Annotated in this window: 58 protein-coding genes; 34 read left to right on the top strand and 24 right to left on the bottom strand. The window is 65.0% G+C overall.

Going from position 1 to position 55848, the window contains the following annotated elements; all coding sequences use genetic code 11:
* The first annotated feature begins 113 nt into the window (after positions 1 to 113).
* From ACWPOC_RS18325 to ACWPOC_RS18310, 4 genes are all read left to right on the top strand, one after another.
* Positions 114 to 1364, top strand: a complete 1251-nt coding sequence (locus tag ACWPOC_RS18325; RefSeq protein ID WP_455409125.1) for an acyl-CoA dehydrogenase family protein — start codon at positions 114 to 116, stop codon at positions 1362 to 1364.
* A gap of 1 nt (position 1365) precedes the next feature.
* Entirely contained in the window at positions 1366 to 2925 is a 1560-nt protein-coding gene (locus tag ACWPOC_RS18320; RefSeq protein ID WP_159418234.1) for a long-chain-fatty-acid--CoA ligase, read from the top strand.
* A 29-nt stretch (positions 2926 to 2954) separates the two neighbouring features.
* On the top strand, positions 2955 to 3965 hold the full coding sequence (locus ACWPOC_RS18315) for a cyclase family protein (protein ID WP_159418235.1): 1011 nt from the start codon (positions 2955 to 2957) through the stop codon (positions 3963 to 3965).
* A 233-nt stretch (positions 3966 to 4198) separates the two neighbouring features.
* The gene (locus tag ACWPOC_RS18310; protein WP_455409124.1) at positions 4199 to 6046 is read left to right on the top strand and encodes a flavin-containing monooxygenase; all 1848 of its coding nucleotides are present in this window, start codon (positions 4199 to 4201) and stop codon (positions 6044 to 6046) included.
* A gap of 77 nt (positions 6047 to 6123) precedes the next feature.
* On the opposite strand, the gene ACWPOC_RS18305 is transcribed toward ACWPOC_RS18310, so the two are convergent.
* Positions 6124 to 6708: a dihydrofolate reductase family protein gene (locus ACWPOC_RS18305; protein WP_120282764.1), complete on the bottom strand. Its 585-nt coding sequence runs from the start codon at positions 6706 to 6708 to the stop codon at positions 6124 to 6126.
* A gap of 95 nt (positions 6709 to 6803) precedes the next feature.
* On the opposite strand from ACWPOC_RS18305, the gene ACWPOC_RS18300 reads away from it, so the two are divergent.
* Positions 6804 to 7529, top strand: a complete 726-nt coding sequence (locus tag ACWPOC_RS18300; protein WP_159418237.1) for a TetR/AcrR family transcriptional regulator — start codon at positions 6804 to 6806, stop codon at positions 7527 to 7529.
* A gap of 81 nt (positions 7530 to 7610) precedes the next feature.
* On the opposite strand, the gene ACWPOC_RS18295 is transcribed toward ACWPOC_RS18300, so the two are convergent.
* On the bottom strand, positions 7611 to 7862 hold the full coding sequence (locus ACWPOC_RS18295; RefSeq protein WP_120282760.1) for a DUF6480 family protein: 252 nt from the start codon (positions 7860 to 7862) through the stop codon (positions 7611 to 7613).
* 229 nt (positions 7863 to 8091) lie between these two features.
* On the opposite strand from ACWPOC_RS18295, the gene ACWPOC_RS18290 reads away from it, so the two are divergent.
* The 3 genes from ACWPOC_RS18290 (at position 8092) to ACWPOC_RS18280 (ending at position 10462) form a co-directional block, all read left to right on the top strand.
* Positions 8092 to 8349, top strand: coding sequence for a hypothetical protein (locus ACWPOC_RS18290; RefSeq protein WP_016690757.1), 258 nt, complete (start codon positions 8092 to 8094; stop codon positions 8347 to 8349).
* Positions 8324 to 9556 carry a cupin domain-containing protein gene (locus ACWPOC_RS18285; RefSeq protein WP_455409123.1) on the top strand — a complete coding sequence of 411 codons (1233 nt, stop codon included), beginning with the start codon at positions 8324 to 8326 and terminating at the stop codon, positions 9554 to 9556. Before ACWPOC_RS18290 ends, ACWPOC_RS18285 begins: the two co-directional genes overlap by 26 nt.
* Positions 9557 to 9622: 66 nt before the next feature.
* Positions 9623 to 10462, top strand: coding sequence for a sucrase ferredoxin (locus ACWPOC_RS18280; protein ID WP_230791814.1), 840 nt, complete (start codon positions 9623 to 9625; stop codon positions 10460 to 10462).
* Between the two features lie 30 nt (positions 10463 to 10492).
* On the opposite strand, the gene eat is transcribed toward ACWPOC_RS18280, so the two are convergent.
* The gene (eat, locus tag ACWPOC_RS18275) at positions 10493 to 11947 is read right to left on the bottom strand and encodes an ethanolamine permease (RefSeq protein WP_120282754.1); all 1455 of its coding nucleotides are present in this window, start codon (positions 11945 to 11947) and stop codon (positions 10493 to 10495) included.
* A 304-nt stretch (positions 11948 to 12251) separates the two neighbouring features.
* Between eat and ACWPOC_RS18270 the strand changes: the two genes are divergently transcribed.
* Positions 12252 to 12563: a hypothetical protein gene (locus ACWPOC_RS18270; protein WP_120282752.1), complete on the top strand. Its 312-nt coding sequence runs from the start codon at positions 12252 to 12254 to the stop codon at positions 12561 to 12563.
* A gap of 152 nt (positions 12564 to 12715) precedes the next feature.
* Complete coding sequence (locus tag ACWPOC_RS18265; RefSeq protein WP_120284312.1) at positions 12716 to 13150, top strand: VOC family protein; 435 nt, start codon at positions 12716 to 12718, stop codon at positions 13148 to 13150.
* A 43-nt stretch (positions 13151 to 13193) separates the two neighbouring features.
* On the opposite strand, the gene ACWPOC_RS18260 is transcribed toward ACWPOC_RS18265, so the two are convergent.
* On the bottom strand, positions 13194 to 14684 hold the full coding sequence (locus ACWPOC_RS18260) for a PAS domain S-box protein (RefSeq protein ID WP_183070705.1): 1491 nt from the start codon (positions 14682 to 14684) through the stop codon (positions 13194 to 13196).
* Between the two features lie 163 nt (positions 14685 to 14847).
* Here ACWPOC_RS18260 and ACWPOC_RS18255 point away from each other — a divergent pair, with 163 nt between their 5' ends.
* From ACWPOC_RS18255 to ACWPOC_RS18225, 7 genes are read left to right on the top strand one after another with little or no spacing between them, the layout of a single operon-like run.
* Positions 14848 to 16020: an acyl-CoA dehydrogenase family protein gene (locus ACWPOC_RS18255; protein ID WP_120284310.1), complete on the top strand. Its 1173-nt coding sequence runs from the start codon at positions 14848 to 14850 to the stop codon at positions 16018 to 16020.
* A gap of 56 nt (positions 16021 to 16076) precedes the next feature.
* Positions 16077 to 16436 carry a hypothetical protein gene (locus tag ACWPOC_RS18250; protein ID WP_006552110.1) on the top strand — a complete coding sequence of 120 codons (360 nt, stop codon included), beginning with the start codon at positions 16077 to 16079 and terminating at the stop codon, positions 16434 to 16436.
* A gap of 2 nt (positions 16437 to 16438) precedes the next feature.
* Positions 16439 to 16936, top strand: a complete 498-nt coding sequence (locus ACWPOC_RS18245; protein ID WP_455409122.1) for a nuclear transport factor 2 family protein — start codon at positions 16439 to 16441, stop codon at positions 16934 to 16936.
* Between the two features lie 41 nt (positions 16937 to 16977).
* On the top strand, positions 16978 to 18258 hold the full coding sequence (locus ACWPOC_RS18240; protein ID WP_120284308.1) for an aromatic ring-hydroxylating dioxygenase subunit alpha: 1281 nt from the start codon (positions 16978 to 16980) through the stop codon (positions 18256 to 18258).
* Entirely contained in the window at positions 18251 to 18745 is a 495-nt protein-coding gene (locus ACWPOC_RS18235) for an aromatic-ring-hydroxylating dioxygenase subunit beta (protein ID WP_120282746.1), read from the top strand. The genes ACWPOC_RS18240 and ACWPOC_RS18235 overlap by 8 nt, the downstream gene beginning before the upstream one ends.
* A gap of 9 nt (positions 18746 to 18754) precedes the next feature.
* Positions 18755 to 19507: an SDR family oxidoreductase gene (locus tag ACWPOC_RS18230; protein ID WP_120282745.1), complete on the top strand. Its 753-nt coding sequence runs from the start codon at positions 18755 to 18757 to the stop codon at positions 19505 to 19507.
* A gap of 51 nt (positions 19508 to 19558) precedes the next feature.
* A complete protein-coding gene (locus tag ACWPOC_RS18225) occupies positions 19559 to 20509 on the top strand; it encodes a PDR/VanB family oxidoreductase (RefSeq protein WP_120282744.1) in 951 nt (316 codons plus the stop codon).
* Between the two features lie 10 nt (positions 20510 to 20519).
* Here the strand turns inward: ACWPOC_RS18225 and ACWPOC_RS18220 are convergent, their stop codons facing one another.
* Genes ACWPOC_RS18220 through ACWPOC_RS18210 form a run of 3 tightly spaced genes read right to left on the bottom strand, consistent with a single transcriptional unit; the run spans position 20520 to position 22795 of the window.
* A complete protein-coding gene (locus ACWPOC_RS18220) occupies positions 20520 to 21176 on the bottom strand; it encodes a response regulator (RefSeq protein WP_120282743.1) in 657 nt (218 codons plus the stop codon).
* A 1-nt stretch (position 21177) separates the two neighbouring features.
* Positions 21178 to 21462: a hypothetical protein gene (locus ACWPOC_RS18215; RefSeq protein WP_120284306.1), complete on the bottom strand. Its 285-nt coding sequence runs from the start codon at positions 21460 to 21462 to the stop codon at positions 21178 to 21180.
* A 40-nt stretch (positions 21463 to 21502) separates the two neighbouring features.
* Complete coding sequence (locus ACWPOC_RS18210) at positions 21503 to 22795, bottom strand: amidase (protein WP_120282742.1); 1293 nt, start codon at positions 22793 to 22795, stop codon at positions 21503 to 21505.
* A 190-nt stretch (positions 22796 to 22985) separates the two neighbouring features.
* Between ACWPOC_RS18210 and ACWPOC_RS18205 the strand changes: the two genes are divergently transcribed.
* Together ACWPOC_RS18205 and ACWPOC_RS18200 are read left to right on the top strand one after the other, a co-directional pair.
* On the top strand, positions 22986 to 24419 hold the full coding sequence (locus tag ACWPOC_RS18205; RefSeq protein WP_455409121.1) for an MFS transporter: 1434 nt from the start codon (positions 22986 to 22988) through the stop codon (positions 24417 to 24419).
* Between the two features lie 40 nt (positions 24420 to 24459).
* Positions 24460 to 25650: a flavin reductase family protein gene (locus tag ACWPOC_RS18200; protein ID WP_455409120.1), complete on the top strand. Its 1191-nt coding sequence runs from the start codon at positions 24460 to 24462 to the stop codon at positions 25648 to 25650.
* 141 nt (positions 25651 to 25791) lie between these two features.
* Here ACWPOC_RS18200 and ACWPOC_RS18195 read toward each other — a convergent pair whose 3' ends face one another.
* On the bottom strand, positions 25792 to 26475 hold the full coding sequence (locus ACWPOC_RS18195) for an ANTAR domain-containing protein (RefSeq protein ID WP_455409119.1): 684 nt from the start codon (positions 26473 to 26475) through the stop codon (positions 25792 to 25794).
* A 572-nt stretch (positions 26476 to 27047) separates the two neighbouring features.
* On the opposite strand from ACWPOC_RS18195, the gene ACWPOC_RS18190 reads away from it, so the two are divergent.
* From ACWPOC_RS18190 to ACWPOC_RS18180, 3 genes are all read left to right on the top strand, one after another.
* Positions 27048 to 27302 carry a hypothetical protein gene (locus ACWPOC_RS18190; RefSeq protein WP_088899005.1) on the top strand — a complete coding sequence of 85 codons (255 nt, stop codon included), beginning with the start codon at positions 27048 to 27050 and terminating at the stop codon, positions 27300 to 27302.
* A gap of 79 nt (positions 27303 to 27381) precedes the next feature.
* Complete coding sequence (locus ACWPOC_RS18185; RefSeq protein ID WP_455409118.1) at positions 27382 to 28182, top strand: HAD-IIA family hydrolase; 801 nt, start codon at positions 27382 to 27384, stop codon at positions 28180 to 28182.
* A 182-nt stretch (positions 28183 to 28364) separates the two neighbouring features.
* The gene (locus tag ACWPOC_RS18180) at positions 28365 to 29138 is read left to right on the top strand and encodes a ZIP family metal transporter (protein WP_455409117.1); all 774 of its coding nucleotides are present in this window, start codon (positions 28365 to 28367) and stop codon (positions 29136 to 29138) included.
* An 18-nt stretch (positions 29139 to 29156) separates the two neighbouring features.
* On the opposite strand, the gene ACWPOC_RS18175 is transcribed toward ACWPOC_RS18180, so the two are convergent.
* Entirely contained in the window at positions 29157 to 29396 is a 240-nt protein-coding gene (locus tag ACWPOC_RS18175) for a CGNR zinc finger domain-containing protein (protein ID WP_455409116.1), read from the bottom strand.
* A gap of 191 nt (positions 29397 to 29587) precedes the next feature.
* Here ACWPOC_RS18175 and ACWPOC_RS18170 point away from each other — a divergent pair, with 191 nt between their 5' ends.
* Entirely contained in the window at positions 29588 to 30346 is a 759-nt protein-coding gene (locus ACWPOC_RS18170; protein ID WP_455409115.1) for a DUF6920 family protein, read from the top strand.
* Between the two features lie 34 nt (positions 30347 to 30380).
* On the opposite strand, the gene ACWPOC_RS18165 is transcribed toward ACWPOC_RS18170, so the two are convergent.
* From ACWPOC_RS18165 to ACWPOC_RS18155, 3 genes are all read right to left on the bottom strand, one after another.
* On the bottom strand, positions 30381 to 31280 hold the full coding sequence (locus ACWPOC_RS18165; protein WP_455409114.1) for a phosphatidylinositol mannoside acyltransferase: 900 nt from the start codon (positions 31278 to 31280) through the stop codon (positions 30381 to 30383).
* Between the two features lie 60 nt (positions 31281 to 31340).
* Positions 31341 to 31949: an Rv1733c family protein gene (locus ACWPOC_RS18160; protein ID WP_455409113.1), complete on the bottom strand. Its 609-nt coding sequence runs from the start codon at positions 31947 to 31949 to the stop codon at positions 31341 to 31343.
* 214 nt (positions 31950 to 32163) lie between these two features.
* Positions 32164 to 32763: a phosphatase PAP2 family protein gene (locus ACWPOC_RS18155; RefSeq protein ID WP_455409112.1), complete on the bottom strand. Its 600-nt coding sequence runs from the start codon at positions 32761 to 32763 to the stop codon at positions 32164 to 32166.
* A 198-nt stretch (positions 32764 to 32961) separates the two neighbouring features.
* Between ACWPOC_RS18155 and ACWPOC_RS18150 the strand changes: the two genes are divergently transcribed.
* A complete protein-coding gene (locus ACWPOC_RS18150; protein WP_455409111.1) occupies positions 32962 to 33381 on the top strand; it encodes a glutaredoxin domain-containing protein in 420 nt (139 codons plus the stop codon).
* Between the two features lie 69 nt (positions 33382 to 33450).
* On the opposite strand, the gene ACWPOC_RS18145 is transcribed toward ACWPOC_RS18150, so the two are convergent.
* Positions 33451 to 33723: a GlsB/YeaQ/YmgE family stress response membrane protein gene (locus tag ACWPOC_RS18145; protein ID WP_019289453.1), complete on the bottom strand. Its 273-nt coding sequence runs from the start codon at positions 33721 to 33723 to the stop codon at positions 33451 to 33453.
* A gap of 193 nt (positions 33724 to 33916) precedes the next feature.
* On the opposite strand from ACWPOC_RS18145, the gene ACWPOC_RS18140 reads away from it, so the two are divergent.
* The 3 genes from ACWPOC_RS18140 to ACWPOC_RS18130 all read left to right on the top strand — a co-directional run bounded on the left by ACWPOC_RS18140 (position 33917) and on the right by ACWPOC_RS18130 (position 35884).
* Positions 33917 to 34627, top strand: coding sequence for an SIMPL domain-containing protein (locus tag ACWPOC_RS18140; RefSeq protein WP_455409110.1), 711 nt, complete (start codon positions 33917 to 33919; stop codon positions 34625 to 34627).
* A 197-nt stretch (positions 34628 to 34824) separates the two neighbouring features.
* The gene (locus tag ACWPOC_RS18135) at positions 34825 to 35595 is read left to right on the top strand and encodes a helix-turn-helix domain-containing protein (protein ID WP_455409109.1); all 771 of its coding nucleotides are present in this window, start codon (positions 34825 to 34827) and stop codon (positions 35593 to 35595) included.
* A gap of 106 nt (positions 35596 to 35701) precedes the next feature.
* Complete coding sequence (locus ACWPOC_RS18130) at positions 35702 to 35884, top strand: hypothetical protein (protein WP_147414427.1); 183 nt, start codon at positions 35702 to 35704, stop codon at positions 35882 to 35884.
* 370 nt (positions 35885 to 36254) lie between these two features.
* Here the strand turns inward: ACWPOC_RS18130 and ACWPOC_RS18125 are convergent, their stop codons facing one another.
* From ACWPOC_RS18125 to ACWPOC_RS18115, 3 genes are read right to left on the bottom strand one after another with little or no spacing between them, the layout of a single operon-like run.
* On the bottom strand, positions 36255 to 36650 hold the full coding sequence (locus tag ACWPOC_RS18125) for a hypothetical protein (protein WP_120284285.1): 396 nt from the start codon (positions 36648 to 36650) through the stop codon (positions 36255 to 36257).
* Positions 36647 to 37876 carry an NRAMP family divalent metal transporter gene (locus tag ACWPOC_RS18120; protein ID WP_120282702.1) on the bottom strand — a complete coding sequence of 410 codons (1230 nt, stop codon included), beginning with the start codon at positions 37874 to 37876 and terminating at the stop codon, positions 36647 to 36649. The genes ACWPOC_RS18125 and ACWPOC_RS18120 overlap by 4 nt, the downstream gene beginning before the upstream one ends.
* Positions 37873 to 38307: a hypothetical protein gene (locus ACWPOC_RS18115; RefSeq protein ID WP_455409108.1), complete on the bottom strand. Its 435-nt coding sequence runs from the start codon at positions 38305 to 38307 to the stop codon at positions 37873 to 37875. Before ACWPOC_RS18115 ends, ACWPOC_RS18120 begins: the two co-directional genes overlap by 4 nt.
* Positions 38308 to 38475: 168 nt before the next feature.
* On the opposite strand from ACWPOC_RS18115, the gene ACWPOC_RS18110 reads away from it, so the two are divergent.
* Both ACWPOC_RS18110 and ACWPOC_RS18105 read left to right on the top strand, forming a co-directional pair.
* Positions 38476 to 39960 carry an adenylate/guanylate cyclase domain-containing protein gene (locus tag ACWPOC_RS18110; RefSeq protein ID WP_455409107.1) on the top strand — a complete coding sequence of 495 codons (1485 nt, stop codon included), beginning with the start codon at positions 38476 to 38478 and terminating at the stop codon, positions 39958 to 39960.
* 24 nt (positions 39961 to 39984) lie between these two features.
* On the top strand, positions 39985 to 41268 hold the full coding sequence (locus tag ACWPOC_RS18105; RefSeq protein WP_120282699.1) for a competence/damage-inducible protein A: 1284 nt from the start codon (positions 39985 to 39987) through the stop codon (positions 41266 to 41268).
* Positions 41269 to 41292: 24 nt separating this feature from the next.
* On the opposite strand, the gene ACWPOC_RS18100 is transcribed toward ACWPOC_RS18105, so the two are convergent.
* Positions 41293 to 41940, bottom strand: coding sequence for a pyridoxamine 5'-phosphate oxidase family protein (locus tag ACWPOC_RS18100; RefSeq protein WP_225623556.1), 648 nt, complete (start codon positions 41938 to 41940; stop codon positions 41293 to 41295).
* Between the two features lie 130 nt (positions 41941 to 42070).
* Here ACWPOC_RS18100 and ACWPOC_RS18095 point away from each other — a divergent pair, with 130 nt between their 5' ends.
* The 3 genes from ACWPOC_RS18095 to ACWPOC_RS18085 all read left to right on the top strand — a co-directional run bounded on the left by ACWPOC_RS18095 (position 42071) and on the right by ACWPOC_RS18085 (position 44538).
* A complete protein-coding gene (locus ACWPOC_RS18095; protein ID WP_120282697.1) occupies positions 42071 to 42748 on the top strand; it encodes a TetR/AcrR family transcriptional regulator in 678 nt (225 codons plus the stop codon).
* A complete protein-coding gene (locus ACWPOC_RS18090; protein WP_120282696.1) occupies positions 42745 to 43641 on the top strand; it encodes an alpha/beta fold hydrolase in 897 nt (298 codons plus the stop codon). The genes ACWPOC_RS18095 and ACWPOC_RS18090 overlap by 4 nt, the downstream gene beginning before the upstream one ends.
* 138 nt (positions 43642 to 43779) lie before the next feature.
* On the top strand, positions 43780 to 44538 hold the full coding sequence (locus ACWPOC_RS18085; protein ID WP_455409106.1) for a cutinase family protein: 759 nt from the start codon (positions 43780 to 43782) through the stop codon (positions 44536 to 44538).
* A gap of 53 nt (positions 44539 to 44591) precedes the next feature.
* Here ACWPOC_RS18085 and ACWPOC_RS18080 read toward each other — a convergent pair whose 3' ends face one another.
* From ACWPOC_RS18080 to ACWPOC_RS18070, 3 genes are all read right to left on the bottom strand, one after another.
* Positions 44592 to 45998 (bottom strand): selenium-binding protein SBP56-related protein, encoded by a 1407-nt coding sequence (locus ACWPOC_RS18080; protein WP_120282694.1) that lies wholly within the window; start codon positions 45996 to 45998, stop codon positions 44592 to 44594.
* A 593-nt stretch (positions 45999 to 46591) separates the two neighbouring features.
* Complete coding sequence (locus ACWPOC_RS18075; protein WP_081314714.1) at positions 46592 to 48073, bottom strand: glyceraldehyde-3-phosphate dehydrogenase; 1482 nt, start codon at positions 48071 to 48073, stop codon at positions 46592 to 46594.
* A 690-nt stretch (positions 48074 to 48763) separates the two neighbouring features.
* Positions 48764 to 49240, bottom strand: a complete 477-nt coding sequence (locus ACWPOC_RS18070) for a 5' nucleotidase, NT5C type (protein WP_120282693.1) — start codon at positions 49238 to 49240, stop codon at positions 48764 to 48766.
* Between the two features lie 205 nt (positions 49241 to 49445).
* Between ACWPOC_RS18070 and ACWPOC_RS18065 the strand changes: the two genes are divergently transcribed.
* Positions 49446 to 49727, top strand: coding sequence for a hypothetical protein (locus ACWPOC_RS18065; RefSeq protein WP_120282692.1), 282 nt, complete (start codon positions 49446 to 49448; stop codon positions 49725 to 49727).
* Between the two features lie 304 nt (positions 49728 to 50031).
* Here the strand turns inward: ACWPOC_RS18065 and ACWPOC_RS18060 are convergent, their stop codons facing one another.
* Positions 50032 to 50559 (bottom strand): ester cyclase, encoded by a 528-nt coding sequence (locus ACWPOC_RS18060; protein ID WP_120284283.1) that lies wholly within the window; start codon positions 50557 to 50559, stop codon positions 50032 to 50034.
* 191 nt (positions 50560 to 50750) lie between these two features.
* Positions 50751 to 51713, bottom strand: a complete 963-nt coding sequence (locus tag ACWPOC_RS18055; RefSeq protein ID WP_455409105.1) for an alpha/beta hydrolase — start codon at positions 51711 to 51713, stop codon at positions 50751 to 50753.
* Between the two features lie 238 nt (positions 51714 to 51951).
* Here ACWPOC_RS18055 and ACWPOC_RS18050 point away from each other — a divergent pair, with 238 nt between their 5' ends.
* Positions 51952 to 52512 (top strand): TetR/AcrR family transcriptional regulator, encoded by a 561-nt coding sequence (locus tag ACWPOC_RS18050; protein WP_120282690.1) that lies wholly within the window; start codon positions 51952 to 51954, stop codon positions 52510 to 52512.
* 78 nt (positions 52513 to 52590) lie between these two features.
* Here the strand turns inward: ACWPOC_RS18050 and ACWPOC_RS18045 are convergent, their stop codons facing one another.
* Together ACWPOC_RS18045 and ACWPOC_RS18040 are read right to left on the bottom strand one after the other, a co-directional pair.
* Positions 52591 to 53907 (bottom strand): cytochrome P450, encoded by a 1317-nt coding sequence (locus ACWPOC_RS18045; RefSeq protein ID WP_455409104.1) that lies wholly within the window; start codon positions 53905 to 53907, stop codon positions 52591 to 52593.
* A 422-nt stretch (positions 53908 to 54329) separates the two neighbouring features.
* Positions 54330 to 55727 (bottom strand): FAD-dependent monooxygenase, encoded by a 1398-nt coding sequence (locus ACWPOC_RS18040; protein ID WP_120282688.1) that lies wholly within the window; start codon positions 55725 to 55727, stop codon positions 54330 to 54332.
* Positions 55728 to 55848 lie beyond the last annotated feature (121 nt).

The raw sequence follows: 55848 nt of genomic DNA, 5'->3' as shown, positions 1-55848 counted from the left end.
AATCGGCAATCTTCGCAAAGCTCATCTGCGGCAAAGTCGTTGAAAATCACTCCGGATGTGGCTACGGTCACTCTGAACATTCGTTCATTCGACTTCGTATTCGAGGACCACGCATGAGATCCGATCTTCCGAACGACATGCAGCAACTGCTCGACGACATCGACCACTTCATCGACACCGAGATCGCACCCCTGCAGGCGGAGAACGACAACGAACGCTTCTTCGACCATCGACGCGAATGGGCGCGCACCGACTTCGAAGCCGGCGGCCTCCCCCGCCCCGAATGGCACGAACTGCTCTCGGAGATGCGACGTCGCGCCGACAAGGCCGGTTTCCTCCGCCGCGACCTGCCCACCGAGGTCGGTGGCACCGACGCGAGCAACTTCGAGATGGCGGTCGTACGCGAGCACCTCGCGCACCGCGGCCTGGGGCTGCACAACGACCTGCAGGACGAATCGTCGATCATCGGGAACTTTCCCAGCTTCCACCTGGTCTGGAAGTTCGGCACCGGCGACCAGCGCAGCGAGTTCGCCGAAGCCCTGATCACCGGCGAGCGTTTCCTCGGGTTCGGCCTCACCGAACCCGACCACGGATCGGACGCGACGTGGATGGAGACGACTGCCGTCCGCTCCGGTGGCGATTGGATCATCAACGGCGCCAAGCGGTGGAACACCGGGATGCACATCGCCACTCATGATCTGGTCTTCGCGCGCACCAGCGGCGAACCGGGACAGGCCCGCGGCATCACCGCCTTCCTCGTCCCCGTCGACACGCCCGGGTTCTCCGTCGACCTGTTCCGGTGGACGCTCAACATGCCCACCGACCACGCCGACGTGTCCTTGCGCGACGTCCGGGTGCCCGACTCGGCGATCCTCGGCGAGGAAGGTCGCGGACTGGAGATCGCGCAGAACTTCGTGCACGAGAACAGGATCCGCCAGGCCGCCTCGAGTCTCGGTGCCGCCCAGTACTGCATCGACGAAGCGGTCTCCTTTGCCCGCGATCGCGTGACCTTCGGCCAGCCTCTCGCGGCCCGCCAGGCCATCCAGTGGCCGTTGGTGGAACTGCACACCGACGGCGCGATGTTGCGCGAGCTGATCCGCGTCACCGCCCGTGACCTGGACACACGCTCGCACATGGAGGTCTCCAATCGCGTCTCGATGTGCAACTACCGCGCCAACCGGCTCGTGTGCGATGCCGCCGACCGGGCCATGCAGGTCCACGGCGGCATGGGATACAGCCGTCACCTGCCGTTCGAGCACATCTACCGCCACCATCGCCGCTATCGGATCACCGAGGGTGCCGAGGAGATCCAGATCCGCAAGGTGGCCGGTCACCTGTTCGGATTCACCGGAAAGAAGAAGTGACATGATCGATTCCCTCGCGGCGCACCGCACGCTCGCCCACGGTGAACAGCTCGCCCGTCAGGCACGACAGCGGCCGGAGACGATCGCCCTGAGCTTCGGCGACAGTGACCTCACCTATCGGCAACTCGACGAACGGGTCAACCGTCTGGCCCGGGCACTGCAGGCTCGTGGTGTGTCGAAAGGTGACCGTGTCGCTGTCCTGATGCACAACCGGCTCGAGGTCGTCGAATCCTATCTGGCCGTCCTGCGACTCGGGGCGATCGTGGTGCCGGTCAACTTCCGTCTCGTCGCCGCCGAGGTCGAGTACATCCTCTCCGACAGTGGCGCCGAAGTGCTCGTCGTCGACGAGCCGATGACATCGCTCGCTGCGCAACTCGCACCCCGGCTCGTGCGGACCGTGCTGGTGACCGGCGGTGATGCGAGCCGGGTGTCCGATACCGCGCTGGACTACGAGTCGGTGCTCGATCCGGACGACTCCTCGTTGGACATCGTCGTCGACGACCACGATCCGGCCTTCATCATGTACACCTCCGGGACCACGGGTCGCCCGAAGGGCGCGGTACTCAGCCACCTGAATCTTGCGATGAACACGGTCAATTCGATGATCGAGCACCAGGTTCGGACCGAAGGCGAGGTGTGGTACTCGGGTCTGCCGCTGTTCCACATCGGTGGGCTCAACGGCATCCTGATCTATCTCATGGCCGGGGGACGCTCGATCATCGCCCCCTCGGGGAACTTCGATCCCGTCTCGACGATCGAGACCCTCGAGCAAGAAGAGGTCACGTCCTGCTATTTCGTTCCCACGCAGTGGAAGGAACTGTGTGCCGTTCCCGGGGTGCGCGATCGGAAGCTGAGTCTGCGCCGCATCATGTGGGGAGCGTCCGTGGCCCCGCCGTCGGTGCTCTCGGCGATGGCCGAGACGTTCCCGAACATCCCCACGCTCAACGTGTTCGGGCAGACCGAGATGAGTTCGGTGACCTGCATCCTCCGCGGTGAGGACGCCATCCCCAAGATGGGGTCGGTCGGCACACCCATCGTCAACGTCGAGGCCCGCGTCGTCGACGGCAACGGCGACGACGTGCAGCAGGGCAACGTCGGCGAGATCGTCTATCGCGGACCGACCGTGATGCAGGGCTACTGGAACAGACCCGACGCGACGGAGGAAGCGTTCCGGGATGGCTGGTTCCACTCGGGTGACCTCGTGCGGCAGGACGAGGACGGCTTCCTCTTCGTCGTCGACCGCGCGAAGGACATGATCATCTCCGGCGGCGAGAACATCTACTGCGCCGAGGTCGAGGCGGTCATCGATCAGCACCCGGGTGTCGCCGAGGTGGCCGTCGTCGGGGCGCCGCACCCGAAGTGGGTGGAGACCCCGGTCGCCATCGTCGTGCCCACCGATCCGAACGATCCTCCCTCGGAGGAGGACGTCATCGAGTTCTGCCGCAGCCGGATGGCCTCCTACAAGAAGCCGACCTCGGTGGTCGTCACCGACTCCTTGCCTCGCACCGCGACCGGGAAGGTCCAGAAGTTCCGCTTGCGCGAATCCCTGTCCGCGAACTGATCCCGCTTCACGAACGGAGACACGATCTCATGGGTAGAACCGCCGAAGGCACATTCACCGACCAGACCTGGGCACCGCCGGTGTTCAGTGTCGACGAGAACGGCAAGGTCATCGGGCTGACGAACGACAACGTCCCGAACAACTGGGGTCGCTGGGGTGACCAGGACCAACGTGGCACCGCGAACTTCATCACCCCCGACGTCGTCAGCGCTGCGGCGGGACTGATCCGATCCGGCAAGTCCATCAGCCTCGCCGTGCCCCTCGACTCCACCGGCCCCGTGCACCCGACGCGCCCCAATGTGGTGCACTTCTTCGGCTACAGCGGCGCCGACTGGACGGTCGGAACCGAACTCGGCCGCGTCGCTCCCGGTTTCCAGGGCGCCGACGACTACATCTTCATGCCGTTGCAGGGCAGCACCCAATGGGACGGTCTGGCCCATATCTTCAGCTCCGACGCCATGTACAACGGGTTCTGGATGGGCAACGTCGAAGGCGTGGCCGGGGCGAAGAAGTGCGCGATCAGCAATCTCAAGGACTCGCTGACCAGCCGTGGCGTCCTGCTCGATCTACCGAAGTATCTCGGAGTGGAGCGCTGCGAGCCGGGGGTTCCGATCACCGCCGCACAACTGGACGGTTGCGCGCAGGCCCAGGGCGTGGAGGTGCGCACCGGGGACATCCTCACCATCCGCACCGGGCACGTGCCGTGGTTCTACTCGCTCACCGACAAGAGCGAGTTCTGGGGTGCCGGCGCACCGGGCCTGGGCGCGGACACGGTCGCGTGGATCCACGAGAAGGAGATCGCCGCACTGGCCGTGGACAACGTCGCGGTCGAGGTGGAACCGGCCGAGGAGGGCGGCGTCTACCCGCTGCACGCACGCCTGATCCGCGATCTCGGACTCACCCTCGGCGAGATCTGGTGGCTCGAAGAACTGGCCGCGGAGTGCGCCCGTGAAGGCCGCTACGAATTCTTCCTCACCGCATCGCCGTTGAACATCACCGGTGGAGCAGGGACGCCGGTGAATCCGACCGCCATCTTCTGACGCTGTCTTCGACTCCTCCGAATCCGGAGCGAACGGCTGCGCCCCTCGCCGACAGAACCTGGCCGGAGGCGCAGCCGTTTTCGTTCCGGATGTTGCACCCATCACATACTCGACGTAACCTCGGTCACAACTTGACACATCGTCAAGTAATCTCGACTGGTCGTCCAGCCGCGTTTCCCCACGATTTGCAGCCCCGACTCGGCTCAGGACGCACGCACACAAAGGACTCCCCCATGGCGTTCACCCTCCCCGACTCGAAGCTCCCCCTCGACCTCGACTTCGATCCGCACCACCTGCGCGAGCGCTTCGAGGTGGACAAGAAGAAGCGGATCCGGCCCGACACCCTCGCCCAGTTCCAGGGACTCTCCGACGTGCTCGAGGTCGACGATCGCGACCCCTTCGTCGAGCCGATCAATCGTGAACCCGTCACCGAGGAACTCGACGCCCTCGTTCTCGGCGGCGGCTTCGGCGGACTCACCGCCGGCGCCTACCTCACGCAGAACGACATCACGAACTTCCGCATCGTCGAATACGGCGGCGACTTCGGCGGCACCTGGTACTGGAACCGGTACCCCGGTGTGCAGTGCGACATCGAATCGCACATCTACATGCCGCTCCTCGAGGAAACGGGATACGTCCCCACCCAGCGCTACGCCGACGGCTCCGAGATCTTCGAACACGCCCAGCGCATCGGACGCCACTACGGCCTCTACGAGCGGACCTACTTCCAGACCCGCGCCACGCAGGCCACCTGGGACGAGGCCGAGCAGCGCTGGGAGGTGACCACCGATCGCGGCGACCGTTTCCTCACCAGGTTCCTCCTGCGTTCGAACGGCGCACTGACCAAGCCGCAGCTCCCCAAGGTCCCCGGCATCGGCGACTTCACGGGCAAGATCTTCCACACCAGCCGCTGGGACTACGACTACACCGGCGGGTCGCCCGCCGGAAACCTCGAGAACCTGCGCGACAAGCGCGTCGCCGTCGTCGGCACCGGCGCCACCGGCGTCCAGGTCGTCCCCTACCTCGCCGCGGACGCGAAGGAACTCGTCGTGGTCCAGCGGACGCCGAGCGTCGTACAGCCTCGCAACAACCGGAAGACCGACCCTGCTTGGGCGGCGTCGCTGAAGCCGGGCTGGCAGTACAAGCGGCACGACAATTTCAACGGGATCATCTCCGGCCACGACGTCGAGGGCAACCATGTCGACGACGGCTGGACGCACCTGTTCCCCGCCCTGAAGGGGCAGCATCTGCTCGAGACGCCCATGGCGGAGTTGTCGGCGGCCGATCAGGCCGTTGTCGCCGAGATCGCCGACATGCAGCTGCTCATGAGCGCACACCGTCGGATCGATTCGATCGTCACCGACCCCGCCGTCGCCGACGGGTTGAAGCCGTGGTTCGGATACATGTGCAAGCGGCCCTGTTTCAACGACGAATACCTCGACGCCTTCAACCGGGAGAACGTGACGCTCGCGGCCGCGCCGACGGGCATCGACGGCATCACGGTCGACGGCATCGTCGTCGGTGGCAAGCACTACGAGGTCGACTGCATCGTGTTCGCGACCGGATTCGAAACCGGCTCCGGCCCCGCGGGGATCTACGGCTACGACGTCCTCGGACGCGATGGCCGGTCGATGCAGGAGTACTTCTCCGACGGCGCGAAGACCATGCACGGTTTCTTCACGCACGGCTTCCCGAACTTCGTCGAGCTGGGCATGAGCCAGACCGCCTACTACGTCAATTTCGTGTACATGCTCGACCGGAAGGCCCGGCACGCTGCGCGGCTGATCCGACACGTGCTGGACAACGGGATCGGCGCGTTCGAACCGACCGTCGAGGCCGAGTCCTCGTGGGTCGCGAAGGTCCGCGCATCGAACGAACCGCGCGTGGCGTACTGGGCGGCGTGCACGCCCGGCTACTACAACGGTCAGGGCGACGTGTCGAAGGCCGTGTTCAACGAGGTCTACAACTCGAGCGAAATCGATTTCTGGAACATGATCGAGGGCTGGTGGGAGGCCCGGGAGTTCGAGGGTCTGACGTTCGAGCCGTCTCGTTCGGCGGTCCCCGTCGAGGTCCAGGCCTGATCCCGTCTCCTTCGGGTCGTGAAGCGCTGTGCCGTGTGGCCACTGTTCGGTCGTCGACCGGGCAGTGGCCACACGCGCTACCGTCGGCGCACCGGATAGCGCAGGTGGAGAACTCTGTCGCCCTGGATCACCACGTCGGGATCGTCCAGCAGGTGCTGCGCGTGGACCGATCCGAAGTAGCGCTTCCCGGTTCCGAATACGACGGGCACGACCTCCATGCGCACCTCGTCGACCAGGCCCGCGGCGAGCACTTGGCCTCCGACGTCGCCGGCGGCGACTTCGACGGTGCGGTCGCCCGCGAGTTCCTGCGCCGTGGCCACGGCCGCCTCGATGCCGTCGACGAAGTGGAACGGCGCCTCGGGGTGCCATCCCTCGGGCCTCGGGCGACGCGAAACGACGACCACGTGGTCGACCCCGGCCGGCAGTTCTCCGTCCCAGCCGTCGGTCATGTCGAAGACGTGCCGACCGGCGATCGTCACCCCGATCTCGTCCCAGTACGGCCGGATGTAGTCGTAGGAGGTTCGGGACACCTTCACGAAGCCACTGTCGTCCAACGGAACGTCGCCACTGGTCAACCAGTCGAACAACGGTCCGGGCTGATCGTTCTCGTCCGCGATGAAGCCGTCCACCGAAACCGAGGCGTACATGACCACCTTGCCCATGGAACCCTCCTCGGAACGCGACGTGCCCGACGCTACCCCCGGGGCCGGTCCTGCCTGCCCCGATCCGACCGCAACGCGACACTAGGATGCGAGCCATGGAGTCGACCAAATCCCCGTCAGCGGTGAGCGGCGGGGATGCCGGAGCACGGCTACCCGACCAGGATGTCGGGCGACGTCGGCGGATTCCGCGCGGCGAGGTCCAGCGGCAATCCATTCTCGACGCGTTCGAGCGGTGCCTGCGCGAGATGTCGGCCGTGGACATCTCGGTCAAGGACATCACCGAAGCTGCGGGAATCAAGCGACCGAACTTCTACTTCTATTTCGAGTCCAAGGACGAGGTACTCGGCGAACTGGTCGGAAGGGCATGGGACGACTGGTCCGACAGCATCGGTGGTTATCACCGCCGCGCCGGCGAGTCCCACGCCGACTATTTCGACCGACTCTTCGGCACGTCCTATCGCGCCTGGGTCGAGCGCGACCGCGTGATGGTCGCGGGCCTTCAGGCCGTCAACTACGACGACAAGCTCAGAGCTCGGTGGACGTCGCTGGTCACCGATCTCAACGACCAACTGGCAGCGCAGATGAGCAGGGACGCCGACGCCGGGGAGATCACTCCGCTGTCGGACGACCACGAGGGTCTCGTCACGACGCTGACCGACATGATCGTCATGGCGTTCTTCAAGGACCGATCGCTCAGGCCCTCCGAAGCCGAGTCGAGACGGATGCTGGTCAATGTGAAGACGATCTGGCTCGGAACGTGGGGCGCGCCGAACCCGCCGTCGCATCGAATCGACCGATACGGCGGCGTGACGTCGTCGTGATGCGACCCGCCCCGACCTCTTCAACTACCGCAAGGCAATTCGTTCTTCCGGTACCTCTCTGACCTTCGTTCGGTCGACTGTTCAGAACAACCCGATTGCTCGAACGAGCAGACCGCCGGCCACCATCAGGGCCACGACCACTGCGATCACGATGGCGACGAGGGCGCCGGCACTGCGGCGCTGTGGCGGTTCGTGCTGCGGACCGCCCACAGAGGTCTCGGCGGGCGGAGTATCTCCGGGCGCCACCCCGCCCCCGGGTTCGAGACCAGGAGTGTTCGCGGGATCGGGGTTCTGCGGGTCGAACTCGGACGCGTCGGGATTCTCGTCAGCCATACTCTCCTGTACCCGATTATCGGCGAGCAACGCCTCGGCTTTCTTCTACGCGACGCCGCGCCGGCGAGTGCGCGGGTACAACGCGTGGCACAACGGTTCGATGATCTCGGAATCGAACGTGGCCACCGATGCGCCCGGATAAGCTGAGAACGGCCGAACGATACACCGCTGCAGGCTCCGGGAGCCGGTAACGCCGCTGTTCCCAAGCCTTTTGACCTCGGGAGGAATCATGACCGACCCACAGCAGGATCCGAACAAGGACGAAGGCCAGGAAGGCCCGGCGGACGGCGGCGCAGTCGGCGTCCCGGGCGTTCACGACGGTGGCGCTGACGGCGGAGCCGACGGGGGCGCCGACAGCGGTGGCGACGGCGGTGCGGACGGCGGGGCCGATGGTGGAGCCGACAGCGGTGGCGACGGCGGAGCCGATGGTGGAGCCGACGGTGGGGCTGACGGAGGAGCCGATGGCGGAGCCGACGGCGGCAGCTGAGTGTGAGGACTCCTCGCACCGCACCCAGGACTCCGGCGTCGAAACGGACGCCGGAGTCCTGGAAACCCGCCTGATCGACATCGGTCGAAAGAAGTTCGCGTCCGAGATCTGGGGGCGAGCACCACTGCTGACGCGTAGCGCCGGGACATTCACCGACCTGTTCTCCGCCGAGGCGGTCGACGAACTCATCTCGCGTCGCGGACTCCGCACGCCCTTTCTTCGCGTCGCCAAGGACGGGACGACACTGCCGGACTCGTCGTTCACCTCCCCCGCCGGTGTCGGAGCGACCATCTCCGACCAACTCGACGACACGATGCTCTGGCGCAACCTTGCCGACGGTGCCACCCTCGTCCTGCAGGCACTGCACCGCACGTGGGAACCGATCTCGCAGTTCGGCACCGCTCTGAGCGACGAACTCGGACACCCCGTCCAGGTCAACGCGTACATCACTCCACCTCGGAACCAGGGGTTCAGCCACCACTACGACGTCCACGACGTCTTCGTCGTGCAGATCGAGGGAACCAAGAGATGGGTGATCCACGAGCCCGTCCACCCGGCGCCGCTGCGCAATCAACCCTGGACCGATCACCGCGCCGCTGTCGCCCGAGCCGCGACAGAGCCTGCGTGCATCGACACCGTGCTCGAACCCGGCGATTGCCTCTATCTACCGCGTGGCTGGATCCATGCCGCCGAGGCGCGAGGGGAGATCTCCATCCACCTCACCGTCGGCATCCACACGTGGACGCGCCACGCACTTGCGGAGCATCTGACCCTGGCAGCACTCGCTGCGCTCGGCGACGATCCCGAGATGCGCGACGCGCTGCCCATGGGGATCGATGACCCGGAAGCCGAGATCGCTGCTGTTCGTGAGCATCTCATCGCCGTACTGGGCGAGGCGGACGTCACCTCCCTGTTCCGTCGTGCCCGGCGGGAGCAGGCCCGTCCGGCACCGCTGGGGCCGCTCGCCCAATTCGCCGCCGTCCACGATCTCGGCCCCGACACCACGGTGAAACTCCGCAGCGCACTGTATGCGCGCCTGGAAGGTTCACACCTGGTCACGCGTGTCGGCCGTGTCTCTGTGGCGGACGAGGAACTGCCGTCTGTCACGCGCCTGCTCGACGGCGGATCCCACCCGGCGAAAACCCTCGGGACCGACCTGGTCGAACGGCTGTTGCGCGCAGGGATCCTCGTCCCCGCGGAACAGTGACGGTGCACTGTGGTCTCAGCCGAACGCTTCTTCTGCGCAGACAATGCCCGCCTGCGGGGTGATCCGATGGCCGGCACGGCCCCGCGCGGATTCGCCTGGGTCCTCGTCGAATACCGGGGCAGATGGCCGGTGAACGGGTTCGAGGGGCTCGAGCTCGACGCCGCGACCAAGACGGCCGTGTTCTCCGCCGCGCAGGCGGCCCGCGCACGCATACTGCTGGTCAAGCGCCCGGGCCGTCGCCGCCGCGGCGGACACGACCATTGGGCGGTGCTCCGCCGCGAGACCTCGGGCGCGGTGCGTCAGCAATGGGGAACGTGGGATCGCGAGGAGGATCTGACACAGATCGTCACCGCCCTCGAGACTCCCGGCGACCTCGGTGGCCCCTCCGTCCTCCTGGTCTGCGCTCACGGTCACCACGACCCGTGCTGCGCCGTGCGTGGACGGCCGGTCGCGCGCGCCTTGGCCGAGCGCTGGCCCGACCAGGTCTGGGAATGCTCGCACGTAGGCGGAGACCGGTTCGCCGCCAATGTCGTCGTCGTACCCGACGGTGTCTACTACGGCGGTCTCGACGCCGAGTCGTCCGTCCTCACGATCGAAGAACACTTCTTCGACCGGATCCACCACCGTCATCTACGCGGCTACACCGATATGTCGCCGCCTCAGCAGGCCGCGCTCGCTGCCACGCTCCGACGCTTCGGTCCGGCCGGGCGCAGTGATTACACGGTCGCCGAGAGTGTCCGCAAGGGTGATCGCTGGCGGATCCGGCTCGCCGGTCGTGCACCACACCCGGAGCGTGTCGACGTCGAACTGCGGGCCCATCGCACTCCCCCGTGCCGATTGACCTGCCGCGGAGCGCCGACGGCTTCGGTCATGGTCTACGAACCCACCTCGGTCCGCACGCTGTGAGCGGACGGCCGCGCAACCGGACTGAGGTCGTCACCCCAGCTCTTCCTCCGCCTTCGCGAGGGCCGCGAACTCCTCGTCCGGGGAGTTCGCGACGAGGTGGTGACGGCTGTAGAGACCGAAGTAGGCCATGAATGCCGCAAACGCGGCGAACGTCCACAGAGCCGCAACGGGATCGACGAGGAAGGTCGCCACCACAGCGGCCGCAGCGATCACCAACGCGAACGACGTCGTGACCACACCACCGGGCGTGCGGTACGGACGCCGCATCCCGGGCTCACGCACACGCAACACGATGTGGCTGACCATCATGAGCACGTAGCTCACGGCGGCACCGAAGACCGCCATGTTGAGAAGCATCGCGCCTTCACCCGTCAGCGACAGGACGAAACCGATCACGCCGGGCACGATCAACGCGAGCATGGGCGCCTTGCGCGAATTCGTCACCGACAGGCTCGTCGGCAGGTAGCCGGCACGGGACAACGCGAAAGTCTGCCGCGAGTACGCGTACATGATCGAGAAGAAGCTGGCGATCAGCCCAGCGAGTCCGATGTAGTTGACGACCTTCGCCGCGGTCCCGTCGCCCAGCGCCTCGACGAGCGGGTTGCCCGAGGTCGACAACCCCTCGGCGCCCAACGCACCGGTCGCCAGGAACAGCACGGTCGCTCCGGTCAGCAGGAGCACCAGCATGCTGGAGATGATGCCACGCGGCACATTCTTCTCCGGCTCACGCGCTTCCTCCGCAGCGAGAGGAACGCCCTCGATCGCCAGGAAGAACCAGATCGCGAATGGGACCGCGGCCCAGATACCGAAGTAACCGAACGGCAGGAAACCCGAGGCGCCGACGGCATCGGTCGGCGCGATGTCCGTGAGATTGTCGGACTCGAACAGTCCCACCGCAGAGATTGCAAAGATCACGAGTCCGACAAGTGCGATGGCGGTGATGACGAACATCGCCTTGAGCGCCTCGCCTGCACCGGTGAGGTGGATGCCGATGAAAACGGCGTAGACAGCGAGGTAGATCCACCATCCGTCGGTGATCCCGAAGATATTCAACGATTCGACATAACTGCCGATGAACGTCGCGATGGCCGCAGGTGCGATCGCGTACTCGATGAGAATGGCGGTGCCGGTGGCGAATCCGCCCCAGGGGCCGAGCGCGCGGCGGGCGAAGGTGTATCCGCCACCCGCGGCCGGCAGGGCCGACGACAACTCGGCCATCCCGAGCACCATCGCGAAGTACATGCCCGCGATGACTACGCCGGCGATGAGCAGGCCGCCGAATCCGCCTTCGGCGAGTCCGTTGTTCCATCCGGCGTAGTCACCGGAGATGACGTAACTGACACCGAGCCCCGCAAGGAGCACCCACCCGGCGGTTCCTCTACGCAGTGAACGCTTTTCGAGGTACTCGCTCTTCTCCGCGTGGAAGTCGGCGCCGTCGTGGTGCTTACGGGTTCCCGAACTCTTCGATGGTTCTACGACTGCCATTCCGTCTCCCTGAGGCGATCGGTTCGTACGGCGGCGCCACGCCGCCCCGGTGGTGGAACGTCGCGCGATCCGCGGCCGCGTTCATGGGCTACCCCCCCCCGGGTCGTAGAGAATCGCGCAACGAGATGGAGTGCAGCCGTGTAACTCGGATGATCCAGCATCCTCCCGGGCGAACAGGGTGTCTGTTCGTTTCTCGAGTATCGGAGAAGACTGTTGCAACTCTGTTGCGAGCCTGTAATGGAACGCGCGGTTATGTAGCCTGCAGGCGGTCCCCTACCAACCGACGACACGTGGAGGATTCGAAGTGACTGCGCTGCTGTGGGCGGTAGCGATCGTGGCCGTGGCTGCGTTCGGATGGGGCGCATCGGTGGTGTACCGGGCTCATCGAAGTGTCGTGCGCCGATCCGAGGGTCCCCTGTCGGACGCGGGGCGTACCCGGGTGAAGACAGGGCGAAATGTTGCGGTCGCCGGACTGGTCGTCGGGGCTCCGAGCATGACGATCGCGCTCCTGCCGACCATGGACAAGGTGGTCGTGGTGATAGTTGTTGCGCTGCTGATGCCCGGCTTGTTCCACCTCACTCGCGAGACCCTCGCGTACCCGGTGAACGAGCACTGAGACTGCAGACGCGATCGTTAGTGGTCGGAGGCCACGTCCGTGGTGGCGACAAGCGACGCCCACGATCGACCTTCGGTTTCGACGACCGAACGCGATACCGGCGTCCGAAAATGCGGTTGCTCGGTCTGGCACTGCTCCCTAGGGTGGCCCGCATGGCGTCGGTCAGGCAGGTCCGAGTCACGTTCGACTCCACCGAACCCGAACGACTCGCGCACTTCTGGTGCGCCGTTCTCGGCTACGAGGTGCCCGCTCCACCCGACGGGTTTGCGACATGGACCGACTACGACGCTAGCCTGCCCGCGGAGTCGCAGGGCCGCGCGTTCGTGTGCGCCGATCCGACGGGCGCCGGGCCCCGGTTGCACTTCCAGTGTGTGCCCGAGGAGAACGTTGTGAAGAACCGGGTGCATTTCGACGTCCGCGTCGGCACCGGCTTGGAGGGTGACGAGAGGCTGTCCGCTCTGCAAGGCGAATCCGACCGGCTGGTTGCACTCGGCGCTGCGCAGGTGAAGGTTCTGTATGCCGACGGCGTCGACGAGTCCTGCATCGTCATGCAGGACATCGAAGGCAACGAGTTCTGTCTGGACTGAAGGACGCGCGGCAACCGGTGCTTGTCGCGATCAAGGAACGGCGCTACACACCTACCGATGGCTTGCCACCGGCGATCGGAAGCCGCAGACGAACCTCGGTTCCCCGCGGCTCGTTCGGAGAGAACTCGATGTCGCCACCGTGACGCTCGACGATGTGCTCCGACACGATCAAGCCCAGCCCGGAGCCGTCCTGCTTCGCGGAGAACGCCCCTGAGACGAGTTGATTTCGCGGGGCTCGTTCCATGCCTCGGCCTTCGTCGGCCACCCGGATGCATGCCCAGTCACCATCGCGGCAGGTCGTGACCCTCAGTTCCTTCGTCTCCGTTGTGGGAAGGACGATCTCGTCGATCGCGTTGAAGCACAGATTGATGATGACCTGACCGATCAACACGCTCTCCCCCTGCACAGGCAAGCTCTCGACGGTCCGATCGACCACCACCCGCACGCCCCGTTCAGCCGCGCGCAACCGAACGAAATACAGGCTCTCCTCCATCACGTCGTTGAGATCGATGGCCGACGACGTCGATTCGATGCGCCGCACATACCGTTTGACCGACGCCACGATCTCCGCAGCACGGCTCAACTGCTTCTCCGCCATGTCCAGACCGTAGGAGAGTTGATCACGGTCGAGAGTGCCACCGGCAACGCGCGTTTGGAGACCACGCAGGTAGTTCGACGACGCCGCCAGCGGTTGCCCGAGTTCATGGGCCAGGATCATCGCCATGTCACCCATCGCGTTGTAGCGGCTCAGATACTGCAGGTTCGCTACCTGGTATTCGTGGCGCTGCTCCAACTCGACGCGGTCGGTTACGTCCCGGATCACGAGCACCCGCGAGACCATGCCGTCGTGCACCACGTCCTCGAGCTCACCGGCGAGCCAGGTGACGCGGCCGTCCGGCTTCCCGATCTTCTGCCGGATCTTCACCGATCCGGTGCCCGACGCCAGCTTCGACACCACCTGCTCGGAATCCAGCGACGGATCGCATCGACCCAGGTCCTCGAGGTGGGCCCCCATCAACTGTTCGGTGGTCGAGCCGAACAACCGCGCCGCGAGTGGCGAGATGTCGTCGATGCGGTTGCCGTCGTCGAGCACCAGGATGCCGGCCGATGTGTGCGTCATGATCCGCTGCAACGACTGCGACACCCAGCTGAGTTCCTGCTGGATCTCCACCTCCTCGGAAATGTTGCGGAACTCGACCATCACCACCGGACCGTCCTGGAACTGCACCAGGGACGCGTTGGCGTCGGTGAGGAAGTCCACCCCGTCCTTGGTTCGATATTTCCACTGCCGCCGACTCGATCCATGTACAACCGCGGACTGCAGCCACGCCACTCCCAGCGCCCGGCGATACTGACGTTCCTGACTGCTCATGTGGTGCGCTTTGAGCGGCCGCAACTCCTCGAGCGTGAAACCGAACATCCGGCACGCAGCGGGATTGGCCCACAGAATGTTCTTCGACGCAGCCTCGTGGATCAGGATGCCGGTCTGCGTTCGCTCCGCCATCGCCTGGAAGTCACGTCGGGTAGGGAACATCGATCAACACCTCCGGGAGCAGGACGGTCCATCGTCCGACGCGCAACGTCGTCACCGCCATTGGGAATTACTTTATGGCCTCGGGAGAAAGTCCCGATACCGCCGTAACCGGCTCGTCCATAGCGTGTTCATCAGCGCGAACACGTACCGAAACGGAGACGGCATGACCATCCCCAGCACGACCGAACGGATCGAGGCAGCGCCGGCGGGTCCGGCGCGGGATCGCGCGTTCGAGCACGCGCTCGAAATGCTCCGCGACCGGCGCGACGAGTTCGACCAGCAACGCTTCGTACCCCCCGACTACATCGCATTGCTCAAACGGGCCGGACTGTACCGGGCATCCACGCCGGCACAGTTCGGTGGCGAACCGATGGCGCCGTCGTCCTTCATGCACCTCGTCGAACGGATCTCTGCGATCGATCCGGCCACGGGCTGGGTCGCCAGCTTCGGATCGTCGCTGGTGTACTTCTCCGCTCTGCCGGTCGCGACCCAGGCGAAGATTTACGCTGACGGCCCCGACATCGCCTACGCCGGCGGCTTGTTCCCCATGCAGGAAGCCGAGAAGGTCGACGGTGGCTATCTGTGCAGCGGGCTGTGGCAGTTCGCGAGCGGCTGTCGAGGCGCCGACATTCTCGGGATCGGTCTCGCCGGCGGCCCGGACACCAACGGCATGCCTCTCACCGCGCTGGTGAATCCAGCGGACGTCGAGATCGTCGAGAACTGGGACGTGGCGGGCATGGCAGCCACCGGCTCCCACTCGATACGCGCTGACCAACTCTTCGTGCCCGAGGAGATGACCTTCGTCCGCGGCGGCGCACCGAAAGTCGACGAACCGATTACTCGCTACCCGATGCTTCCCTACGCCGCGCAGGTGCTCGCGGTGGTCACGCTCGGAGCAGCGCGCGGTGCCCTCGACTACGTGCAGGAGGTCGGTGCAGCGCGCTCCAGCATCACCGGCGGTGCCGCCAAGGGCAACCGTCCCGCCTACAAGATCGGTCTGGCCAGGGCCGAGGCCGATCTGCGGTCGGCACGTGCATTCTTCTACGAGGTCACCGACGAAGTGTGGAGTCTTGCGCTTGCGGGCGATCCGATCTCCGACGAACACAGGGCGATGCTCCGCTTGGCAGCGACACATGCCGCGCATGTCGGTCGCACCGTGGTGCTGTCCGCCTTCGATCTCGCCGGCACCGGCGCGATCTACGACAGTCATCCTCTCCAGCGATATCTGCAGGATGCGCTCGTTCCTGCCCAGCACGCCATGTTGCAGACCAACACGTTCGAGGCCGCCGGTTCGATTCTGCTCGGTCTTGACGCCGGTATGCCCAGCTTCCCCTGATCGCTTCTCCGACCGTGCGAGCCCGCAAGGCTCACCCGACCGAAAGGACACCTGTCGTGCCCGAACCATTGCGCACCTTGTTCTGCATCGGCAACAACCAGAACTTCTTCGATCTCCCCAAGGCGGAGATCGGCCCGGTCTGGGTCGGCATCTCCACTATGCTCTCCGATCTCAAGCGCATGGACGGCGTCGACATCATCGGCACCTTCGACGACGACGCCCACATGGTCGGACCGTCCGATGGGTGGCCGTGGACGTGCTACGTCCTCGCCGACGTCAAAGACCAGGAGACAGTGAAGAACGCGTGCAACCTGTTGCGCACCACAATGATCGGCGAGTTTGCATTGTGGAGGTATTTCAAGATCGAAGCTCGTATGGGTCGTGAGCTGACCATTCGGGACGACGTGGACGTGTAGACGTGACCGACATGTCGGACCGACTGTCCGCGCTCGAAGTCAAGGACGCTGCCCGGTTATGCCTGATGCGCTACATGGACCTGTGCGACGTCCCCGGTTCCCTGGAGCATCCCGAACAGATCGGCGCGCTGTTCACCGGCGATGCGACTTGGGAAGGCATCGGATCGGAGTACACAGACAAGTTCGGGATCGCTCACGGGCGCGAGGACATCGTCGCTCTGGTCTCTCGATATCTTCCACCAGCCGAACATTTCGTTCGCAACACGCATCTGCTTGGCAGCGAACGGATCCGGGCCGAGCGCGACAGTGCTCACGGTCGATGGATCATGCAACAACTGTCGCTGTACACGGACGGCACGGCCGAACTGCTGTGTGCCCGACTCGAGATCGATTTCGAGATCACCCGCTCGGCGGACATCACGGCCCGCATACACCGATTCCGCACCCAGCGCATGTTCGCGACACCCCTACCCATCGACGCGATGAGTCATCTGCACTGATGCGGACACCCGCACGTGACGAGTTCGAAGGAAGCAAACACATGACGACGATCGAACATTCGATCCAGAACAATTACGGGGATCTCGTCGGCACCGATCGGGTCGCCGGACGGCTCTACACGGACCCAGAGATCTTCCGTGTCGAGATGGAGAAGATCTTCTACCGCACGTGGGTGTGGGTCGCGCACGAGAGCGAGATCCCCGAGCCTGGTTCGTTCAAGACCACTCAGGTCGGGGATCAGCCGGTGATCGTCACTCGTGACCGCAAGGAAAACTTCAACACCCTCCTGAACCGCTGCCGGCACCGCGGCGCGACCGTCTGCGACCAGCGCAGCGGCAAGGCCAACGGCTTCACGTGCCCGTACCACAACTGGTCCTACGCTCTCGACGGTCGATTGCGCGGTATCCCCTATCCGGACGGCTACGAGGGAGTCATCGACAAGAAGGACTTCCCACTCCAGACGCTGCGCACCGAGAGCTACCTGGGCATGATCTGGGCGACCTTCAACCAGGACGCCGAACCCCTCGAGGATTTCCTCGGTGACGCCAAGCTCTGGATGGAGCGCTTCTTCAAGCAGAGCAACGGACTGCCGACCAAGGTGCTCGGCGTCCACAAGTTTCGCTTCAAGGGCAACTGGAAGATCCAACTGGAGAACACCACGGACGGCTACCACTTCCCGATGGTGCACAAGTCATGGATGGCCTCCGTCGACGCGGAAACCGCCGACATGATGTCGTTCATGGACGATCCGGTCGCCGAGACACATTCGCTCGGCAACGGACACAGCGTCGCGATCATGGCCGCTGCCCACGTCGACCTCGATATTGACGACGGCACCGAGGAGATCCAGCCACGCTTCCAGCATCTCGTCGACGAACTCGCCGAGGCCGGGGAGAGTCCGGAGCGGATCCGTCGCTACATGCGCTCGATGCACGGCTGCGGGTTCAACCTCAACACTTTTCCGAATGTGGCGATGTCCTCGTCGTTCTTCCGGGTCTTGATTCCCATCTCCGTCGACGAGACTGAGATCTGGCACATGGCCATCGGCATGGACGGCGGCCCTGAATCCGTCAACCGGGAGCGTCTGCGTATTCACGAGCACTTCCAGGGCCCGTTCGGCTTCGGCAGCCCCGACGATGCGGAGGGTTGGACCCGGGTCCAGATCGGTGCCGGCGGCAATCCCGACATGCCCATCCTCGTCAACCGCGGCGAGGGGCGCGAATACCTCACCGAAGAAGGTTGGCCCACTTCACATGTCACCGACGAGACAGGAATGCGCGAGGCCTACGCAATGTGGAAGAAGCTGATGAGCGATGACTGACCCGAGCCTGACCGATCCCCGCGTGTTGCGTGCCATAGAACTGGTGTGGAAGGAGGCCGAAGCCCTCGACGCGAAGGACTACAAGTCCTGGGAACAGATGTACACCGATGATGGCATCTACGTGATCCCCATCGACCCGGACACGGATGACTTCGCGTCCTCGCTCAACATGGTCTACGACGATGCACGGATGCGCCGACTGCGCGTCCAACGCATGCTCCAGGGTTACTCGCCGTCCGCGGTCGCCGCAGCACGCACCGTCCGCGTGATCTCCCGCTTCACCGTGCAGAAACGCACCGATACTTCGGTCACCCTCCGCTCGGCGCAGATCGTCAACGCCTTCAAACGCAACGAGTTCTTGACCCTCGGCGCGGATCTGACGCACACGATCGTGTTCGACGACGAGGGCGACGACAGGATCGCGCTCAAGGTGATCCGTCTGATCGACAGTGAGGACGCGGTCAGCGCGTCCGGCTATCTGCTCTGAGAGGCCGCCATGAATCCTCATGCCCCGGGTATCGCGGTCGTCACCGGAGCCGCCGGCGGAATGGGCACCGCCATCGCCCGTAAACTGCATACCGACGGCCGGCGGGTGCTCCTCGCCGACCTCGACACCGCCGCGGTCGACGCCCTCGCGGCGGAGCTGTCCCTCGACGGGTCCACAGCCCGCGGCATCAAGTTGGACGTCGGCCGCAAGGCGGCCTTCGAGGAAGGCCTCGCAGTCTGTGAAGACCTGTGGGGCACGCCCACCATCGTCGTCAACAACGCCGCGGTCACCCGCGCGGCCGACCTGATGACACTCGGTGAAGACGAGTTCACGGACGTGCTCACCACGAACGTCAACAGCGTCTTCTTCGGCTGTCAGGTGTTCGGAGCGGCGATGGCCAGCAAGGGATTCGGTCGCATCGTCAACATGGCTTCGCTCGCGGGCCAGAACGGCGGCACCGCCACCGGCGGGCACTACGCGGCATCGAAGGGCGCGATCCTGACCGCCACCAAGATCTTCGCGCGGGAACTCGCCGCGCGAGGCGTGACGGTCAACGCGATCTCCCCGGGCCCACACGATCTGCCGGTCGTCCGCAAGACGGTTCCGGCCGACAAACTCGACGGCATCGTTGCCGGCATTCCGGTCGGGCGACTCGGCAGCGCATCGTTCGTCGCCGACACCGTCGCGCTGTTGATCTCCGACGACGCTTTCTTCGTCACCGGTGCCTGCTGGGACATCAACGGCGGCCTGTATCTGCGCTGAGCGTTCCATCCCTATCGGCCCGCACCCGTCGCTACACGAGGAGAACCTGACATGACACTCATCGACGTCATCGTCTCCGACATCACCCAGGAAACACCGACCGTCAAGTCGATCACGCTCGTGAAGGCGGACGGGTCACCGCTGGGTCCGTACCTGCCGGGCGCACACATCGACGTCGAGGGCCCGACAGCGATCACACGTCAGTACTCGCTGTGCAGCACCCCGGACGCACCGGACTCGTTCGTCTTCGCCGTCAAGAAGGAGGCGAACTCACGCGGTGGATCCGCTGCACTGCACGAACTCTCTGTCGGCGACACCCTCCGCATCAGCACACCCCGGAATCTGCTCGCCATCGCCGAAGAGGCACAGCACCACGTGCTCGTCGCCGCCGGCATCGGCATCACTCCGATGCTGAGTATGGCCCGCTACATGGACGTTCACGGCATCAGCTTCGAACTGCACTACTTCGCCCGCACCGAATCCGAAGCAGCATTCCTGCCGCTGCTGAACGACCGCTGCCCCGACAAGCTGCATCAGCATCTCGGAGTGACGCGCGAGGCCCAGGAGCATGTCCTGAAGGACGAATTCGCCGAATTGCCTCCACACACTCACATCTATACGTGCGGACCGGCCGGGTTCATGGACAAGGTCGTTGCCGTCGCGCGTGAGCACGTCTCCCCCGACGCCATCCACCTCGAGAACTTCCACGCCTCGGAGCAACCCGACGCGTCGGCGAACGCCGCATTCGAAGTCGAGCTGGACGGAGAGACCTATCGGATTCCGGCCGACAAGAGCATCGTCGAGGTCCTCCAGGACAACGGTTGCGACGTCGGCACCTCCTGCCAGGAAGGCATCTGCGGAACGTGCATCATGCAGGTCCTGGAGGGTTCGCCCGAACACCGCGACAACGTGCTCACCCGGGCCGAGAAGGAATCCGGGGAAGTCATGGCAGTGTGCGTGTCGCGCACGACAGGGCAGCGACTCGTCCTCGACTACTACTGATCGACAGTGGTCAGGCTTCGTTCGGGACCTCTACGCCGTAGCGGAGGAGGTCCCGAACGAAGGTGCCGATGCTGTCGGAGTCGGTCTTGCTCTTGATCCTAGCCCGATGGACATCGACGGTCTTTACGCTCATCCCCAGCTGGCGGGCGATATTCTGGCTCGGCAGGCCTTCGACGACCAAGGCCAGGATCTGCCGCTCACGCGGCGTCAGCCCCTGGAGTTTCTCCCGCAGCGCTACGCGTGCAGCATGCTCCGCGAAACGCGTCCGAGCGCGGTCGACGCCGGACTGGACCGCGTCGAGCAGCCGTTGCGGATCATACGGCTTCTCCAGGAAGTCCATGGCGCCCTTCTGCAGCGTGGAGACGGACATCCTGATGTCGCCGTGCGCCGAGACGAAGATGATCACGACATGCGGCGCGAACTCGTTGATCCGCTCCTGCAACCTCGTGCCGCTCATGCCCGGCATGCGCACATCGAGCACGATGCAAGCGGGATGCGTGCCGTCGTAGACATCGAGGAAGGCATCGGCACTGTGGCAGATGACCGGTCGGATGCCGATGCTCTCGAGAATCCAGTCGACGGAATCGCACAACGCTGGATCGTCGTCGACGACGTACACGGTGGCCTCGGACGCCGGCGCATCGTTGCCGGTCACATGCTCGGGCATGTCAGCTGTCCGCATCCCATGCTGCTTCGGCAGTCCAGTACGGAGCCCCGACTGCGCTTGTCTTCGGCTCCCAGTCAGTGGTGCGGTGGAGCAGGGGTTCTTCACGACGGACCGATACGTCGGCCGCTTCCGGTCCATCCGCCTCCACGGTCCAATGCACCCAGTTGACCTCGCGTCCGTACTCGTCGTGGACGAACAGGTCAACGTGATGCCATCCGTAGTTGAAGGTGTCCTCGTAGCAGGTGAGGAACATCCGATGGTGATTGACCGGGCGCGGTTTCAGCATCGAGAATTCTCCAGTCGTCATCAGGGGCATGGTCTTCGAATCACTCGTCCAGCGGGGGACTTTCGCGGAGAATTGCTTCGAGTCTCTCCCCGACCTCGAACAGGTAATCCTCCCTACCCGGCAGGCCGACGAGCTGTATTCCGAGCGGCAGTCTCGCAGTGGTGCGCGCTCCGGGCACAATCACCACGGGTAGGCCCAGCAACTGCCACGGGCGGCTGAGGATCGGCGAACCGGTCGCCGACAATCCCTTCGGTGCAGGTCCGCTCGCGGCAGGACCGACGATGAGGGATGGTCCGTCGAGAATCTCGCCCAACAACTCCCGCGAGCGATCCCGTCGGATCAACGCAGCCGTGTGGTCGGAGACCGAGATTGTCTGTCCCTGCTGCAGCAGGTCTCGGATCTGCGGGCTCAGATCGTCCCGCTGCCGTTCGAACTCACGAGCTCGGGTGCGTGCGGCCTCGAAGGCCATGATCGTCGCGTGGTCCTCGGCGAGAGTCTGCACGTGGTCGTCCCAGTCGAGCATTTCCGAATGCAGGCCTAGTCCGGCCAGAACAGACGGAAGACGGCCCAGCAGAGCGATCATCGGAGGGTCGAGATATCCGAGATAGCTTCCGCCCCAGACGAACGCACATTCCGGAAGACCGGACTGAACAGCGGCGGCTGAGCCGAGGAACGCATCGTGGACGTATCGCAGATCGGCGACGGTGCGGGTGAGCAGCCCCAGGGAATCGAGGGAGTCGCTCAGGCCGACAATTCCTGCCATCTCGGTACTGCCGTGGGCGAGAACCAGTCCGGCCGTGCCGCAATAGGACGCCGGTCGGGTCAGGGAACCCGCGGTCTGGGTACCGAGCGCCAACGGCACGGTGCCGGCACCGACCGCGGCGGCGGACCCGCTCGACGATCCTCCGGGCGTGTGCTCAGGTGCATGAGGATTGCGCGTGGGACCGGGACGGAAGTAACCGAACTCGGTCGTGACGGTCTTGCCTTGGACGACGGCGCCGAGCGAACGCAATCGTTCCACGCAGGGCGCGTCCGCGACAGCTGCCGCGGCGGATGTGACCGGCGATCCCGCACGGGTCGGCATGCCGGCGACGTCGATCAGGTCCTTCACACCGACGGAAATCCCTCGCAAAGGCAGGTCTCGGCGGTCGGCATCGATCGTCGCCACGTCCTCAGCAGTAGTGCTCGACAGTTGCACCCACGCCTGCAGTACGGGTTCCTGAGCGTCGATTGCCGTTCTGGCTCGGGACACGAGTTCCGTCGCCGTCGTCGAACCGGTCCGGACCGACCTCACCTGATCTTCGATGGACACGTCAACCACGGGCGCGTTCACATCATCCTCCTGCAGTCGCTGACCTCCCCATTCTGCCCAGTAAAAGGACGTACCGACAGTAAAGGTTTCCCTCCTACCCGAGTGACGCAAGGCGACATAGGTTTTCCACACCGTTGGGCTTCCGATCACCAACGGAGCACTCGCCGCTCACTCCAGCCCCATTCCCAGCCCACAAGAAAGGCGGCCTCTCATGGCTTCGACCGTGGCGCCGGACAAGATCATCGATCCTTCCGATCCGAAGGCATCGAAGAAGATCGACTTCGGCAGAATGAACCGCAAGGCCTGGTTGATCACTGCACTCCTCGTTCTTTTTCAGATCGTCGCGTTCGCCGACAAGGCCGTACTCGGACTCGTTGCGTCAGAAGCGATCCCGGACCTGGGAATCTCGGCCGTCGAGTTCGGTTTCATCGGCAGTGCGTTCTTCTTCCTCTACGCCGTGGTTTCCGTCGTTACCGGATTTCTCGCAGCGCGGTTCTCGGTGCGGTGGATCATCCTGACGATGGGCGTCGTGTGGGCCGTGATGCAGTTTCCCATGCTGCTCGGTGGCGGCGCCGCGATCCTTCTGGTCACCCGCATCGTTCTCGGCGGCGCCGAGGGCCCGGCCACCGCGATGTCACTGACCTCCGCCCACTCCTGGTTCGAACCCCGACGTCGCGCGCTTCCCTCCAATCTTGTCGCTGCGGGCTCGACCCTCGGTCCGGTCCTCGCCGCACCTGCCCTGGCCTGGGTCATCGGTGCTTGGGGATGGCGCTGGGCGTTCGGCGTCCTCGGTATCGTCGGTCTGGTCTGGGTGATCGCCTGGTTGATCCTGGCTGGCGACGGACCCTACGCGGGCCACGGGAAGAAGGATTCCGCCAGCAAGGATGCCCCCGAGGCGAACGCCGAGTCCGCTCACGAAATCGCCACGGATGATGTCGACAAGCAACCGGCCGTCTCGCTCTGGCGGGCATTCGCGAGCTTGACTTTCCTCGCCGCGGTCATCGGCGGAGGTTCGAACTTCTGGGTGCAGGGGTTCGTGACCACCTGGCTGCCCCAGTACCTGGGGACCGTGGTCGGACTTTCGTTGCCCCAAGTCGGGACGGTCACCACGATTCCCTGGATCCTGGGAGCGCTCGTGCTTCTCTTCCTCGGATTCCTCGGTCACCGACTGATGCAGCGGGGATACAACGCGCATCGGTCCATCGCGATCCCCTTCGGTATCGCAGCACTCGTTGCCGGTGTGTGCTTCATCCTGGTCCAGGCGGCCTCCGGTGTCGCCGCCGTCGCGTTGCTCTGCATCGCCGCAGGTTGCAGCCTCGCCTACCCGATGACCGCCTCAGCGCTGGCATTCGCGGTCGGCGCACGGCAGCGTCCGATCATGATGGCCACGCTGGGCGGTGTCGCGTCGATCGGCGCAATCATCTCCCCCACCCTCGTCGGATGGCTGATGACCCGCGCGGGGTACGTCTCGCCGCCCTCGGGCACGTCCCTCACCCCCGAGATGGCGAACAACATGGCCGTAGGCGTACATCAAGCCTTCACGATCACCGGTGTCGTCCTGCTCGTCGGCGGCGTGCTGTGCATCCTCTTCCTCCGTCCCGAGGCCCTCGGACGCACCCTCCAGGCGCGTCACCGCAAAGGCTGAACCGAGCCGGATCGATCGTCGTTCCGACCAAGGAGTGCTTATGTCCCTCGACACCGTCAGTATCGACAAGGGCCTGTTCCGCAAGGTCATGGGCCACTATCCCACGGGCGTTGCAGTGATCACCGGACGCGCGGCCGACGGCGAACTGCTCGCCCTCGTCGTCGGGACCTTCAGTTCGGTGTCCCTCGATCCTCCCCTGGTCTCGTTCATGCCGATGAAGACGTCCCGGACGTTCGACAAACTCCGGCGATGCGAGTCGATATGCATCAATGTCATCGGGGGCGAGCAGGAGGATCTTGTCGCCACGATCGCCCGGCGCTGGGAGAACAAGTTCGACGGCATCGAATGGTTCACCTCTCCGTCCGGCAACCCGGTTCTCGAGCAATCGGTCGCCTGGATCGACGCACGCATGACGAACACGGTCGATGCCGGCGACCATTGGATCGTCCTCTGCGCCGTGAGCGATCTGGCGGTCACCAACCCCGTGGCGCCTCTGATCTACTTCCAGGGCGGTTACGGCAGCTTCGTGAGTACGTCGCTGATCGCTCGGCTGCAGCACGAGATCACCGATTCGATCAGCGCGGCGGAGGCCCTCCGCCCGGAGGTGGAAGCGCTCGCCCACTCGATCGGTTGCGAGGTCGCGCTGTATACGACGATCGGTCGGGACGAGATGGTCCGAGTGCTGTCGGCCTTCGGCCCCGGCGTGGAACAGACGAACGGACTCGCACGACGTATCCCGATCGTGCCTCCGATCGGCGACAGTATCGTCTTCGACCTGTCCGAGGACGAACAGGAACGCTGGCTGTCCAGGGCCATCGGAATCGACGAGGACACGAAGGGGGTCTACCGCCGGCGACTCGGTTTCGTACGCGCCCACGGATACGCACTCTCGCTTCTTCCTCGAGAAGGCCGCACCGCCTACGAGACGATGTGCGAAGCGACGCGGCGCTACGAATCAGGTCTGCTCACACCCATGGAGGAACGTGACATCCGGACCGTGATCCCTGGGTCGAACGTCGACTATCGCGTTCACGACCTAGATTCCGACCGTCGCTACGATGTCGGGTCCCTCGTCTTCCCTGTACGCGATCCGGAAGGCCGCTGCACCTCGACCTTGCGTCTGGCTCAACTCCCGCTTCGGAGCACCGGCGCGACGGTCGCTGCATGGGTTTCGCATGCCAGAAGCGTCGCCGCAGCACTCGAGGGCTATAGACACCCCCACGGTTCGTAGGCGGTCGAATGCACCTCTTGTGCCTACATCGCTCGAGGGAACCGCTTGGGCACTGCTCGCAGTTTCATATCCGCGCCCTCGATGTGATCGGAGGTGAAGTGGACCGACCAACGGACGGACCGTGCGTGACCCGACAACCGATCACAGAGAAGCGGTGTGGTCCTCGACGATTCGCTCGGCAATTCGAGCGACGGCGACATTGAGATCCTGTGACAACGTCCGCATCATTACGAAGGCGCGGGCGGCATCGACACCGCAGCGCTGCATCAGAAGACCTTTGGCCTGGCCGATGGTGTCTCGGGTGCCCAATGCCGAGCGCAGATGCAGCTCAGCGCGTGCAGCCGTGAGCTCGGCGGCCGCCTGCGCCGCCAGTGCGGTGCCCAGCGCCACCGCGGCACCGTCGAAGGCCTGCGGTTTCGATGCGAACAGGTTCAGCGAACCGGCGATGTCGGTTCGGGTATGGAGTTGGAAGGACAACACACTCCCGACCCCGACCCTCAGGGCTTCTTCCGTGAATTGCGGCCAGCGCATCTCGGATCGGAGGTCGCTGCTGTAGACCACACTCGTGAGTCCGGCAGCATCTATACAGGGGCCACCGGCGTCGCGTTGGATCCGACCGAGTTCCCGGGACAACGACGAGGTCGCTCCGTGGGATTCGAATGTGTCCTTGCCGATGAGGACGATGTCGGCGCACTCGACCCCCGCAATCGTGGCGGCCGCAGCCGCGGTCACTGCACGCAACGCTTCACCGAGATCGTGCCGGCCGTTCGGTGGTCTTCGTAGATCCCCAAGGGCCTTGATCAAGATCTCGATCGATTCGGCCATGTCGGGAAGCCTCTTCCGCCTGTTTCACGATGCCGCGTGTCAAGGCGAGAAAGTAGCGGGCAAGGTGCCCGTACCACTCACGCTACCCGCGATTGCGGGCACGGGGGTGTGAAGAGCACCTTCTCGACGTTCGGCGGATACCTCAGGCCTCGGGTGGCCGACCGTGGATCAGAGGTCAGAGGGTGTGGCCGAGGATGTGGGTAAGCGCGATGAGAGCGGCGAACCAGATGAGAGTTCCGCCGAGTGTGACGAAGTCTGTGTACATGAGTGGTCTCGATCGTACGCCGGTTGAAGCATCAACGAAGATGTCCGCGATCACAGTCCGTCGTTCCGTTCGGCTGGAGCCGTGTTGCGCCTTTCGCCGAGAGGCGACCGAACGCACGCGGTCCCTTGATATTTCGAAATTCGATGCGGCACATACCGCAACACGGAATATTCGCTGCCGATGTCCTCCCCCGAGGAGATTGCCGGCCCGTCACGTCGCCCGACAAACACCAGGTTCAGCCGGCACTCGACCGGGTACCTCCGAGAGGACACAACGGTTCGAGAGACGAGCAAGCGCAGGAGGACATGTGCCCACCAAGTTGACCGCCACCGACCTTCGAGAACTCCTCGATTCGACGCTCGACGACCCCGCACTCGTTCTGGAGGAGGGACGGTTCCGCGTTGTCGGAGGTCAGGAGCTGACCGATCAGAACCGACCGTTTCTCGTGGTCACGAGGGAAGACCTCCGGAAGCAGCTGCCGCAGGATCGCGACTACGACGAGAGCGACCTCGAACTGCAGGCGGGCGTGCTCGACTCGACCGTCGCAAACCTCGGCGGGTGAGTACGGAGCCGACACCGGTCGTCGGATGATCACCCTTGTATCGGCTGTCTACCGGAACAGTCGGTGACACACTCGAAGAATGAGCGATGAACCCACATCCGCGCCGGTCTGGAATTACCTGATGGACATGGATGGTGTTCTCGTGCACGAGGATCACCTGATTCCCGGCGCCGACGCGTTCCTGACCGAACTCCGCGATACCGGTACGCCGTTCATGGTGCTCACCAACAATTCCATCCGCACGCCCCGAGACCTACGGGCTCGCCTCCTGCGCTCCGGCCTCGACGTGCCGGAGAAGGCGATCTGGACCTCGGCATTGGCGACGGCGACGTTCCTCGCGAATCAACGTCCCGGCGGCAGCGCCTACGTGGTGGGCGAATCCGGATTGACCACCGCGCTACACGACATCGGTTACGTCCTCACCGACAGCGACCCGGACTACGTCGTCCTCGGAGAGACACGCACCTACTCCTTCGAGGCGATCACCACCGCGATCCGCCTGGTCGAACGCGGCGCCCGGTTCATCGCGACCAATCCGGATCCGACCGGCCCCTCACGAGAAGGTTCGCTCCCTGCCACCGGAGCCGTCGCGGCGCTGATCACCCGCGCGACGGGTCGCGAACCGTACTTCGTGGGCAAGCCGAATGCTTTGATGATGCGGTCGGCCTTGCGCGCGATCGGGGCGCACTCCGCACACACGCTGATGATCGGCGACCGCATGGACACCGACATCGTCTGCGGTCTCGAGGCAGGCTTGCAGACGCTGTTGGTCCTGACCGGCATTTCCACCCGCGAGTCCGTCGAGCGATTCCCCTACCGTCCGACCCGCGTCATCAACTCGGTTGCGGATCTGGTCGGCTCCACGGCAAATCCGTTCTGACCGCAAGATTGCCCCTCCAAGATAGCCCCTGCCCGGCCTACTCGACCCGCACTCGTCCGATCCTGCGCAGCACGTCCGCCTCGATCAGCTTCCCTGGCTGATTCAGCGAAAACGGGGTACTCGGGACTCATCGGAACGATCTCCTCGGCTACTGCGGGCGTGAGGGAAGAGGTGGCGTCGTCATGGAGTCGCTGATCTTCGGAGTGATCGCCTCGAGCGCCCTGGTCATAGGCGCGCTGGTCGGCGGACGATTCACCATCCCCAAGCGCGCACTCGCCGCCATGCTGGCCTTTGCGGCAGGCGCACTGATCACAGCACTGACCTTCGAGCTGTTCGAAGAGTCGTATCAACAAGGCGGCATCTGGCGCGCAGCGCTCGGACTCGCGGGCGGCGCGGTCGTCTTCACCCTCCTCAGCCAGCAATTGGACCGGCTGGCCGAGGGCAAACACCCACAGCCCCACGGCAGCGAGAAACTCGACCTCGGCGCCGCCGCAACGGAAAAATCACCCTCCACCGCCTCCGTCAGCGGATCCGCCGGACTGGCACTACTGGCCGCGGTCACCCTCGACGGAGTGCCGGAGAACGTTGCCCTCGGCGTGTCCCTCGGCGAAGGGACAGGTGGCATAACACTGCTCGTGGCGATCTTCGTCTCCAATTTTCCCGAAGCGCTGGTCGGGAGCGCGTCCATGCGTGCGCAGGGCCGATCCCAAACCTTCATCCTCGGCACGTGGTTGATCTGCGCCCTGCTGCTCACCCTGGCCGTCGTTGTCGGCGCCGGCCCCCTCGCTTCGAGTGCGCCCGAAACTATCTCGTTGCCGCTTGCCTTCGCTGCCGGCGCGGTGCTCGCATCGCTGGCAGACACTCTCATGCCCGAGGCCTACGAAAAAGGCGGCCCGACGGTCGCGTTGAGCACCGCCGCTGGATTCGTTCTCTCCTACGTCCTTGCCACGGTGTGACGAGGTACAGTCCTCCGGTCAGCCGTCGGCGTTCTTGCGATGGTTCGCCAGGAACCGGGTCTTCTTCTCACGGTTGCCGCCGGTGTTCATGTCGCACCACCTGCGGGTGCGGCTTCGGCTGGTGTCGAAGAACACCGCCCGGCAGGTGGGCGGTCCGCACAGGGCCAGTCTGCCGTTGCGTTCACCGGTGATGACGTCGATCGCATCGGCGGCAATCGCCCCCGGGGCGTCATGCCGGAGGCCGAGCCCAATGGCCACCGACGCTCCCTCTCGGGTGTCAGGACAGCGGGGTTTCCTACAGCGCGACGATGGACTATTCCCTCGGCAAGGACACGGGGCCGGGCATAATGTGCTGGAATCAGCGAGTATCGGCCCACCCCACCGATGAAGCACCGAGTCCGAGCGAAGCATCGTGAAGGGCCGAGTCGACCGGTGGAGGATTCGTGCGCATGAGCCGTGCACCAGCTGTTCCGCGCGCCGCTCATCATGTCGGCGCACACTGGCGCGCTTTGTCCGAGGTCAAGGGCACCGGTAAGCGGTTCGCGCCGGCAATGACCGCATCCCTGCCACCTGCTGCGCGGCGCTGGATCAACCATGCCGTCGCCGAGGGCACGCCGATGGCCGCAGCCGCACGGCTGGAGATGTCCGGGGAGATCAGACTCGGCTCCTGGCGACCGTTCACCGCCGTCCAGCTCCTCGCCCCGGCGACAGGATTCATCTGGGCTGCTACGACTCGGATCGGCCCGGTGCCCGTATCGGGGTACGACCGTTTCACCGACGGGGGTGGCGAGATGCGTTGGCGGATCGGGGGAATCATCCCCGTGATGTCCGCCGAGGGTCCGGATGTCAGCGACAGTGCGGTCGGTCGCCTGGCCGGAGAAAGCATCTTCGCGCCCACCTCGTTTCCTCTCGCACGGTGGCGCGGCGACGAGTTCGTCGCCTCGGCGACCTGGACGGTGGACGGCCGCAAGGAGACCGTGCGTCTGGATGTCGCCGATGACGGGGCGTTGTGCGGGGTGCGGATGCTGCGCTGGGGCAACCCCGACAATCACGAGTTCGGCCGGTATCCGTTCATCGTCACAGTCGAGGCCGAACGCCGGTTCGGCGGCATGACCATCGCCTCGCGGATCCGCGCGAGTTGGGACACGGGTACCGGTGGGCACGGCGAGTTCTTCCGCGCCGAGATCACCTCTGCCGACTTCTTCTGACGGTCTACGAGGCCTGCCGCGGGAACCGGCGTCGTCACTCCCTGCCGGGTGTCTGTGTGTGGTCCCGCCGGTCGGCCGTCCACACCGATTGCAGCATGTGCCAGTCGGCAGGATGCGCGGCGATACCGGCAGCGAACCGGTCGGCCAGCCTCTGGGTCGTGGCGTGGACGCCGCCTGCGGTATCGATCGGTGCGTCGACGTGGAATCCCCAGCCGCCCGGAGTGAACCAGCAGTGCACCGGTAGCAGCGGTGCGCCGGTATCGATCGCGAGTTTGGCCGGGCCGGCCGGCATGCAGGCCGGTTCGCCGAAGAAGGTGACCGGCGCGCCCGTTCCTGTCAGATCCCGTTCACCGAGGAGCCCGACGAACCGTCCCTCCCGGATCCGGACGGCCAGCTGTTCGAACGGTGGGACAGTGCCGCCGGTGAGCGGGATGATCTCGAACCCCAGACCTTCACGGAACCGGACGAAGCGGCGGAACAACGATTCCGGTTGCAGCCGTTCGGCGACGACGGTCGGTGTGCCGATCCGCTGTACGATCCACACTCCCGCCAGGTCCCAGTTTCCGCTGTGCGGAAGCGCCAACACTGCGCCGCGCCCACGGGCGACGGCCTCGTGGATATGTTCGAGACCGGTGGCCGCGGAGTCGATGGTCTCGGCCAGCCGTACCGGATCCATCGACGGCAACCGGAACGCTTCGCACCAATACCGCGCGTACGAACGCAGGCTCGCGCGTACGAGTTCATCCGGTACCTGATCGGGAGTGGTGGACAACACCCGAGCGAGGTTGCGGCGTAGTTGGATCGGTCCGCCGTTTCGGGCCGCTCGATCCGCGGCCATCTCGAACAGGCGCCTCGCCGGCTCCTCCGGTAGCGCGCATACCGCCCACCAACCGGCGGCGTATGCGAGATCCCAGGCTCGATCCTTCATGCGCATCGAGTACCCCGAACACGGAGGTCGACAACGATGACCATCACGACGGGCACTGCGCGACGTTCATCTGATCGGCCACCCCGGGAGTCGTCCTGCTTCCTGCCACTTACGGTCCCACCGAGACAGTCTCTGCCGGTTCATCTCGACGTGGACGCCGAACAGCGTGAGCGCGCATGCCACGGTGCCGAGGACGAGAATCACCAGAGCCGCACCGAGCGCCGCGACCGCATTCTCGGTACCGGTGCGGGGAACCGGCATGTAGTCGCCCGTCTCGTCGACCCATATGCGGACCGTCTCTCCCGTGCGGCCGCGGCCCTCGAGACCCACTCGGCCGATGTACTCGACGCCGTCGTACTCCCACCGAGCAAGAACAGAATCGAAATGAGGCGAAGACTCGGCCAACGGGTCGGGGACCGACACGTCGTCGGGATCGTCATCGAGAACGACCGCGGGCACCTGCCTCCCTTCGGCCATCTGCTGATGCGACCGTTCGCTGAACTGCGCATACGACACGGTCCCGACGACACCGGCCACAGGCACCAACAGCAGCATGAGGCCCACCAGGAGCACGACCGCGACAGCTTCGACGCGGTCGATTCCACGCATGAGCGGATTCGCGCTCCACGGCCTCAGGCGCCACCACCGCACCGTCAGGGTGTCTTCGCGGATCATCACACTCTCCGGACATCGAGCTCCTGTCCCGAGTGTCGATCGTCCGTGCCTGTGGATGTAGAGCCGAAGGTCGTGTCACAACCGGGTCTACCTGCAGCGACCGAGGGACCTCGGTAACGAGCCACGCCCACCCCGTCCGACTTGCGAACAAAAATCCGGCTGCTTGCAGATCGCTCTGCCGACAGCCGGATTCGGTGTGCTGTATTCGCGTCGCCTACCCGGTAGGCGGGACGGCCGGTGCCTCGCGCGACAGGATCGGAAGCCGCGACGCGAACGGCAGAAGCACCACGACGACCAACGCGACCACCAACACGCCGAGCGCCATGCCCGACAGCACGTCGTGGACGTAGTGCACCCCCACCGTCACCCGAGAGAAGGCGAGCACTGCGGCGAGCGGAGCGCCCAGCCAGATCAGACGCGGAGCCGCGAGGACACACGCCGTGGCGAACGACGCCGCGATGACGGAGTGGTTCGACGGCCAGGACCAGTCCCCCACCTCGGGGCATTCCAGCACCGTCTCGATGCCGAGTGCGCGGCACGGTCGCGGTTCCGTCACCACGAGCTTGACGAGTTCGCTCGACAGGTAGGCACCCACGACACCGATGCCGCCCACAGCGAGGGTGCCGAAGCCGCGGCGATCGTTCCGCCACAGCCACGCCGCGAGCACACCGGTGAAGGCGACCAGGACGAGCAGCCCTTTGTCGGCGACGAGACCTGCGAGCGGTCCGAGGAAGGATCCCTCGACGGTCTGAGCTACGGACAGATACAGGCGGTCGCGCATCGGCACCGTCGCCGCCGCGAGAAGAGTCAGCACGAGCGCCACCCCTACGGCAGGAATGAACATCGAGCGGACCAACCGCGGGGATACAGGAGGTGAACTCTCGGTGACGACCATGACCGAATACGCTATCGCGCCACCTTGCCCGGCTGCAGACCGGCAGGTCGGGCGGGTTCCACCGTGCGTCTCACTCGGCAGGTTTCAGTAGGGCTCGACGGAACTAGGCTCACAGGCGTGTGGCGAACCTGGATCCTTTCCGCAGCGACGGTGGCCGTCGCGGCCGTCGTTCTGCTCACCGGCGCATTCGACGTGACCTCTGTGGTGACGGCAGTACTGCTGCTCGCCCTTGCCTGGGTCACCTCGCCCCTGTTCTTCCCCCATCACGTCGACGACGCGACCGCCCGTCGCGACGCCGCCGCCCGCGGCGTTCCGGTGGTGTACTGGCGCCCGGGGTGTGCGTTCTGCATCCGGTTGCGCGCCACCCTGCGCACCCGCGCGCGTCGCGCGATCTGGGTGAACATCTGGCGGGATCCCGCCGCGGCCGCTCGGGTCCGGGAAGTCAACGGCGGGAACGAGACGGTGCCGACGGTGTTCGTCGGCGATGGGTCGCATACCAATCCCGACCCACGTTGGCTTCGCGATCAACTGGTCTGACGAACCGACCCCCGACACGAACGAGGTCCCGGATCCGTGTGGATCCGGGACCTCGTCGATGCAGAGCGGTCAGCGGCGCACGCCCCGGCCGGTGACGGCCTTGACGAGGAACAGCAGGATGACCGCGCCGAGGAGGCAGGTCAGGAAGCTGAAGATCAGTCCGCCGCCTTCGACGTCCACGCCGAAGACCTTCAGCAGGAAACCACCGATCAAGCCGCCGATGACGCCGACGACGATGTTGAGGAGAATGCCCTGCTGGGCGTCGGTGCCCATGATCTTGCTACCGATCCAACCGGCGAGACCACCGATGATGATCCAACCGAGGATTCCGAGTCCGAGCATGTGCAGTCCTTTCGTGAACACTGGCTAGTTCGACTCAACTCAGATACCCAGTCGTCCCACCAGTCACACCTCTCACTTCTGACAAGTTCAGAGTGGCACGAATGCGACGCCCGGAAGGCCGGATTCGACGGTTCCGATCGTGGCACGTGCCGTCTGCCCGACGGGGACGGCTCGCGCTGGCACACTCGTGCGCATGACCCAACCTCCCGTCACGATCACCGTCACCGGTCATGCCGAGCGCACCGTCGCACCCAACCGGTGCACGGTGGTGTTGCGGGTGCACGCCGACGGCTCGTCGCGCAAGCAGGCCGCCGAACCGGTGACCGCAGCCGTCGCCACCATCACCGATCTCGTGACCGAACTGCGCAGGCGCACCCCGAGCCCGGTGAAGCGGTGGACCTTCGATCGGGTGCGCCACAGCCGGCGGCGCCCGATCAACCGCGAGGGCAAGAACCGGCCGTGGGTGTACAACTCGTCGGCGTCGATCACCGTCACCTTCCACCAGTTCGACGCTGTGGGCGCGTTCGTCGAACGGGTCGCCGAACTCGAGATGGTCACCGTGGCCGATCTCCAGTGGTGGATGACCCGCAAGGCCCGGAAGAAGCGACTCGCACAGGTCCGCGACCTCGCCGTCCGCGACGCCCTCGACAAGGCGAAGGCGTACACGACGTCATTGGGTCTCGACACGGTTCGTGCGGTGGCCATCGCCGATCCGGGCATGCTCGGCTCCCAGCCCTCACCCGTCCATGCGGGCGGCGCTCCGATGATGCGCACCGCGATGCTGCGCTCGGATGCGATGAGCGCCCCCGAGTCCGCCGAACCCGAGTTGGTCTTCGAACCCGACCGCGTCACCCTCACCGCCGACGTCGAGGCGCGGTTCGAAGCTCCCCCCTGGCGCCGGTGAAACTTCGGTGTTCCGGACCCCGCTCAGCGACGTCGAGAACACCAAACCTCGAGCGCCCCGCTCGATTCCTTGCGCGCCTTGTACAGAAGGTGGCACGATGCGAGCACGCCGCCGATCCGCGCGGCCACAATCGAATAAGGCCCGCCAGGAGTTGCAGCTCCCGACGGGCCGGATGTCCGACTAACAGGGAGTCGAACGTGGGTCAGAATACCCTGGCCGGCGGCGTGCGTCGTGGACCGCGCCTTGCCGCCAACTTCACCGTCCTCAGCAACGCCGTCATCACGGACGAGCGGCTGTCCTTCCGCGCGCGGGGCGTGCTCGCCTGGTTGCTGTCCAAGCCGGACGACTGGCGCACCCGCGCCGACTCGATCGCTGCACAGTCACCGAAGGAAGGTCGCGACGCCATCCGATCGGCCTTACGCGAGCTCGCCGACCTCGGCTACCTGGTACGCGAGAAGATCCAGAACGAGCTCGGCCAGTGGATCACCATCCAGACCATCTACGAACGTCCCGTCACCGAACCGGCGCCTGAGAATCCGACCCGCGGCAGCGCGGACATCGGAGACCCAGGCGCTCTTTCAAGTACCGATACACCAAGGACGGAAACCAACCGCACACCGCGCGTCGCGAAGGCGCCGCTGAGTCCGGCGGTGGTCGAGCTCGCAGCAGCCTGCAGGCGGGCCGGACTGACCGCAACCTTCGTCTACCTCGAACCCGAGGCGGCAGCGGCGATCGAAGCACTCGTCGCCACACACGGCGTGCCGGCTCTGGTTGCGGCAGCGAAATCCGTGCACAGACCGGGCAATCCGATGCGGCTGGCGCACGGATGGTTGCCGTTGTGGCGGTCGCTGCCGACGCCCCGTGTCCTCCGACCGAAGTGCGGCGACTGCGACGAGTACGGGTGGCTTCCCGACGACGAGCAGGGGCGTGCCGTGCGATGCGGATGTCGGGCACCGGCTGCGGCCTGAGATCCGATGCGATGGCACTCGGCCGAATTCCGTTGACCGATCGGATGGATCGGTCGTCTCATGAGAGAGCTGGCGAATTTCGAGATCCTCGAGGAGAAACACGGCGATGGCCACCACGATCGAACGACCGGACGGCACGAGCATCCACGGTCCGGGCAAACTTTCTGCGGAGCGTCTGCAGCACGAGCTCGCGCTGCGTCGACGCGCGCAGCGGATACCGGCAAGGCGACGTCACGACGGAAAAGGTGGGCGTCGGCAGCAGCGGCGTGCCGCCGCCGGAGCATGGTAACTCCGCCCAGCATCGTCGAGGCTGCGGCGTGATCTGTCAGCGGCTCAACAGCGGCGATTCCCGACGATAGTGCGCGTCCAGCACGACAGCCCCGTCCTCGACGCGATCGACATCGGACCACGGAACCAGGCAGGTCCCGCGGTGGCGCCACCGGATCCACCGAGCGAGCAACACCGGGGCACGCACATCGGTGCGTTCGAATCCGAGGTACGAGCCGCGCCGGCGAGGCGAGAGGAGAATGCCGACGACCTCCGGCGACAGCACTCCCCCACGGTCCGATTCAGGCGGACGAGCAGGGATGCGGAAACGTATATCGCACACCCACCCGACGTGGTCGCCGTTGTGCTCGTGGACAGGCAGGTCGAGCAGATCAGTCAGGAGCATGGCTGCCCCCGGGAATGCGGCCGATGATCTGGTCCCGTACCCATCGCTCGGGCCACGTCGCATTTAAGGCCTCGGACCGCACTCGTAGCCGGAGAGTGATACCGACCTCGGCAACGTCGTCCCACTTGATGCGATGCAAGCGGCTTCGGGGCAGACGGCCCCCGAAGATCCGAGTCATCAAGGTTGAGCCGGTGAGGATCGCCTCGACACGCGGTGCTGACGAGGTGACGCCGTCGGATTCGATGCCGCTGAGTTCGATGTCATCGACCGTGGCCACCGGTACGCCGTCACAGTCGAGGATCTGCCGGTCCAGCAGGTGCAGGCGGGCATCGATCAGCCGACCGTCTCGGTCGGTGCCGGCTGGGTGCTCTGATCTGCTCATTGTCCTGCTCCGGTGACGATCATCAACGGTATCGCCGCTGCCGAGGCGGCGACAATGATCACCAGGTAGACGGTACCGATCGCGTTGACGACCGGACCGTTGACATGTTCGCCCATGTACTGCGGGTCGTTGGAGATGATCAGAACCGGTAGATACGTCAAGGGCAGGGCGATCGCGGAGAACACCACCGAGTACTCGGTGACCAGGATCGGGTCCACCCCCGTCATCAGCACACCGACGGCGACGATCAACAACACCAGCATGGTCAGGTGGAAGCGTGCCGCCTCCACCGGGCGTCGGAACTTGCCCCACGACCACCCCAGGAACTGCGCCAGGGTGTAGCCCCCGGACAGTGCGGTTTCGAGCGCCGCGCCGAACGTGGCCGCCACGATCCCGAGGATGATCACCGCCACCGCCAGTTTCCCTCCCGCCTCGGCCACCGGAATCAGCACCTGCGACAGGCTGGACACCTCTACCCCACCCGGCATCAGCACGATCGCCGACAGTGCGGCGATCGCCACCGAGAGGATGCCGCCGAGGGGAAATCCGACCAGAACGTTGAGCCGGGACTTCGCCAGATCTCGCACCGTCCACTTCTCTTCCACTGCGCCGGAAGAGAAGAAGAACACCTCGTACGGAGTCATCGCCGCACCGAACAACGCGATCGCGTAGTACCAATATGCGGCCAGGTTTTCGCCGTCCGACAGGGACGGAGTGAACACCTGGTCCGCGAGCTGCCCCCAGTCCGGACCGAGAAGGAACACCGCCACTGCGAACATGACCAGGCACAGTCCGACCACCCCCGTGACGTTCTCCATCACCGAGAACTTCACCCGCCAGATCACCAGCCACACCGCCAGGGCGGCTACCGGAATCCACATCTTCGGGTTCACACTGCTCGCCAATTGCAACGCCAGCGCGATACCACCGACCTCGGCGGTCAACGTCAACAGGTTGATCAGAAACGACGCGCTCAGATTCGCCACTGCCATGCGCGGCCCGAGGCGTTCGCGAATGATCTCGAAAGTGGCTCGGCCGCTGACCGCTGCGACGCGACCGGACATCTGCGCGAATACACAGATTCCCAGCACCCCTACCGGCACCACCCAGGCCAGCGACAACCCGAAACGCGCACCCACCACTGCATTGGTGACCAGATCACCGATATCGAGGAATCCCCCGATCGCGGTGAGGATGCCGAGAGCGACGGCAAAAAGTCTTTTCATCCGGCCGCCTCGAGACGGTCTCCGAGCGCGAGCAACTCTGTACCCGCACGTCCGAGCTCGGCCGCGACCGCAGTCAGTTCGGGCTGCCCGCCGACTCCCGCAACGATGTCTCGACCCCGGATGATCTGTCCGGTAACCGTGTTCGCCGCCTGCAGGACCTCGGCGCGCAGGTCGCCCTGCTCGGGGGTGTCCACCTCTCGATCCGCGGTTGCCGAGACCGCCTGGTCGACCTCTTCGAGCATGTCCGACAGTGCGGTGTCCGTGGCGGCGGTGGTGTTGCGACCGTCGGCGAAAACCTGCAGGCTCAACTGAGCCGAGACCGCTGCCGAACCGATCTGCTGCGCTGCCCGACCGAAATCGCCTTCCACCCCGCCGCGTATCGAAGCGCACCCGGATGCGAAGACACCCAGGAGCAGCGCTGCAGCGACCACATGGAGCAGCGCACCCCTGCTCCGGCGTCTACCCGTCTCCCGCGAGACGCGCCGTGAAGACCATGCGTTCCTCACCAACCTCACGATAGAGGCCGGTTTCCGTAGCCGGTCGGTTTCGACAGTGTCGACACTCGTCGCGCTGTCGACCCGGCGCCTATCGTTGTTCCCATGGATCCGCCCGTGACGCGGTACATCCAGCGCGACGGCAACGCACTGGCGTATCAGGCCGTGGGCGAGGGGCCACATCCGATCGCGTGGTTCTTCGAAGACATGATGCATCCGGACCTGATGTGGACCGATCCACACTTCCACTACAACTTCGAACGTTGCGCCCGCTTCGCGCGTTCGTTGTTCTTCCAGCGCCGCGGATTCGGACTGTCCGATCCCGTCGAGCACGTCCCCACGCTCGAGGAGCAGGCCGACGACGTAGTCGCGGTGCTCGACGACGCCGAGGTCTCTCGAGCCACGCTCGTCGGCGCGGCCAGCACCTGCGGGCCCCTCGCCTTGGTAGCCGCTCGGCACCCCGACCGAATTTCCGGACTGATCCTCGCCGAACCCTGGGCCGACACCCTGCTGTCCGACGGCGATCCGCCACTAGGATGGACTGCTGACGAGCGAGACCGGTTCGTCGAGTCGTATCGGGATGCGTACGCATTTTGGGGTCAAGGGAAACTCACGTCCCTGACGCACCCGACCCTCGATGTCCCACACAACCGACGGATCATGGCGCTGCTCGAACGTTGCTCCGCCACACCGAGAACAGCCCAGAAACATCTCGAGTGGGCCCTCCGCGCGAACTACTCCTCGATTCTGCCGGCGATCCAATGCCCGACGAAGGTCCTGCACCAGCCGGACACTCTGTTCGCCCGAGAGGCCGGCCGCAGAGTTGCCGCGGATATTCCGAACGGCCGCTTCTACGAGCTGCCGCCGATCCCGGTCGGCGCAACGCTGGGTGAAGTGCTGATCCCTGTTCTCGACCACGTGGAGGAACTCGTCAGCGGCTCGGACCATCCGGTCGACGCGGATCGGTTTCTGGGCGCGGTTCTGTTCACCGATGTCGTCCGCTCCACCGATCTGCTCGCGGAGGTCGGTGACAGCCGCTTCGCACGGTTGCTGGGCGCCCACGACAGACTCGTGCGTGTGGAGGTCGAGGCCGGCGGAGGCACACTCGTGGGCATCGCGGGCGATGGGACCCTCAGTGTGTTCGACGGTCCCGTGGCCGCGCTGCAGTGCGCACACCGGATCATCCGAGCCACATCGACTCTCGGATTCACTGTGCGGTCCGGTGTGCATGTCGGGTCGGTGACCCGCGCCGGTCCCGGGTTGACCGGAATGACGGTCCACATCGGAGCGCGGATCGCTGCCTCCTCCGGGCCTGGGGAGGTGCGATGCTCACAGGCGGTGCGCGAACTTGCGGTCGGCGGAGATTTCGATTTCACCGACCTGGGCAGGCATCGACTCAAAGGTGTGCCCGGTCAGGTGCAGGTGTTCAGGGCGACGACCAGGGCCCGTCGTGCACAGCCTGCGCTGCCGCCACGCCCGACCGTCTCGGACCGGGCAGTACTGACCTTGGCGCGCCGGGCTCCCGGCATGCTTCGTGAACTCGCCCGCTTTGCAGACCGTCGCAACAGAGCAGGGAGGCGCCCACGATGATCGTCGCCGACTAGGCTCGGCACCGTGAGCGTGCGTGCAGGAATCATCGTGACCGGGACCGAAGTACTGACCGGGAGGATCGCCGACCAGAACGGACCGTGGTTGTCCGACCAACTCCTGAGACTCGGCGTCGACGTCGCTCACATCACGATCTGCGGTGACCGGCCCGCCGACCTGACCGCACAGCTGCGCTTTCTCGCCGAGCAGGGCGTCGACCTCATCGTCACCAGCGGGGGCCTCGGTCCCACCGCCGATGACCTCACAGTCCCCACCGTCGCGGAGTTCTGCGATCGCGAACTGTTGCTCGATCCCGAACTCGAAGAACACATCGCAGGTGTCATTCGCCGCTTCCGCCCGGACACCCCGGATCTCGACGCCGGGCCGACGCGCATCGGTATCCGCAAGCAGGCGCACGTGCCCGCCGGTGCCACCGCCCTGCCGCCCACCGGTACAGCGCCGGGCGTGGTCATCCCCGCGATCGCCGGCGATCGGCCGGTACCGACCATCGTCATCCTGCCCGGACCGCCCGGTGAGCTGCAGGCGATGTGGCCGAGCGCGGTCGCCTCCCCTGCGGTCGCCAACGTGTTGTCGCGAGCCGACGACCTGCAGCAGCACACCGTGCGTGCCTACGGATTGCACGAGGCACAACTCGCCGAGACGCTGCGCCGGGCCGAAGCAGAGATCACCGGCCTCGATCGCCTCGAGATCACGACCTGCCTTCGCCACGGCGAACTCGACATGGTGACGCGGGTCGCCTCCGGTAACGCGGGCATCTATCACCGTCTTCTCGATGTCCTCACCGAACACCATGGCCGCCAGATATTCTCGACCGACGGTTCCACCATCGACGACCAGCTGATCGCCGCCCTCGACGGCCGCACGATCGCGACTGCGGAGTCGTGCACCGGCGGACTCGTCGCTGCGCGGCTCACCGACCGTCCCGGGTCGTCGGCATATGTCATGGGTGGCGTGGTCTCGTACTCCAACGACGCGAAGTCCGATCTGATCGACGTACCGGCCGAGATGATCGCGGAGCACGGCGCGGTGAGCGAGCAGGTCGCCGCAGCCATGGCCGCGGGTGCCCGACGTCGCCTGAAGGTCGACGTCGCGGTCTCCACCACCGGGATCGCCGGCCCCGACGGTGGAACCGACGCCAAGCCGGTGGGCACGGTGTGCTTCGGCGTCGCGATCGAGGGACGACCGACGTACACGGTCACCCGCCGTTTCCCCGGAGACCGCGAACGGGTCAGGACTCTGACCACCACGGCGGCACTGCATCTGGTTGTCGCACGGCTCGGCCGGGCTTGAGCCTGCGCGGACCCTCGGCGGCCGTCAGTTCTCTCCTACCGCCTCCAAGCGGGCCCGGAGGGAATCCACTTCGGCTCGGAGGTCGTTGATCTCGTCGATGTAGGGACGGATCCGGGCGCGGACCGCTTCGTCGGTGTACTGGGGGATCAGGCTCCGTGAGCAGTTCCAGTCGAAGGCCTCGACCTCGATGACGATGCTTCGTTCGCATCGCGCCGAGATTCTCCGACCGTCTCCGAGATCGCGCAGTCGGTCGAGAAGCTGCGGGTCGTCGTCCGCATCGACCACCCGCGCGGTACCGAAGACCTTCAACCGCCTCTTCAGCGGAAAGTCCGCGAGGAACAGCGCGACCTTCCCGGTGGCCGCGATGTTCCCGACCGAGACGAACTGCTGGTTGCCTCGGTGATCCGCGAACCCGATCGTCTGCCCACCGAGGTGGTGCAGGAACCCGACGGGTCCACTGCGGTACTGGACATAGGGCCATCCGCTCGGGGTCACCGTCGCCATGTGGAACTGGAAGCTTTCGCGTACGAGAGCGAGTTCGCGGTCGCCCAACAATTGAGGTCCTTGATCGGGTTCGTCGAGGTCGGCGCCATAGGCAACGATGCTGCCTGCAGCTTCCTGACGAGCCACCGCCTGCGGGCCGAACGCCAGATGGTGATACCTCGACCCCATACCGATCTCCTCGCCGTTGTCCGTTATGTCGACAGCGAGATAGTGCATCACAGTCGGCCGCAATCAGGAAGTTGTGGGTATCGACTTCGAGGTTCGTCGAACATGAGTTGCCTGAGTTAAGATACGGAACGTGCCGTATCCGAATGAACCGCCTGCGCAACGCGGACGTCCACGCGACGCCGAACTCGAGCGTCGGATCACCACCACCGTTCTCGAGCTACTGGCCGAGGAAGGCTACGAAGGCGTGACGTTCGAGGCGGTCGCTCGACGTTGCCAGGCGTCGAAGGCAACGCTGTATCGACGTTGGCCGTCCAAGCGCGACATGGTGCTCGCAGCCGTGAAGGACGCCCCTGCGCATCCCTCGGCAGTCCCACTTCGGCGCGGCGAAACACTTCGCGACGATCTGCTGCTCCTTGCGCAGCGCCTCAGCCGCACCATGTCCGCAACCGACAGCAACGCCGCCTTCATGCTGCTCCATGCGGGACTCGAAGACCCGGAGTTGTGCGACGCCATCGAGGAGACCGTCGGCCCGACAGGCGCGCGTCTCCCCCAGGCGGTCCTCGACGATGCCGTTGCTCGAGGCGAACTTCCCACGGGCGCTCAACCATTCGCATATGAGGAAGTTGTGGGCACCGTCCTGCTCCTGCGACGAGCGAACGGCCTCACCGTCGACGACACCTACCTCGAAGCCCTCGTCGACACGGTCGTCATTCCGGCGCTCACCGCGTCCGCCGGCCGAACGGACCTGCCTGCCGGCATCTTCTCCGGCCACCCCGAAACCTCCACCACGACTACGGAGACCCCATGACCCGCTGCACCATCGAGGACTTCACCTACCGCACGATCAACGGGGACGGTGGCGTGAACCTCAATGTCGCCATCGGCGGCGAGGGCCCGGCCGTCGTCCTGCTGCACGGTTTCCCGCAGACCCACTACATGTGGCGCCACGTCGCCCACATACTCGCCGACGATCACACCGTGATCGTCCCCGACCTGCGCGGCTACGGCGCCAGCGACCGGCCCCCTGCCGACAACCCCGAAACCTATTCCAAGCGCACGATGGCGAACGACGTCGTCGCCCTCGCCCGTGAGATCGGATTCGACCACTTCGGGCTCGTCGGTCACGACCGCGGCGCGCTCGTCGCCGTCCGTACAGGACTCGACCACCCCGACGCCGTCGACTGTCTCGGCATCCTCGATGTCCTGCCCACGATGGACACCTGGGCGGTACTCCAGGGCGTGAACGCGAAGGTGGCCTGGCACCTCTATCTCATGGCCCAGCCCGCAGGGATGCCCGAGAAGATGATCGCCGCAGTCGCCCCGGAATTCTTCGGCTCGTTCCTCGACGCGTGGGACCCGACCGGAACGACCTTCACGCCCGAGGAGCGCGACCACTACGTCACCAGCTCCATCGACTCTGTCGACTCGATCGTGGCCGACTACCGAGCTACCGCCGGCATCGACCTCGACATGGACCTCGCCGACCGCGAACGCGGCACTCAGCTCACTATGCCCGTCGCGGTCATCTCCCAGAACTGGGGCTCTCAGCTGGGCTTCGACGCCTCAGCGCTGTGGCAGGCCTGGGCACCCGATTTCACCTACCAGTCCACCACCAGCGGCCACTTCATGGCCGAAGAGAACCCCGAGGAGATCGCCGGCTTCATCACCGAGCTGGCCGCCCGCACCCTCGCCGAGCACTGACGGGAAATTCACCGGAGTTTCCGACCGAGGTGAGCATGATCACCGAAAAGCGCGCATCCCTAACAGGCCGAACAAATAAGACATCGCTATTATCGGCGTCAACTGTTGTCTGTCGGGGGCACACGAGGAGAATCGCGCATGTCCCGGATCGATCGCAGACGCATACGCACCGTCGGTCTGCTCGCCGCAGGTCTGCTCACCGCAGGACTGAACGTCGCGGGTCCGGTCGGTTCCGCGTCGGCCGACCCGGTCCGCAACTGCCCTGAGCGGTACATCCTCGCCGTCGATGGAACCCGTGGCTTCGAGACCCTCGACTCGATCGATCCGGAGTCCCCCTTGGCGAAGATCTCCGCTCGGTTCGAGGCTCCCGGCACTGTGGTCGAACACATCCGTTACCCCGCAGTGGTCGTGCCGCTGCCGGGGACCGGCTCGCACGACGATTTCGACGGCATCGACGACGACGGCACCATCGCATACGACAGGTCGAAGCAGATCGGGCATCAGCGACTCCGCCAGACGATCACCGTCCGGCACAGCACCTGCCCGGATTCGGACCTGTTGGTGCTCGGCTACTCGCAGGGCGCTTCGATCGCCGGCGACGTTCTCGCCGAGATTGCAGCCGACGGGTCCGTTCCCCCCGAACGGATCTCGGGCATCCTCTACTCCGATCCCCGCGACGACCGCGGCGTCGAGACCCTGTTCCCGGGTCCCGTCGCTCCTGGCGTGACGCTCGGCGGCGGCCGGAACGACTTCGGTGAGATTCGTGTCGAGCGAGTCTGCATCGAAGGCGACGCGATCTGCGACGGTCGCACACCCGAGGACGGCAAGGACTGGCTCCGGGAGAACGTGACGGGATACTTCCAGTTGCATACGAAGTACCCCGACTACCAGCCCTGACCGAGTCGGGCCGGAAGTCGGCCGCGCGGGTGGAATCGGGTCCGACTCGGTCGTTACCGATAGCAGTAGGAGTCCGAGGACGCGTCGCCACCTTGGAGACGAACCTGGTGCGCCCGCAGACCCCGAAAGTCGTCGCCGTGTGGGAAGAAGCGGTCGTCGATCTCCATCCCGCCGCGAGGGTCGGTGCGCATCAGTGCCATCCAGGCGCCGACCCCGTCCGGGTAGAACTGATCGTCCCAGGCCCCGTACAGGGAGTTGGTGACGTAGACCCGCTTGCCGTCCCGGCTGATCTCGACCATCTGCGGACCACCGGCCAGCGGCTCGCTCGGTACCGCCGGATGGGCGCGGCGGCCGACGATCCCGCCGAGTCGGACAGATCCGGTCTCCTTCGGATGGGCAGGGTCGCGCACGTCGAACTGCTTGAGCTCGCCGGTGCCCCAGCACGAGACGTAGAGGAACGCGTCGTCGACGGACAGGTCGATGTCGGAGACGAGCGGCGGCACCGCACCGAACGGCTTCAGCGCCGGTGGCAGCAGGTCCGGCTCTGCCGGTTCGGCCGGGATGGTGATCACCTTGTCCACCGCCCAACCGTCGTCACCGCGGTGCCAGCGCCAGACCGACGCGGACAGGTCCTCGGTCGAGACGACTACGCCGACGAATCCCCACGTGGCCTCGGGGTCGTGCGACGGGCGCAGTTCGAGCGGCATCTGGTACTGGGCGCCGAGGTCCACTCGCTGCTGGTGCGCACCCGTCGAGAGGTCCCAGAAGTGGATGGCATGGCCGTACTCGTTCGCCAGTAGCAGCTCGGGCACCAACCCGTTCTCGATCATCGACGGTGTGCCCCACTCGCTGCTGATCAGCGTGTTCCGGTTGAGATGCCACCAGGCGTCGTACGCGAAATACTGCGGCCCCCGGTCGGTCTCCCACTGCCGGAGCACATCGAACGTGCCGTGATCGAGCAGGGCGATCCCGCCCGGGCCGTCCGATCCGTCGGCACCGCCCAGGCAGGTCATGAACACCCCGTCCGGCCCACAGTGCAAGGTATGCGGTCGGGAGTAACCCGCCTTGGCGGCGAGATCGGCAGCCTCCACGACTTTGGCCACGGTGGGTTGACGCGGGTCGGGCTCGGTGTCGAGCACGTACAGGGACGACGAGCGGATGCCCGGCACGATGAGGTATCTGCGTGCCAACCCCGTCATATCGTGGCCCTCGTGCTTCAACGCGCTGCTACAGGCGTTCCAACCGAAATGATGCAGTTCGTTGCCCAGCCCGGGTACCTCGGTCCAGCCCACCACCCGGCCGTAGGTGTCCGAGTCGGGATCCACGTCGATCACGCTCATGGCGTCGGGTTTGTCCGCCGCACGATCGAACGCGACCACGTAGGCCAATCGCTCCGGTGGGGCGGCGGCCGCGTCTGCCGCTGTCCGATAGAAGGTCGGGTCTGTGATCGGCTGACTCATTTTCAGCCTCCTTCGTCGAGGAGACCCCACGAGTCAGAGTACGAGGATCGCGCGAGGGACGGAACCGTGGTGAACTCACGGGAGCGCGCAGGGCTCCGAATGATGGCTTGTCCTCCCCCGCCGCCGACGAGAACAGCTACGCGCGCCAGGTCGCTGATAGAACTCCCGCTCCACACCCGGTATCCGTGCTTCCACGCGTCGCGTCGCAGGTACAGATGCGAACGCGGACTGTCGCTCACGACAACACGTCTCGGCCCGTCCGGGGCCCTCGCACTGAAGGTCCCGCTGCGTCCGCCGTGGTATCCGGTGGGTCGCCTCGCCGTCAACGTCGTCGAACACCATGCGATCGGCCACATCCCGGCCGGGAAGGTCTGGTTGCAGCGGCACGGCGAAAAAGTGACGAAATAAGGGGAGGTTCTGTGCGAGTTCTTCACCGGAACCGCACACAACCTCCCCCGAGTTTCGACGGCCGCTACTCCTCCTCGACGCCACCAACGGCCCAACGCAAAAGGGAACCCATCCTCGAGCAAGGATGGGTTCCCTCGTCGACAAGTCCCTGGAGAACTGTCGTTACTGCAATCCGTGCAGGACTGCTATGCCTGTGCAGCGGCCGGTTCCTCGACATGCTCCACGGGGCCGGCTTCCGTGATGGGATAGACGGGGTATTCCACACCCGACAGGTACTGGACGGTACGCACCACCTGGCACGAGTAGCCGAACTCGTTGTCGTACCAGACGTAAAGAATGGCGGTATCGCCGTCGACGATCGCTGCATTGGCGTCGATGATGCACGCCGCGCGCGAACCGATGAAGTCGCTCGACACTGCGTCGGTGGCCGAGGTGTAGTCGAGGTTGCGGCGCAGCGCACCGGTGAGCGACTCCTGGTGCAGGTGCTCGAGCACCTCTTCCTTGGTGGTCTCACGAGTCAGCTGGAGGTGAAGGATCGCGACGGACACATCCGGCGTAGGAACGCGGATCGAGTTGCCGGTGATCTTCGCCTTCAGATCCGGAAGCGCCTTCGCGACCGCCGAGGCCGCGCCGGTCTCGGTGAGCACCAGGTTGAACGGCGCGGAACGACCGCGACGGTCGGCCTTGTGGTAGTTGTCCAGCAAGTTCTGGTCGTTCGTGAACGAGTGCACCGTCTCGACGTGGCCGCGCACCACACCGAACTTGTCGTCCATGGTCTTCAGCGGCGGAACGATGGCATTGGTGGTGCAGGACGCGCACGACACGATCTTCTCGTCCGGGTCGATGGCGCGGTGGTTGACGCCGTGCACGATGTTCGGAAGATCGCCCTTGCCCGGCGCGGTGAGCACCACCTTGGCGATACCGGGGCGAAGGTGGTTCGACAGCCCGTCACGGTCGCGCCAGATGCCGGTGTTGTCGATCAGGATGGCGTTGTCGATGCCGTACTCGGTGTAGTCGACGCTCGCCGGATCGTTGCTGTAGATGAACTTGATGACGTTGCCGTTGGCGATCAGGGCGTTGTTCTCGGCGTCGACCTTGATCGTGCCGTTGAACTGCCCGTGGACGGAGTCGCGACGCAGCAGAGACGCACGCTTGGTCAGGTCGTCACCGCTGCCCTTCCGCACCACCACAGCGCGCAGGTTCAGGCCGTTCCCCGAGCCGGCCTTCTCGATGAGCAGACGGGCAACGAGGCGACCGATCCGACCGAAGCCGTACAGGACCACGTCCTGCGGCTTCGCGGGGCTCGTCTGAGCACCACCGACCAGGTCCGAGAGGGTCTCAGCGACGAACTCCGGGATGGACCGTCCGGCACCCTCGGCCTGATAAGCCGTCACCAGCAGGCCGAGGTCGATCTTCGACGGCTGCAGGTCGAGGTCGGTCAATGCCTCGAGGAACGGGAACGTCGCCTCGACGGACAACTCGTCGCCGCGGATCTGACGCGCGAAACGGTGCGTCCGCAGAATGCCGATCACCGACTTGTTCACGAGGGAGCGGCTGTGAAGCAAGATCGTGACCGAATGCCGGCGGTGCAGACCGCCGATGATCGGGATCATTGCTTCCGCAATAGCCTCTTGCGAGTTCCACTGTGCCAATTCCGGGGTGCTCACTGCGCTCCTCTGCCTTTCCGGCTCGTCTGACACGTCACAGGCTGTTGGGTGCAGCCCAGACGAGACGCACGTCACTCGCCGGTCGGTGTCCGGATCGGTGGAACCGTACGCGACCGACGCCGATTACGGCGTGCGTACCGCCAAGCATATGAAAGAGCTCTCACGGGTCGACGCCCGGTAGGCGAAACGTGCCCGCGCGTGCGTGAAGCTGATCGTCTCTCCCCCGATAGGAAGGCTTCGTCGACGCCCGGAGCTGTAGACGAACCGGCGAGCTGCGTGTGTCGCCAGTCACAACAATTGTGGCGGCATACGGGAAAACAGTTGCGACCTACTCGGATCGCAGCACTGAAACTGCCTCGTTCGTCGGCCATACGACCGCCAGTCCAACCATCAGAAAATCTTGAATTTCGACAAATGTCACTGAGTTCCCATATTGGTGACTTTTCGACCGAACTCCGGCCTTCTCAAAACCTTCGAACCGCCGACAGCTCTACTTGTCATTTCACACAACCGGGGCAGAGCCCAGGACTTACTCCGAGCTGCGGGAATCCGCGGCTCGCGCGTTCCGATGCCGTGACCCTGCTGCACGCGGCAAACCCGTGAGAAATGACGGTACCGAGGAAGACTTGCTTAGTGAGCGTTGCAGGTTTTCTGATCGTTTCGACCCAGTCCGCAGCCTGCGAGATGGTGCTAGTTCCTGACTGCAGCCAGAAGATGGGCGGTTACCGCATTCCAGTCGGGAAACTCGGCGCTGCCGAATTTGACCAGTTCACCCGTGAAGTCCTTCGCGCCATTGTGGTCGCGGTCGTCGACCAGAAAGTCTCCGTGATTGAGGTTCTTGTGGTGCGACAGGATCAATCGCTTGTAGGCGACGGACGTGGGCTCGATGCCGAAATGCTTCTGCACCCACAGCAGCTTGTCCGACCACGCTGATGGGTTCTTCCACGGAGCAGTCGAGAGTATGTACGCATCGAAGTGCTCGGCCAGCAGTGTGAATGCTTCGATCGCACCGTCGATGGGATCCATCAGCGCGAAGATCCCGGGTGCCTCGTCAAAGCGGTCCTGGTATTCCTGGAAATCGGCAGCGCCGAGCCGAGCGATTCCGGACTTGAAGTGAACCAGCGTGTTGTCGAGGTCGACGTAGAGGATCTTTCGACGATCAGTCACGTCGTGACAATACCTGCGGCATCGTGGGGCGGTGCGCTTATGCCCTGCGTATCAGCGTGAGTTGAGCCCATTGGTTCACAAGGGCCCGTCCGTCATAGGCCCGCATATCGACGCGAAGGCAGTCCGCCGAGTGGGACGGTTCGTTGTACTGGCCAGTCGGGTCGACCCCTGTCCCCGAAGCCTCCTGCGCCCTACTGTCGAAGCCATGACCGACAACACCCTGCCTCCCATGACCACCTCCGAGGGCGTCAACATCCCACACCGGTGGAGTGAAGACCTCATGGGAGATCCCGTCGCACTCTGGACCCTGATCGACCTCATGAGCCACGGGCCGGGGTACCCGGCGACCGTCGACGGACTACGCACCCACCCGGACACCAGCCGGGAGGAGCACATCGAGGCGCTCCAGACCCTCGAACACCGTGGATACGTAGTCAATGGGCGGCTGCGCGACTTCATCCCCGAGGACTTCAGCGAAACACCGTGACCAAGGGCGATCACGTATTTCTCCGGATGAGAACCGCTCCGAGGATGTGCGTTTCCCGGAGCCGGCAGTGAGGCTGCCCAAACCCGGGGACGTGTCATCGCACCAGTTCAGAACCGGTGTTCGACCGGCCGGGCGTTTCGGTGCTCCCGACAACCGACCGGACCTTCGCTGCCGTCGGACGGGGTCCTGGCGGCAGGCCACGCCGTGCCGATGGATCGACCTATCGAAGGCTCAGCCGACGGTGTTTCGCGGCGGCACTTTCGGCGGAAGAACAGCTCGTAACCGTGCCGGCCGGGTCGTCTACCTACCGTCTGCGGGCAAAGTGCCTGGCACGAGTCGCGCCATTGAAGACAGCCTTCAATGCGCGGTCGGCAACTGACCCGTCGGCGGGTAACAACTTGATCTGACGGGCGAATTCCATCTGGTCGTAGCGCACAGTGTTGGTGACGACGTGTCCGTTCTCGACGACGAAGTGGTCGAATCCCTCGAGGTCGATGTGTCGCCCTGTGCCGGCGATGCCCATGAAGGCTCCGACGTGCTGCCCGGTCAGGTGCCAGTGGACGAGAACATCGTGTCCGGACTCGGCGACCGAGACGATCTCGAGGGTGAAGTCGGCGAGAGCGGCGAAGACCTGTTCGAAGTAGGCCGCGATTTCGGCGTGGCCGTGGCACGTCCCGGTAGGGAAATACACGGTGGTGTCGACGGTCCAGAAGTTGCGCAGACTGTCGAGGTCCTGGGCGCTGATGCGTCCGATCGCCCACTGCACGAGTTGGGTCTTGGACGCATCGTTCGGCGGTGCGATCGGAGTCGAGGAAATGGTGTGATCGGGCATCTCTGCTCCCATGCACGGTGGTATTACTGCACGGAATCTTCCTCTCCCGAGGCTAACGCTCACCCATCCGAACGCGGACGTAAACGACCGCCCACAACGATGCCGGGTAGTGCGGGGAAGGCCACTGCTGTCCCGACACTACAGCCGCGGCGCCCGCCTCGAAGTCGTGCGAGCGCCGCAGCGTGAATCGGCTACGCGTGCAGAGCGTCCCGGAGGAAAGCAACAGCCTGCGCAACTGCGGCCTTCGCGGCGAACGTGTCGTGCAGAGAGTTGACCATGACAAAGTCGTGAATGATGCCCTGATAGCGCACCGCAGTTGTGGGAACACCGGCCTGACGGAGCTTGGCGGCGTAGGCCTCACCTTCGTCACGCAGCACGTCGGCTTCGGCCGTGATGACGAGCGCCGGCGGCAATCCGCTGAGCTGGTCGATGGTCGCACGCAACGGCGAGGCGGTGATCTGGGCGCGCTCGGCCTCGTCGGTCGTGTACCGGTCCCAGAACCATTTCATGCCCTCGCGGGTGAGGAAGTATCCCTCGGCGAACTCGTGGTAGCTGGCGGTGTCGAAGGCGGCGTCGGTGACGGGGTAGAACAGGACCTGGGCGGTGATGTCGATGCCACCACGTTCCTTGGCGAGCAAGGTCAGGGCCGCGGTCATGTTGCCGCCGACCGAGTCACCGGCGACCCCCAGGCGGGTGCCGTCGAGGTTCTTGTCGGCGCCAGCCCTCGCGATCCACTGCGCGGTGGCCCAGACCTGCTCGATCGCGTGGGGGTAGCGCACCTCGGGTGAGCGGCCGTACTCGGGGAAGACGACGGCGGCGTTCGCACCCACGGCGAGGTCGCGCACGAGGCGATCGTGGGTGTGGGCGTCGCCGAAGACCCATCCGGCGCCGTGCGTGTAGACGATGACCGGGAGCGTGCCGGTGACCCCGGCCGGGCGCACGATGCGAACCTGGACCGTCCCGGACGGGCCACCTGGGATCTCGATCCATTCCTCATCGATCGCCAGCTTGAAGATCGGTTCGTCCTGCACACCGTCGACAGCTTTTCGGCCGTCTTCGGGAGCGAGTTGGTAGAGATACGGCGGATTGGCGGTCGCCTCGACGAACGCTTGGGCGGCCGGCTCGAGGGAAATGTTCTTCGGGTTCGCGGCCATGACGGAACTTCCTTTTGATCGATGGAGCCGGAGATCGAGAACGACCGTTCTCGATCTGGTGTCGACTGTAGAGAACGACCGTTCTCAACGTCAAGAGGGAGCCGAGGATTTCGTCGGGACCCAGCCGAGGAGGCAGGACGCCGATAGTCCACGCGGTGGACGATGCATCGGCAGATCCCGTGCCGCCCCGGACCGAGGCCTGGAGAACCAGCGTTCTCAGGGTGCGTAGACTGGCGGCGTGAACGAAGAGACCCGTACCCGCATCGTCGAAACCGCCGATGCACTCTTCTACAGCCGCGGCTTCGGCCAGGTGGGCATGGACGCCGTGCGCGATGCCGCCGGGGTGTCGCTACGCGCGCTCTACAAGGAGTTCCCCTCGAAGGACGAGTTGATCGCGGCTGTCCTCGCCGGCCGTCACGAGATGTGGACGAAGGGGGTCGAAGCGAAGGTCGACGCGATCGCCGACCCGGCAGCCCGCCTGCTGGCCGTGTACGACTTCTTGAGCGACTGGTTCGCGGACCCTCACTTCCGCGGCTGCGGATTCATCAACGCTTTCGGGGAACTCGGGTCGGCGAACCCGCGCGTCGCTGAGATCGTGCGCGAGCACAAGGCCGATTTCCAGCGCTACGTTGCGCGCCTCGTCGCCGAGGCCGGTGCACCCGACTCTCTCGCTCCTCAGCTCGCCATCCTCGCCGAAGGCGCTCAGACCACCGCGGCGATCGCCGGCACGACGGATGCTGCGGCACAGGCACGTGCCGCAGCAGAAATCCTCATCAACTCCGCACTGGCCGGTAAGTAGCACCAGGCACGTCGACACGAGAACGAGCCGGGACGGAAGGCTCGGTTGAATCCGGGCCTCCAACCACGAGTAGCGAACTCAAGCAACGGTTCTCGCCTGCATCCGTGCCGGAACGGGTCCGGCGGCAACCAGGGTGAAAGGTGTAACCACTGCGAAGTCGTTCGCAAGGGACTCGGTCCGCACCCTTCGGACGATTCCGGCCAGAGCCAGAGTAGCTTCGAGCATGGCGAAGTGGTCACCGATGCAGGTACGGGGCCCTCCACCGAACGGCAGATACTGCCAGCGCGGGGGTGGCGATGATCGCTCCCGGTCGAACCGATCCGGATCGAAGCGTTCCGGATGTTCCCAGAGCGTAATGTCGTGATGCAACGCGTAAATTCCCACCGCCACATTTGTTCCGGCCGGGATTCGGTAACCGTCCACCTCGACGTTCCGCATCGCCCTCCGCGCCACTATCGCCCCTGGAGGACACATCCGCAATGCTTCATGGAGCACCCGCACGGTGTACGGCAAGCGGCCGATATCGGCTGCCCGTAGAGGACGATCACCGACTGCACTACCTTCCTCCGCCACACGATCCTGCATCTCCGGGTTACGGCCCAATTGCCACAGGCTGTACGTCAGCGTGGTGGCGGTGGTGTCGTGACCAGCGAACAGGAAGGCGAACAGCTCATTTCGAATGTCCTCATCACTGAACGGCATACCGGTCGCTGGATCGGCGAGTTGGAAGAATCGTCGAATCAATTCGGCGCTGGTCTCGGACCCGGTGCGCGCGTCCGCCATCGCTTCCTCGAGCGCTTCGGTGATGACCATCATGGACTTGTGGAACCGGTGCCGGGCGGGAGTCGGCATCCAGGCCGGGGCCCGCACAGGCTGCAATCCGCGACGGGTGACGAACTGCAGTGCTCGGGTGAGATGCGGCCCGAGGGTGTCGGCCCGCCCGCTGAGGTCGATCCCGAACAACGATCGTCCGAGCACTCGCAAGGTCAGCCTTCGCGTTTCCCGATCGAGGTCGACCGTGCCGCGCTCGAGCCACTCCGTCGCCATAGCGTCGGCAGTTTCTGCCATACGATCGGCGTAGAGGGCTACGTGTTGTTTCGTGAACAACGGTTGCAGCGCTCGTCGACGAGGCACCCACGGGTCGTGAGGAAGATTGAACACGTTCTTACCGCCCCACAGCCGTGCCTGGACGAAAAGCTCTGTCTCCTTGTCGAAGGCACCGTCGGCGCCGCCGAGCACATCGTGAGCGCCCTGCGGTGACGTGACGATGGCGAACGTCGGCGTCCATCGTCCGGGACCGGTACGAACAAGGGTGACCGGCCCTCCGGCATCACGGAACGTTTCGGGACCGGTATCGAACTTGCGAAGTGCTCGGATGCGGTTGATCCACGGCATCGACACGGTGGGCGGGAGAGGAGAGTTCTGGGCCTGTTCGGCTGTCCTGGCCATGAGTCAAGTGTCCCTCCGAACGCGCGACCACACCAGACCAAATCTCGATTTTCTTTCCGCCACATCCGATTTGACAGGTAATGAACACGAATTCGACGCGTGCAACCAGTCAATACGGGAGCACGCGTCAGAACGGCGCAGTAGCTGCGGAACCGCAACGCGGTGGCACGGTCCAAGACGTCCGCGTCCGGCTATCGCCACCGTCGGCACGATACGTAAGCGATTTCTGTTGTGTTTGCACGCATTATCTCGACGAGACAATGTGTCACCCGGGCGATTCACTGCCGCGACCCGTCGAGACCGCTCGGCATACGTCACGGACAACAATCACCGATCCGACACGGTGGCAACATGTTACGTGTCACTCCCTACGACACCACTCGCTGTCGTGCGAAAGTGCCCGACACAGAGTCTCGGTCACCCGATTTCGCCGATAAACCGAGGCGCGCACTCCCCCACATCACGCGCGCGAACATCATTGGGCGCATCAGCGACTCAGGACGGTCGAGAAGATGGGCGACCCGCGCGAACGCAGCCCCCACCTGGGGGTCGTTGACACCGGCCCGATACAGCAAGCCCAGGTAGGCGTTCATCAGCCTCGTCTGCACGGACCGATCTCCTTCCACGAAAGGCATCCGCAGATCCGAGTCTGCAGACATCGACCATGCCTCGTCGAGGATAGGTTCGATTCCGCGCAGGAAGCGGTACGCCAGCGTGTCGTTGTTCTCAGCACAACACTCACGAAGAACGAGCGCTTCCATAGCCGCGACGCTCATCCCCTGGCCATACACGGGATTGAAACTGCAGATGGTGTCACCGAACGGTAGATATCCCCTGGGGAGTCGGGAACCCGTGAAGTGCCGACGCACAGTGGAGGGAATCCGATAGTGAACCGCGGGACCGAGCGACTCGGCGTTGCGCAGTAGCTCGGCCAATTCCGGCGCAGGTAGCGAAGCCGCGAAGTCGACGAATCGATCCTCGTCGAGTGGCGGCGCATGATCACCGTAACCGGCCAGCGTCACGATCCAACTGTTGCCCTCCTGCGCCAGCAGATACCCACTTCGAGGGTTGCTCGGAGTCGCGCCGACGAGCAGACCGATATCACCCTGCAGGTGCGACGGCTCTCGTCGATAACGGCGAGTGGCGTAGGTGAGATGAATGGGCATTCGCTCCTCTTCAGGTGCCGGGAATCCCTCCAACTCCAGCAGCTTGTGCACCTTCGAACTGCGACCCGAAGCATCGACGAGCAGATCCGCGGGGATAGTCCGGCTCTTCGCACCGTCTTCTTCGTCGTACACCAACACTCCGGTCACGGTGCGGTCCACCGGATCGACAGAGATCGCGTGGACCGAACACCGGTCGATGATCTCCACATTGGAGACCGCCTCCAGCCGACTGCGTAGATGTCCCTCGAGGAACGGACGGCTGACGAGCACCGGACGGACCCCCGACCTACCTCGCGCCCAGCGGTGACCGTCCAAGACCAACCGGACGTCAGACAGCTGATCTCCGGTTGGTGCACCGTGGTCGATCAATTCCTCGACGAAGCCGGGGAACAATTCATTCATGATCTCCTTGCCTCGCACGGTCAAGGCGTGTGCATGCCAACCCTGCGGCACACATCGCCGTGCACTCGGCGCTTTCGGCAACGTATCGCGCTCGACGACGATCACTCGATCGAAGCGGTCGCTGAGCGCACGGGCGGCCAGCAATCCCCCCACTCCGGCACCGATCACTACCGCAGTCGAGTTCCTGATCTCAGTCATGACTTCAGTGTGTTGCCGCCGCCAGGTCGAGAACCATCCCTCAACCGGGGGGTATGCGATCCGATTCGAGCTCGCGCCACGGTGTAGCAACAGGGGCGTTCCGGGCACTGTCAGCAACCAC

The organism is Rhodococcus sp. 5G237 (assembly GCF_053764735.1).
This window is presented reverse-complemented; position numbering and strand designations above follow the sequence as displayed.

Bases quoted from the DNA above. Each gene is read 5' to 3' on its own strand.
- ACWPOC_RS18325 (WP_455409125.1), top strand. From the start codon at position 114: ATGAGATCCGATCTTCCGAACGACATGCAGCAACTGCTCGACGACATC.
- ACWPOC_RS18045 (WP_455409104.1), bottom strand. From the start codon at position 53,907: ATGCCGTGGATCAACCGCATCCGAGCACTTCGCAAGTTCGATACCGGT.
- ACWPOC_RS18110 (WP_455409107.1), top strand. From the start codon at position 38,476: ATGGATCCGCCCGTGACGCGGTACATCCAGCGCGACGGCAACGCACTG.
- ACWPOC_RS18195 (WP_455409119.1), bottom strand. From the start codon at position 26,475: ATGGCCGAATCGATCGAGATCTTGATCAAGGCCCTTGGGGATCTACGA.
- ACWPOC_RS18200 (WP_455409120.1), top strand. From the start codon at position 24,460: ATGTCCCTCGACACCGTCAGTATCGACAAGGGCCTGTTCCGCAAGGTC.
- ACWPOC_RS18185 (WP_455409118.1), top strand. From the start codon at position 27,382: ATGAGCGATGAACCCACATCCGCGCCGGTCTGGAATTACCTGATGGAC.
- ACWPOC_RS18090 (WP_120282696.1), top strand. From the start codon at position 42,745: ATGACCCGCTGCACCATCGAGGACTTCACCTACCGCACGATCAACGGG.
- ACWPOC_RS18180 (WP_455409117.1), top strand. From the start codon at position 28,365: ATGGAGTCGCTGATCTTCGGAGTGATCGCCTCGAGCGCCCTGGTCATA.
- ACWPOC_RS18055 (WP_455409105.1), bottom strand. From the start codon at position 51,713: ATGGCCGCGAACCCGAAGAACATTTCCCTCGAGCCGGCCGCCCAAGCG.
- ACWPOC_RS18305 (WP_120282764.1), bottom strand. From the start codon at position 6,708: ATGGGCAAGGTGGTCATGTACGCCTCGGTTTCGGTGGACGGCTTCATC.
- ACWPOC_RS18165 (WP_455409114.1), bottom strand. From the start codon at position 31,280: ATGCGCATGAAGGATCGAGCCTGGGATCTCGCATACGCCGCCGGTTGG.
- ACWPOC_RS18310 (WP_455409124.1), top strand. From the start codon at position 4,199: ATGGCGTTCACCCTCCCCGACTCGAAGCTCCCCCTCGACCTCGACTTC.
- ACWPOC_RS18065 (WP_120282692.1), top strand. From the start codon at position 49,446: ATGACCGACAACACCCTGCCTCCCATGACCACCTCCGAGGGCGTCAAC.
- ACWPOC_RS18230 (WP_120282745.1), top strand. From the start codon at position 18,755: ATGAATCCTCATGCCCCGGGTATCGCGGTCGTCACCGGAGCCGCCGGC.
- ACWPOC_RS18215 (WP_120284306.1), bottom strand. From the start codon at position 21,462: ATGCTGAAACCGCGCCCGGTCAATCACCATCGGATGTTCCTCACCTGC.
- eat (WP_120282754.1), bottom strand. From the start codon at position 11,947: ATGGCAGTCGTAGAACCATCGAAGAGTTCGGGAACCCGTAAGCACCAC.
- ACWPOC_RS18060 (WP_120284283.1), bottom strand. From the start codon at position 50,559: ATGCCCGATCACACCATTTCCTCGACTCCGATCGCACCGCCGAACGAT.
- ACWPOC_RS18100 (WP_225623556.1), bottom strand. From the start codon at position 41,940: ATGGGGTCGAGGTATCACCATCTGGCGTTCGGCCCGCAGGCGGTGGCT.
- ACWPOC_RS18080 (WP_120282694.1), bottom strand. From the start codon at position 45,998: ATGAGTCAGCCGATCACAGACCCGACCTTCTATCGGACAGCGGCAGAC.
- ACWPOC_RS18225 (WP_120282744.1), top strand. From the start codon at position 19,559: ATGACACTCATCGACGTCATCGTCTCCGACATCACCCAGGAAACACCG.
- ACWPOC_RS18290 (WP_016690757.1), top strand. From the start codon at position 8,092: ATGACCGACCCACAGCAGGATCCGAACAAGGACGAAGGCCAGGAAGGC.
- ACWPOC_RS18285 (WP_455409123.1), top strand. From the start codon at position 8,324: ATGGCGGAGCCGACGGCGGCAGCTGAGTGTGAGGACTCCTCGCACCGC.
- ACWPOC_RS18040 (WP_120282688.1), bottom strand. From the start codon at position 55,727: ATGACTGAGATCAGGAACTCGACTGCGGTAGTGATCGGTGCCGGAGTG.
- ACWPOC_RS18170 (WP_455409115.1), top strand. From the start codon at position 29,588: ATGAGCCGTGCACCAGCTGTTCCGCGCGCCGCTCATCATGTCGGCGCA.
- ACWPOC_RS18145 (WP_019289453.1), bottom strand. From the start codon at position 33,723: ATGCTCGGACTCGGAATCCTCGGTTGGATCATCATCGGTGGTCTCGCC.
- ACWPOC_RS18255 (WP_120284310.1), top strand. From the start codon at position 14,848: ATGACCATCCCCAGCACGACCGAACGGATCGAGGCAGCGCCGGCGGGT.
- ACWPOC_RS18235 (WP_120282746.1), top strand. From the start codon at position 18,251: ATGACTGACCCGAGCCTGACCGATCCCCGCGTGTTGCGTGCCATAGAA.
- ACWPOC_RS18280 (WP_230791814.1), top strand. From the start codon at position 9,623: ATGGCCGGCACGGCCCCGCGCGGATTCGCCTGGGTCCTCGTCGAATAC.
- ACWPOC_RS18220 (WP_120282743.1), bottom strand. From the start codon at position 21,176: ATGCCCGAGCATGTGACCGGCAACGATGCGCCGGCGTCCGAGGCCACC.
- ACWPOC_RS18240 (WP_120284308.1), top strand. From the start codon at position 16,978: ATGACGACGATCGAACATTCGATCCAGAACAATTACGGGGATCTCGTC.
- ACWPOC_RS18300 (WP_159418237.1), top strand. From the start codon at position 6,804: ATGGAGTCGACCAAATCCCCGTCAGCGGTGAGCGGCGGGGATGCCGGA.
- ACWPOC_RS18130 (WP_147414427.1), top strand. From the start codon at position 35,702: ATGGCCACCACGATCGAACGACCGGACGGCACGAGCATCCACGGTCCG.
- ACWPOC_RS18260 (WP_183070705.1), bottom strand. From the start codon at position 14,684: ATGTTCCCTACCCGACGTGACTTCCAGGCGATGGCGGAGCGAACGCAG.
- ACWPOC_RS18315 (WP_159418235.1), top strand. From the start codon at position 2,955: ATGGGTAGAACCGCCGAAGGCACATTCACCGACCAGACCTGGGCACCG.
- ACWPOC_RS18205 (WP_455409121.1), top strand. From the start codon at position 22,986: ATGGCTTCGACCGTGGCGCCGGACAAGATCATCGATCCTTCCGATCCG.
- ACWPOC_RS18085 (WP_455409106.1), top strand. From the start codon at position 43,780: ATGTCCCGGATCGATCGCAGACGCATACGCACCGTCGGTCTGCTCGCC.
- ACWPOC_RS18140 (WP_455409110.1), top strand. From the start codon at position 33,917: ATGACCCAACCTCCCGTCACGATCACCGTCACCGGTCATGCCGAGCGC.
- ACWPOC_RS18320 (WP_159418234.1), top strand. From the start codon at position 1,366: ATGATCGATTCCCTCGCGGCGCACCGCACGCTCGCCCACGGTGAACAG.
- ACWPOC_RS18120 (WP_120282702.1), bottom strand. From the start codon at position 37,876: ATGAAAAGACTTTTTGCCGTCGCTCTCGGCATCCTCACCGCGATCGGG.
- ACWPOC_RS18125 (WP_120284285.1), bottom strand. From the start codon at position 36,650: ATGAGCAGATCAGAGCACCCAGCCGGCACCGACCGAGACGGTCGGCTG.
- ACWPOC_RS18295 (WP_120282760.1), bottom strand. From the start codon at position 7,862: ATGGCTGACGAGAATCCCGACGCGTCCGAGTTCGACCCGCAGAACCCC.
- ACWPOC_RS18160 (WP_455409113.1), bottom strand. From the start codon at position 31,949: ATGATCCGCGAAGACACCCTGACGGTGCGGTGGTGGCGCCTGAGGCCG.
- ACWPOC_RS18265 (WP_120284312.1), top strand. From the start codon at position 12,716: ATGGCGTCGGTCAGGCAGGTCCGAGTCACGTTCGACTCCACCGAACCC.